We start from the raw sequence: 57,671 nt of genomic DNA, 5'->3' as shown, positions 1-57,671 counted from the left end.
AGATCCGGTACAAATTGGCTGGCTAAGCCGACACTAATACGCGATCCAATTTCAGTGCCTAGTAAGAGTGCCATAAGCACTAACAGGGTTAATGGCACATAAATCAGAATACGAGTAAAGAGCTTAAATGCACGCCAGAGGCGCTGTGGAAGGGATAATACTTTTGCCACAGCCGCAGTAACAGGCGTGTCTTGGGGCGTGCTATCCGGTGGAACATTGGCAGAGCCATGGGGATCTTGGGGCTGGCTCATAGTTCAGTTCCCATGGTTAAGTGAATACGCCAAGAGCGGTCTATGGTGTCTGTCTCTTTCAATCCTACCCCTAAATCTAACTTAATTGGGCCAATGGGGGAGATCCAATGAATACCGCCCCCGACGGATACAACGGGCTCAAATTGATCATTATCGAAGGCATTACCCGCATCGACAAAGGTCGCGACCCGCCAGGTTGGGGTGACATAGTATTGATATTCCAAACTTCCGACCATCAAATAGCGACCACCTATCACTTCACGATTGATGTTGCCATCGGCGTCGACATAGTCCAAATAGGGCCCGAGCTCTTGGTAGCCATAACCCCGAATAGTTTGGTCGCCGCCGGTAAAATAACGCAAAGAGGGGGGAACATAGGCCAGTTCGTTTTCATCGACTAAGTTAGCGCCTAAATCGATACGGGCGACTAATCTGTGATTCTCGAAGAAGGTATCAATCCATTTAAACTTTGCCTGTAGTCTGGCTAAACGTATGTCCGAACCTAAATAGGGATCGGCATAATCTACACTGTATATTTGCCTAAAACCCGACTTAGGATCGAGGGAATTATCGTTCCGTGTGGTTTTAGAAAAGTTAATACCAGTTAAATATAAACTGGGGGTGTAATCGACGTCTGACTGGGTATATTCCTCTCGAATGGCATCGAGTGAGTAGCTCATTAACCATTGATTATCCAATCTTTGTTGGCGAAGTAACCCGAGTTGATATTTAGTGGATTCGAGTTGGCCTGTATTGCGAAAATCCCTATTCTCTGGCTCATAAACTTGGGTAACCCCGTATTTATCCCGCAGTAATCCCATCCGGATTTTCAGTTGATCGTCCAGTGGATGGGTGAGCGGAATCGTATACGTCGTTAAAAACTTTGGCCTTTCAGGTGACCACTCTAGACTGGTTTCCTGGGAGTGACCGTATTTGTTGACCTGAGGTGTACGCCAAGTCACCCGGACTCGGGGATCGAAGGCTTTATCTGTGGTTTGTCCTATGTCCGCCCCCAGACCCAGTTCAATGGAATGGCTGGCTTTTGGCGTTAGCTCCACTTTTACGGGTAACTGGTTATCCTTAGCCTGATCTATCTGCGGCAGTACTTTGATATTGGAGAAATAGCCAGTATCTAATAGCTGCCGATTAAGGGCACTGACTCGGCGGGTCGAATAGGCGGCATTTTCCTTAAACGGCACCAGTTTAGCTAAAATATCTTCCTCTAAGGTGTGGCCATCAAAACTGACTTGACCAAAGTGATAACGTTCGCCCGAATCGAAATGCAGACTAATTTGGGCAGTATTTAAATCACGGTTAACCTTAATTTGCGACTGGGTGAACTCCCCATCAAAATAACCACGGGCTAGGGCGAGAGTGACCAGTTGGGATTTTAACTCCGAATAAGTCCCGTGGTTTAGGGTATCCCCGGGCTTTATATTGACTTGGGATAACCAGGTATCGAAGGCGTTATCTGTGAGCATGTCCCCGGAGAAGTTAATATCAACCCATTGAATTTTAATAGGCTCACCCGCAGTGACTATGAGCTTGAGTTCCCATGGCCCCTTATCGTGTTCAATCAATTTTTCTTCGACTTCGCCGTGGTAATAACCCATAGACTCTAAAGCGGTACTGACATTGTCTTCAACGTTGAACAAAAAGGCGCGGCGTTGCACCTCTGAATCGGGCAAATTACCTAAATGGGCGAGAATATTGCGCTTTAAAGACTCATCGACGCCTGTGACCGAAAGCGTTAAAAAATTGTCGGCGGCCACAGCCACTGATGTGACTAAACTCAGGCCAACAAGCAAATTGAAACGAAAAGAGAATGACGTGATTTGCAAGAATAGCTGCACTTTATGATCCCTGTGATGTGGCATCATTGTCGCCAGAATAAAAGCAACAGGCAAGGAGATGATTGAAATTAGTCATTGAAATGGTTACAAAGGACGCTACTGTTTAAGGGGATGTAAATAATGAAAATAAAATTAGCCACCTTTAGTTTAATAATCTCGAGTGCACTTTGTATGTCGCAGCCCACCTACGCCAATGAAAAACCTTTCGCCATTGCTATCCACGGCGGTGCTGGCACGATTTCTAAAGCCAACCTTACCCCCGAGCTGCGCCAAGCCTATAAAGACAAACTCAAGGAAGCCGTCGACAAAGGCTCTAAGGTATTAGAACAGGGTGGGGATAGCCTAGTGGCGGTACAAACGGCAATCAATGTCTTAGAAAACAGCCCATTATTTAATGCAGGTGTGGGCGCTGTGTATACCTATGATGGTGGTCACGAGTTAGATGCATCGATTATGGACGGTAAAACCATGAATGCCGGCGCCGTCGCCGGGGTTCGTCATATCGCTAACCCTATCGATTTAGCCTTAGCTGTGATGAATAAGTCTGAACATGTGATGTTGTCGGGCGTGGGGGCGGAGGAGTTTGCCTTAACCCAAGGCTTTACCTTAGTCCCTAACAGCCATTTCGATAGCGATGCCCGCTACCAGCAATTGCTCGATGCCAGGCAGAAACTGCAGGCGGCTGAAAAATCAGCCCAAATTGCCGGCATTGAGATGAAAGACCTCGATTATAAATTCGGCACTGTTGGCGCAGTCGCCTTAGATAAAAACGGTAATTTAGCCGCGGGAACCTCGACCGGCGGTATGACGGCAAAACGCTTTGGCCGTATCGGTGACTCGCCTGTGATCGGCGCGGGCACCTACGCCGAAAATGGCGTGTGTGCGGTGTCCGCAACCGGGCATGGCGAGTTTTTTATTCGCTACCAAGTGGCAGGGGATATCTGTGCCAAGGTGAAGTACCAGCAAAAATCGATTATTCAGGCGGCGGATGAAGTCATTAATCAACGTTTGATCACTGCGGGCGGCTCGGGTGGCGTGATTGCGGTGGATCATAGAGGCAACATTGCCACGCCCTTTAATACCGAAGGTATGTACCGCGCGACTCGCAGTAATGGCGAACCGGCTCAAGTGCTGATCTGGCAAGATCAATAACGGAAAAATATCGCGCTTATTGCGCATACCCCAAAGCTAAAAAGCGAGCACTATGTTAATCCTGCTCGCTTTTTATCCTTAGGGTGGAATACTCTTCTCCGATCCGCTTTAGTTAATCCGCTTTAGTTAATCCAACCGAGCCATAGCCACCAAAGATAATCCAGCGGCATGAGTGCAACTATGGTTATTGCTGCCAGCGGTAAGGTGAGGCGAAGTAGTTTAGTTAAGGGCTCTTGGGATAATTGCATCGCCAAAATCAAAGGAGCCACCTGATAAGGAAAAATCACGGTTGAGAAACCGATCACCTGCGTCATTAATACCGCTGGAGTAGAGAAGCCGGTTGCATTGGCAAAGTCTGCCGCCATGGGCGATAACACAGTCGGCACACCTGGAACCGTTGCCACTAATCCCGTTAGCGTCGCGATTAACGATAACGACATAAAATTCAGGAACGATGCCCCTTGCTGCAAGGGTAACCATTCACTGAACAGTTGACCTAGCGCAGTGCCGAGCCCGGAATGATTGACCAATGCCCCCAGACCTAAGGCCGCCGCGACAAAAATGACGGTCGACAAATCCACTGAACTATTAAAACTCTTAGGCTCAAGCACTCCCCATTTGGGGAGCAATAACAAGATAGCCGTTGTTAATCCTACCCAAGCGGGATTGATGCCGTGCAGCGAGTCAGTCACCCAAAAGAGCAAAGTAATCGCCAGTAACAGTGCAACTTTCTTTTGCATACCAAGATGATAGGTTTCTTTTTCAATAACTTGTTTAGGCTGGCTTTTATCAATATGGGCAGGAAATAGAAAGATAACTAGCGCCACAATCAATATCGATTTGAGTAAACCAAGGATTGGAAAATGCAATAAGAGATACTCGGTATAACCAAAATGGATATTGAATAGATTCTCACTGGAACCCGCCAATATCATATTGGGAATATTCGCGGGCAACACGGCAAAACTGGGCATGTTACACGCCAGTGCCAAGGCGGTCGCAATGCCTATCCGCCCATGACTACCACGAGCAAAGCCGACTTGCTCAGCTAACGCCATACCAATTGGTACCATGACCACAGCACGGCCAACGGATGAGGGCATCACAAAGCCAAGCAGCACAGCACTAAAGACCAAACCCGCAATTAAGCGTGGATAACTTGTGGTCAGTATGGGGGCAATCAAACTGGCCATTCTGCGACTTAAGCCAGACTGAGTGATGGCACTGCCGATCACAAACCCCGAAATGATTAACCACACCGCAGTCGAGCCGAATCCTGAAAAAAGCACACTCGGCTCAATGAGTTTAAAAATGGTGGCAAGGGCAAAAAAGATTAATCCCGCCATAAAGGGCGGGAAGAAACCTGTGCTCCAAAACATCAAGGTCACTAATACTACGCCAGCGCTGTAGGAAAACACCGCGGGATGCTGACTCAGCGGAAACAGCGCAAGTAAAGTAGCGATCAACAGTGCACTGAAAAACGCTAGCTGCTTAACGCCAATAAAACGTTTCATGCTTACCGACCTATTGGGTTGAATACGTAAAAGATGCCTACTAAGATAGCTGACTTAGTTTGACGTTTTAAGAGGGTAATATGTCAAAACATGTTCTTAAAGCGACATTGTTAACCCCCAGTGATGTGGCGTTTATCATAGATGCCAATCGGCCCGTGCTGACCCATACTCGCAATATGGCGGCGGAAGCGGGTATCGAGCCCCACTCGCACCCGCGGGGTCAGTTACTTTGGGCCGCCAAAGGCTTGTTACGTGTTCGCAGTGAAAATGCCGTCTGGGTGGTACCTTCAACCCATGCGGTGTGGATCCCCTGCAATTTGCCCCATCAAGTGAACAGCGAAACCCACGCCCATACTCGCAATATTTATATTGACCCTAGCTATGGCGTTAGGCCACAGGATACGCAAGTGGTGATGGTGACTATGACAGCGCTGATGCGCGAATTAGTGCTTAAACTTTGTGAAAGTTCACACCTCTTAGACAGTGGACAACTGCATCGGCTGGGTTTGGTTGCCATTGATGAACTCCAAACGTTGGACAGTGTGGATGCCCATTTACCCGCGGGTTCAGATCCAAGACTCAGTCGCTTAATCCAAATGCTAGTTCGGCAGCCGAAAGTGAATTACTCACTGACCGAGCTAGCCGAAATGGGCGGCGCGAGTGTGAGAACGATTGAGCGGCTATTCAAAGCTGAAACCGGGCTCACGTATCGACAATGGCGACAAAGATTTCGTTTGTTAAATTCGCTTGAGAGCTTAAGCCAAGGTGAGAGCACGACTAGGGTGGCCCATAGTCTAGGTTATCTGAGTGTCAGCAGTTTCAGTGCCGCCTTTAAAATGCAATTTGGTTGCACGCCGCAAGATTACCCGCAGCATAAGCCTATGAAAAGCGGGCGCTAAATCAGGCATCATAATACCGTCTATAAAAAAGCTAGAACAATATCTAGGATGTTGTTCTAGCCTGTAATTTATCAAAGTATCGCTAAGCTAATGCGCAATTTTAATTGGCTATTTCAACTCATTATTTCAATGCCGCTGGGACGATAGGGTAGTGATCCCAGACTTGGCCATCGGTCATAGATCGCACCAGTTTGATGTATTCGGCATGGGTCCAAGCGAGCGGCGTGGCCGAGTTGGTGCCTTGTCCGAGTTGATAATGGTAGCGGGTAGCATCGCCGACACCGTCCCACGCTTGCTCGGGTAACATCATGCCCGCATTCGCAAAGGTTTCCATGCCCTGCACATAGGTGTTGATCAACTGCTGCTTGGTTTGCTGGGCGTTATTGCCTGTTAGCTCACCTTTCGCTTGGGCGAGTGCTAATTCAAAATGACCACGCTCGCCGGTGAAGAAGGGCCAGACTCGGCCGCGTTGATCGGCGCTGTTGCTGCCCGATTCCGCATAGTTATGGCCAGAAACCGTATCCTCGCCGTAACCGTCGTTACCATAACGTCTAAAGCCGGGGATAGTGCTGCCATCTTTGGCGGAGAACTCGTATTTTATGCGTAGGTTGTGCTCAAGCTCTGTATTATCAATTAATTGAAGGCTTTGATTAATCAGCTTATCGGTTGCACCGCGCACGCCATAACGCACTAGTTCTAAAAATCCGCCATCGAGGATCTGACGCTGATCTAAACCTTGTTTTCCGTTATTCGCCGCCAGTGTATCGCTAGTATTTGGCTCGCCATTCGGGCTTAAACGTAAATAGTAGGGCGCGCTGACTCCGGTGCTGTTCTTCAATAGCCCTTGGGTGGTGACTAAGTGTTTTTCTAAACTGTCACTTAAGCTTTTGGCGGCGACAAGATAACGGCTGCTGGAGTCGATATCCTTGGCTTCTTTAGCAATTTCACTCGCGGCAACAAGGCCGGCAATCACGGCAGCCGTTGTTGAGGGTGAGTAACCCGCCTGTTCTTCCCAACGTTCTTGCTGGGTTTTAGGCGGGGTAATTTGAGTGTGATTCCAATCCAGATTGACCTCACCGCCGCTGATCAAAAAGTCCGCTGCACCTTTGAGCATCTCTTGATACCAGTGACTGATCTCATCATGGGTGAGCACGCCCGCTTGCCAGAGTTTCCAGCCGAGCATAATCGGCATCGCAGTTTGATCGAGCTGCACGCCAACCCATTCAATTTGGCCATCCACATGGGTCTTTTGTAGGAACCAACCCGGCGTACCCGTAAAGCCGGGCGTCTTTTCGGTCACTTGCACTTTTTTCAGATATTCGAAGGCCACCTTGGGCGTTTGCGTATCACCCATGGCGAGGAATGCCATGGCGCATTGGTAAAAGTCGCGCGGCCATACCGCTTTATAGCCAGTGCTCGGCACGGCTGCCGAAACCGTATCGCCCCAAGGATTAGAAAGCGAAGCGATAAGTGCACCCGCATAGGTTTTATCTTCCTGCGCTTTCAAGACCATTGCACTGGTATACAGCAGCTTGCCGCTATCTGTGGTGCTGTTGGCCATGTTAGCGATGGCGGGCAGTGAGCTTAAGTAATCATGCCAGCCCATGTTGTAATTGCTGAGCACAGCATCATAACCTGCGGCCAAAGTGGCATCGGCATTGGCTAAACTCTGGGCTTCATCTTTACCAAAACCGATGGCGAGATTAACAGTGACGGGTTTGGCTTTGATGAGCGTAGGGTAGCTAGCGGTAAAGGCGATATTGCCGACGGTCGATTTATCCTGCGCACTGGTCGTTTGATAGGGCGTATCGAGTGTGCCGTTATCGGCCAAATCGGCTAGGCCATCGGAGACGCCGACAAAGCCAGTCGTTGCCTGCACAAAATTCAGATCCGATTTTACCGTCATCACACTGCTGTCTTTGGCGGCGGTATAGGCCACCAGCGCCTGATTGCCAGTATGATTGTCTGTGTTAGTGTCGATGCGGCCGATATCATTGGCGCCCGCGTTGTCGATATGCGGATTGACATACAAGTGCGGCGTAATGCCATCTTCAAAGGCGGTAAAGGTCACGCGCATCATTAGGGTGTCACGGTCGGGGTCGGTAAAGATGTGTTTTTCAATCTGATACTTACCTTCAATATCTTTATTGATAATTTTATAGGCAAGGGATTGGGGGCGACCATTAGTATCTGTATCTAAATATTCTATGCTGCTGATGGTGTTATCTTTTTCGGTATCGATAAAGTCATTGCCCGTGATCACAAATTGCAGTTCTTTGAGCTGGGCATTGTGAATAAGGCCATACATGGTTTCGGTCAAAATACCTTGGGCGAGGGAGAACCAAACACGGCTAATGGGATTTTGCTTGGCATCTTGATATTGGCCTTGGGTGTAAGGCTCGTAAGAGGTCCCAATACCGGTTTTACCCGAAAATGCCCAAGTCGGTGCTTTACCCGGTGCGCCGGGGGCTATCGACTGGTCCTGAGCTTGGGGCTGAGAGTCTATTTCACTCGGCGTTGAAACCGTTGATGATGTGGATGGTGCGGGGGAACAAGCTGTTAATCCAAGGCTGCAAATAATACTGGTTGCCATCGCTAACACTAAGGGTTTGATACGAAAATGGGGCACAATGCTGCTCCTGTGTTGTTGTCCTTGCTGTGTTGAGTTGACGGCCATGTTAATTCTCCCCAAATCAGAGTGATATATTGTTATTTGTCGTTAAGTCTGATGATTTATGTCGGTTGATTTTGCTCGACAAAAAGCACTGCGATACCGGCACACATCATAAGCACGCCGCCAGTTACTAGGGCATAAATGGGCTGATTATCAAATAAGGTATTGAGGATTAAGCCTAAAACGCTTGCGGCCAATAACTGTGGAATAACGATGAAGAAGTTAAAAATCCCCATGTAAACGCCCATTTTTTGCGGGGGTAACATGCCCGACAGCATGGCGTAGGGCACAGATAAAATGGACGCCCACGCGATACCCACACCTATCATAGGCAGCCATAACAGGCTTGGGTCTTTAATAAAAAAGAAGCTAATCAAGCCTATACCGCCACAGAACATATTGACTGTATGGGTTAGTTTGATACCGATACGCTTAGCTAGCATAGGAATAAATATCGCGGCGATGGCGGCAAAACCATTGTAGGAGGCGAACAGCACACCCACCCAATCTGCGCCGTCGTTATAGGCCTTAGACAACACATCGCTGCTGCCAAAATGGTAGGACGTCACGGCAGACGTGGTGTAAATCCACATGGCAAACAGCGCGAACCAAGAGAAAAACTGCACAATAGCCAGTTGATGCATGGCTTTTGGCATATGGAACAAGTCATCGACCACGCTAAATACCATGCCGAGCTTATGGCGTTCAGCGGGTTGTGAATTGCCCAAACGCAGTGCGCAATACAGTTGTAATGGACCAAAGGCGAAAATCCCTAAGCTTAAGATATACAGTTGCTTATCTAAATCTTGCGCCCAAATAGCGAAGGTGAGCAGGGCGCCGAGACCCATCCATACGAAGGACGCAAATTGATAGTCCTTGCGGGTACGGTGGCGGGTTAAGGTTTCATCTTCGCCATTGAGGTGTTTGGCATTAAAGCTGGCTAGCTCTTCTGGGGAATATTCTTTGCTCGACACCACAGTCCAAGTGACGGCGAGCAGGAGTACCGCGCCGCCAAAATAGAAGGCATAACGCACTGAATCGGCAATTTCACCCGCTGGTGCCGTATTAGCGACATCAAAAAAGTGAGTCAAAATATAGGGTAAGGCCGAAGCCACCACAGCGCCAATGCCGATAAAAAAGCTTTGCATGGCATAGCCTTGGGTACGCTGGCTTTTAGGTAAATTATCACCGACGAAGGCGCGAAATGGCTCCATGGCGATATTGATCGAGGCATCCATGATCCACAACATGCCCGCAGCAATCCACAGGGTAGGCGAGTGCGGCATGATAAAAATGGCGAGAGTAGTAAAAATCGCACCAATCAAAAAATAGGGGCGACGACGGCCAAGGCGTCCCCAGGTTTTATCGCTTAAATAACCAATAATAGGTTGAACCAACAAACCCGTCAGCGGCGCGGCAATCCACAGAATGGGGATTTCATCAATAGAGGCGCCTAAGGTTTGAAAAATGCGACTGACGTTGGCATTTTGCAGAGCAAAACCAAATTGAATGCCTAAAAAGCCGAAACACATATTAAAAATTTGCCAGAAATTCAGCTCAGGTTGTTGCTTAAATACTCGGGTTGCCTTGGGCGCAGTAGCTTGATGCTCTTGTTGACGGCTAGCGGGTTGATGATTCGAAGACATTGAACTTCCTTTCTGTTGCTGGCAGTCGTTCTGCCCTGAGTGCTTATTGTTTTAATTTTTTGCCTAGCAATGGATAGTTTCGCACAGGTTGTAAATGTGTATGCTCGGTGAAAAAATGGCGAATATACTCCTCCCTCTGAAGCATATTCGCCGATAAATTCATTTCACATTTGGACTTAACACCTTAATTCAAAAGGGTTAGTTCAAGTGAGTGGCCAAAGCCAGTCAGCAGAAAGAACTTAAGCCTGATAGCAATCCTTGTAGCACTATCAGAAACGACCTCACAGATTTCAAACCCCACAAGCAGAGGGTGAAACGAGCGGATTTATAGTAGCCTCGGCGTGGATTTGTGCACAACCGCTTACATACGTATTCATCATGGTTTGGTAACTCGCGGTAAACAGAGGTGTAACCTACTATTGACCATTTTTAACTTGTGCGACGGGTAAGTTCATTTGACACTTTAGGGCCGCACTATATAGTCAGCGGGGAGAAACCTATTGTATATGCCCCGACTTGCTGAATAAGAGGATACCTATGTTTGTTGTTTCGCTCACCTATAAAAAGCCCATCGCGGAAGTAGAGCCACATTTAGCGGCTCATATTTGTTATCTCGACGAATGTTATGCTAAGGGTATTTTTATCGCCTCGGGTCGCAAGGTGCCTCGATCCGGCGGCGTTATCCTCGCTAAGGCTGAGAGTCGTGCGGCGCTAGAGGCTATTTTGCAGCAAGATCCCTTTTACTTTGAAGACGTTGCCGAGTTTGAGGTGATAGAGTTTGTGCCAACTAAAACCGCGCCCGGATTAGAGTCGTTAATTGAAGTGATTTAGTGACCTTTTAAGGCTGTCGTAAAGACTGATATCGACAGGTTTGATTTCGTCGCTAGATTTCGTAGCTTGAGCGTAAAGTGCCTAGCGGCTGAGATTGGTGCGATTGAATCCGTTGAACTAGAAAATTGGGACGCGATAAGTAGGATTTAATGGATCAAATTTGGACTGAATTACAACAGGCTAAGGTTTTTAAAACCTTTTCTGATACTGGTGAAAGCGTACATTTCTACCATGCCAATGGTTTTCCATTAGGTGTTTATGCGCCCTTATTGGCCAAGTTGCAGCAAGCCTTTAGCCTTAATGCACTCGAGTTAAGACCGACATGGCCCGATGTTGGTTTGCCGCCAAAGCGCCGAGATTGGCAGCTATATGCTGATGATTTGATCTTGCATATTGAGCGGCATTGCAGTGCGCCAATTGTGGGAATGGGTCATTCGATGGGAGCAACCAGTACCATTCTTGCCGCCAATAAAAGACCCGATTTGTTTAAAGCCCTGATACTTATTGAACCTGCAATGGTGTCGCGCCCTATCGCTTGGTTTGCCAAGTTAATGCCTAAATCATTAATGAATTTGACCACGCCCGCCAAAAACACCTTAAAGAAGCGCGATGTGTGGGAAAGTCGTGAGCATTTCCTTGAATATTGCAAAATGAGTAAGTTATACAAACGCTTTGATGATGAGGCGTTTGCCGCCTTAGCCCAATTCGGGGTTTATCAACACAATGATGGCCAATTCACGTTGAAGTTTCCTAAACGGTGGGAAGCGCATAATTACACCCAACCGCCGAATGTATTATCGATATTGCGGCAGATAAAGCTTCCCTGCGTCGCCATTCGAGGGAAACCGTCAGTGTTCTTTTCTGAAGCGACTTGGCAGCGTTGGCAACAGCTCACACCGAATACGGTATTTTTAGAAGATCAGCGATATGGGCATCTGTTGCCGTTAGAAGATCCCTCTGCCTGCTTAAGCCTTATCCATCAAGGACTCAGTGAATTGAATCGCAAACGGGAGGCATAAGTGAGTTTGAGCATGCATTGAGCCGTAACGACTAAAGCTAAAAAGTGAATGAACCCAATCAAGCTCGGCCGTTGTACTAGTATGCACTTTTTAAAGCCTGTTTTTCGCTCTGGCAGGGTGAATTTATCCGATATTCTGCGTGCTAGTTTGTTATTATGCCGTTTTCCCCTTGAAACCTTACACAGGTTTCCGCTGTACGAGTCCCGCTTTTTATGTCTATTCAAACGCTGTTATCGACGGCTCTGGCGAAACGCCATGATTTTTTACAACAAGCAGAACAGGATCAAACCGATTGTTTTCGGGTGTTCCATGGTACAGTCGAAGGCGTGAATGGCTTGAATGTCGACCGTTACGGCGATACTTGGCTAGTGCAGAGTTTTCATCAGACCCTAACCGATGAAGAGTTAGTCGATGTCAGCACCGTTTTGCTACAGCAAACCGATTTGCCGATTGTGTATAACGACCGCTCATTAGGCAACTCCCGAGTATTGAACGTGTTATCACCCGCACTGACAGAGATTGCAAATGCTGAGGGAGTGATGCAGGAAAATGGCATCAAGTTCAGCACTAAACTGCGCCACGAGGGGCAAGATCCGCTGTTATTCCTCGATATGCGCATCGGCCGCGAATATGTGCGGGCACACAGCCAAGATAAAACCGTGCTGAATTTGTTTTCCTACACTTGTGGTATTGGCACTGCGGCAGCCATCGGCGGCGCGACTCGGGTAATGAACGTCGATTTTTCTTCCTTTGCTTTAGCCACGGGCAAGGCGAATGCGGCGTTAAATCAGGTGTCGAATGTGTGTGAGTTTGTGCAGAGTGATGCGTTTCCGGCCCTGCGCCAATTGGCTGGTTTGAGTGTGGGAGGGCGCCGTAATCAAAAATTACCGAGCTACCCCAAATTGCCGCAAACCCAGTTTGATCTGGTGTTCCTCGATCCGCCGCGTTATGCCAAGAGTGCTTTTGGTATTGTCGATTTGATCAATGATTATCAAGGGTTATTTAAGCCCGCATTAATGGCGACCAAAGTCGGCGGCACTATCGTGTGCTGCAACAATGTGGCGAAAGTCGAACGCCAAGCTTGGTTCGACAGCCTAGTGCGCTGCGTTGAAAAACAAGGCCGTACCGTTAGCGCGCACACTTGGCTCGATCCCCATGAGGATTTCCCGTCATTCGATGATAATCATCCACTTAAAATTGTCGCGCTGACCTTAAGCTAACGGCATAGCAATACGAATGGCATAGAGATACGAACGACACAGTTATATCAACAAGCAGGGCACCCGATGCGGTGCCCTGTTTATTTGTCCATTTATGTGCCGCTAGATGGGTTGCAGGTGGAAGGCAATCGCGATGCGGTTCCAGCCATTAATGGCAATGATTAAGCTGGTAAGGTCGACAATTTCTTTCTCGGAATAATGCTCTGCAAGCGCCGCATATTGACTGTCATGCACGGGCACAGTAGCAACTTGGGTTAAGATTTCTGTCCAGAGCAGCGCTGCACGTTCCCGTTCATTAAAGAGTCCATCGACCTCGTGCCAAGCGGCAAGTAAATCTAAACGCAGCTGTTCTTCACCGTCGCTTCTGGCTTCTTCTGCGTGCATTCGCTGACAAAACGCGCAGCCATTGAGTTGCGATGCTCTAAGCTTGACTAAATGCACCAGTAATGGCGAAAAGTGGGAGTCGCCGGCTGCTTTGTCTAAGCTCAACAGTGCGTTGGCGAGTGCGGGTTGTAGCTGATAAATTTGCTGGCGTGGTATACGTTCTGACATAAAAGCCTCCTATAAACTGAGGCTTCAATCTAAGCGGTTAGCGCGACCTAGGATTGGAGATTTGCGACATTTTACGCTTTTTGTATTGTCCTGGTGTTTGCTGTGTCACCCTAACAAAGTGTTGATGTAGATGGGCTTGATCGTAAAATCCGCAATCGAATGCGACTTGCACTAGGCTAAGGTTAGGTGATTGGCTGAGTAAGTTTCGGGCGATTTTGACTCGGTTTAATTGCAGTAACTGCGCGGGTGACAATCCTGTTTCTTGTTTAAATCTTCGTTCAAACTGACGGCGACTTAGGGGCAGTTGTCTATAGAAATCCTCTAAACCGGCTTGGGTTTGAATAAGCTTTGGTAAATTCGCCTGCACTAAGCCAACCATAGCGCTTTTATGTCGAGTTAACACCGCACCAAATTGCTGCTGGGAGAGTTGCAACAACCAGTGCTCAAGTAGGGCGATGCGTTGGGCTGGCTGATTGGTTTCCGTCAGTTGCGATAACAGTTGATCCAATCCCGGTAGTTGTAATTGTGTTGCATCAATAGTCGTCACTGATGAAGTAGACAGAATATCTTGCAGTTCAATGCCGAGTAAATGAAATGCACCGCCGGGGTGAAAACGAACCGTCATCAGCTCGATTCCTGGCAAAAAGGCTTGAGAATGTATGCTTTGACCACAATGAAATAACACTTGAGGCTCTTCGCCACTTAGCGTTTGAGTTGGCGTTTGAGTAAGTGTTTGTGTTGGCGTTGGGAAATAGAAATGCAGGCTAGTGCCGCCGTCTGGATAAAATGTCTGCTCAATGCTCTGCGGTAAATCAGTCGCTACGCGCAAATGAAAGTAGCGCTGCACCCAAGGGCGAAGTGGTGCTAAGGGTTGAAAATGGTTAAAGCCTAAGTGCGCGAGTTCAGTCTCGAAACGCTTAAAGCTGCGCATTTCTAATAAATTGGCTTTATATCGCACGCTAAATACCATAAGGAAGAAAGGTCAGATTAATCTAACTGAGCTGAAGCATTTTTGCACCTGTGTTGCTTGTACGCCTTCGCCTTGGACTAGCATGATCTGTCTACGATGTGGGTGAGTTTGCGAGGGCATTTCCAACCCGTTTATTCGGTTTATACCGATTTGTCGGCCAATGAGCACGAACTGAATCTAGGCCAACATCGACTAAGGCGCTTCGAAGAGGGTTAACTTTTACGTTTGTATTGGAATAAATAGGTGTGAGAGGGCAATAAAACGTCACCAGGGACAAGGTGCATCCTTGGTGACTTTCTGTTTTTTTACTCTGTATTTTCACGATCGCTTAAGCAATTAAGTTAATGCGCTGAACTGAACACGATGAAATCTAAAGCGCTTTAAAGCGTATTGCCGTGCCGCCGCTGCTGGCGAGTGTGAGGTTTAGGCTATCTTTAGCGCTCACATCGAGGGTTTCAATCACATAATCATAGGGATTGGTTTTCCAATCGGCGTTTGCGCCATCGCGGTAAATCTGCGCTTGATAACGTTTTTTGGGATCGAGGAAATCCAGTTTGACCGTGACCTTGCGCGCGGTTTCATCCGTGAGTGCACCTAAGTACCAATCACCTTGATCCTTCTCTTGGCGGGCAAAGACCACATAGTCACCGACTTCACCGGCAAGTGCGACACTCTGATACCAATCCGTGGGCACATCGCGAATAAATTGGAAGGCATCTAAGTGCTTTTCATAATTGCGCGGTAAGTCTGCTGCCATTTGGATTGGACTATAGAGAACAACGTACAAGGCGAGCTGTTTGGTCAAAGTGGTTTGCACACGGTTTTCTGCATCCAACCCCTTAGGTGCTAAGTCAAAAATCCCCGGGGTAAAGTCCATTGGACCCGCGAGCATACGGGTAAAGGGTAACATGACCGTATGTTCAGGGCTGTTTGGTGGACTCCCCCAAGCATTGTACTCTTGGCCGCGGGCACCTTCGCGGGCGATCCAGTTCGGATAGGTTCGGCGTAGGCCCGTGTCTTTAATGGGCTCGTGGGTATTGATGCTGATATGGTGCTTCGCAGCCTCGGTGACATTGTGCAAATACTCGCCGACCATAAATTGGCCGTCGTGCCACTCGTGGCGGGTGATGCCTTGGTCATCTATGCGCTTGATTTGGCCACCATCGGCGACATAGCCCGTTTTGACTTGGGTCACGCCGTGTTTTTCATACAGGGCGAAGGCATCTGCCATATGATCGCGATAATGGGTGACTGAGCCTGCGGTTTCGTGGTGGCCGATTAAACGCACCCCTTTTTTCGCGCCGTAGGCTGTGATGGCGGGCAGATCGAAATCGGCATAGGCCTTGGTAAAGCTAAATTGATCGCCATTGTGGAACCAATCGCCGTCCCAACCTTCATTCCAACCTTCTACCAATACACCATCAAACTGATATTTGGCGGCGAAATCCATATAACGCTTTGTTTCACTGGTGGTGGCGCCGTGGGTTGGGCCCGAGCCCCAGGTATTTTCGTTTAAGTGCATTCCCCACCAAATACCGACATATTTCCCCGGTTTTACCCAAGTGACATCGCCGAGTTTATTGGGCTCATTGAGGTTGAGGATAAGGTGCGAGTTGAGCAGTCCAGTTGCGTTATCGGCAATTTGAATGGTGCGCCACGGCGTATAAAACCCCACTTGGGTTTTGACACGAATACCATCGGACCAAGGTGTGAGATCCGCCTTAAGTTTGCCATCGCGTTGTTGATCTAAGGTCATGGCGGCAAAGTCCACCAAGGCGGCCTCGTGAATACTTAAGTGCGTTCCATCTGCGAGTTTAAAGGTGAAAGGCGTGTGGACTCTATCGACGTCTTTAAGCGCTGTGGTGCGATATAAGTATTCGTAGCGATTCCAGCCGCGGGCAGGGATCCACCATGCTGTGGCTTTATCGGCTTGACCGACATTGAACTCGGTTAACTCGTCTGTAATGGAGAGCTGCGAATTGGCGGGCAGGGCGGCTTGTTGGGCTAAGTGATAGCGAAAGCCAATCCCATCGTCAAAGGCTTTAAACTCGACTTCGAGCTGCACCTTGCCGTTGCTTAATACTGCGGTCAGCTGATTGTGCTGATCGCGGATCCATTCCTGTTCACCCCAGGGTTGTTGCCACTTTTCATCGGCACTTTTTTTATCACTGCTTTTTATCTGTAATCCTTGACCGAGTTCGCCAAGGGATTGAAAAACTAAGCCTAAGCGGCTCGGTTCTATGACTGTTTTACCGTGAAAATCGATTTTATATTCGGGGCGGCCAGTATCGTCACTCAAGCTGATTTGAATGTGTTGATTGGGTGAGCTGACGGTAACGGTTTTGGCAAATACGTTGGCACTAAAGAGACTCGTGACCGCAAGGGCGATAAGTGTGGGGCTCAATAGCGCTTGCGATAGCTTTTGGCCAGCTGAACGCTGGCCAGCAATTAACTGAGTAGGGTTCGTCTCGATGAACATTCCTTGATCCTTGTTTTTATAATGAATGTGACTCACAGCATACTAGTGGCGATGGCTTTTTAACCGCAACGGCCTGCATACGTATTCACCACATTAAGGCGTGGGGTGACAAAAGTGATGTGCAGCGCTGCGAGGGGCGGGAACAAAAGATGTGGTTTGCGTTTGACTCGGGTAAAATGCGCGCTTTCTTTTGCTTAAAAATGCAATTTAGCGTGGGATTTACAGTGGGATTTACAGTATTTGGCGCCGCAGCAGTAAGGTCAAACCGTGAAAATTAGCCAACGTTTACAACAAATAAACAGCATGATCAGCGGTCATTACGATCATATTTGGGATTGCTGCTGCGATCATGGTTTGCTCGGTATGTTGTTGCTTAAACGAAATGCCGCTCGGCAAGTGCATTTTGTCGATTGTGTTGCGCCATTGATGCAGCAATTAACCCTAGATTTAGCGCGCTTTTTCCCTGGGCAAGCTGCCGAGTTACTGCATGGCTTAAATGGGATAACAAAGCATGACTTGGATGGGATAGCACAGTGGCAAGTGCATTGTCTCGATGTTGCGGCTTTACCGCTCGGGCAAACCCGTGACCAAGATAAACAGTTGATTATTATCGCAGGTGTGGGCGGTGAACTGCTGGTGGAGCTAGTGCGGGCAATTGTTGCAGAGCATTCAGAGAGGCGTCTTGAGTTTATTTTGTGCCCCGTGCATCATAATTATTATGTTCGCCAATCCCTTGCCCAGTTAGGGCTGATACTTGAAGCAGAAATCCTGCTAGAAGAGAATCAACGTTTTTACGAAATTCTCCATGTGATCAAGGATAGTAATGCCAGCGGCCAGTGTATCAGTCCATCGGGATCGCTAATGTGGGAGAATCTTCGGGGAGATGACCTCGCTTTAGCTAAGCGTTATCTGCATAAAGTGATCGGCCATTATCAACGTATGCCTGAAGATAAACACCGCTTAGGCATTATTAACGCCTATCAAGCGCAGCTTGGGCGTATCACAGGCTCTCTTTTTCCCTAGGCGTGTATTGTTTTGAGTTATTATGCTTTGTTATCGCTCGCTTTTTCATCACAAAATGCTAAGTTTAGCTGGGTTGATAAACTTGAAAATGTTGCCTTAGCTGAGTGGTAGTATCTGTTTAAACAGGTAAATTAGTACAAAATAGGAGGACAACTGGATTGCACGCTGCCTTAATAACATTTGGGTAGTTACTTATATGGTATAAACGATGAAAGAATCATCACTAATGGTTGAGTCGGGGGATAGCTAAACGATGCATAATTTTTCTCGATTCCAGTTCATCGTACTTGCGGTTGTCAGTTATGCTCTTCTCGCCTTAGGTTGGATTTATTTCTCAGATCTGCTTTTGTTGTTTATTACAAATCAGGAAACCGTGTTTCGTTTTTCCCTCGCTAAGGGGATCTTTTTTGTCTTTACATCGGCATTAGTATTTATCTATGTGTTAAATGCGGTGCCCGATCGCCATATTGCCCCCTCCCGCGGCGCCATCGAACTGACCTTTTCCCGTTCAATATTGTTAGGGCAAAACCCTTGGTTTCGCTATTGTACAGCGGTGTTACTCCCATTGTTCACCCTCTGGGTTGTCCAATATTTACCGTTGGAATTACAGACGCGCTTGCTCCTGTTGGCTTTTACCTTACCTATCTCCTTGAGCGCCATTATCGGCGGTTTTGGCCCAGGCCTATTGGCGACATTGATATCGGCATTGAGTGTGCACCTATTAATGATCAATGCAGATAAACCCCAGAGTGAGATGATCTTTACTTGGCTTCCCATGGTTAGTTTGAGTATTAATGGCATTATCATCAGTGGATTAAGTGGTTATTTAAGGGCGTCATTACGTAAGTCGGATTTGAACCATCAGTTGCTAGAGTCTATGGTCTCCCAGACGACGGATGCCATTTTTGTAAAGGATTTGCAGGGGCGTTATGTTCTGGCAAACCAAAGGGCGGCGGCGTTTGTCGGTAAGTCGATAAAGGACATGATTGGCCAGAATGATGAAGCATTATTTGAACCCGCATCGGCGGCGTTGATCCGCACTAAAGATCAAACAGTGCTTAACGATAAGGCGGTAACAACCCATAAAGAGCACTTACAGCTTAGCACTGGGTCAGCGGTATTTCAGGTGACAAAGGGCCCTGTGATGGACTCAAAAGGGCTCGTTCGGGGCCTCTTTGGTATTGCCCGTGATATTACCCTGCAGGAACAAAGTGCCGAGCGCCTACGCCAGAGTGAAGCAAGCCTGAAGCAGGCACAGCAATTGTCCGGGATCGGCAGTTGGGAGTGGGATACAGTGAAGAATACCCATACTTGGTCTGAACAGGTTTTTGCCATTTATGGATTACCCCCCAAAGAGGCCTTAGATCTTGATAAGGTCCAGTCGCTCTTCACGCCAGAAAGCTGGCAAAAATTGAACCAAGCAGTCACGCACTGTTTAGCAACGGGCGTTCCCTATGAATGTGAAGCTGAATTATTTGAGGCGGAAACCTCAGCTAAAAAATGGATCATGGCCCGTGGTCAAGCGACGCTGGATGAGCAGGGTAAGGTGATTAAACTCCATGGCACAGTGCAGGACATTACTCAATCACGCATATTACAACAGCAAATTGCCGCCCAAACGGCGTTATTACAGCGGGTTATCCAGGGCTCAGAGCAAGGGTACTGGGACTGGAATGTGGCAACGGGCGAGGTGCAGGTCAGTCAAAAGTTTGAGTCGATTTTAGGTTACTCTGCGGGTGAAATCCGACTCACATTAGATAACTGGACCCAGTTTGTGCATGAAGATCATTGGGCGGACGTGAAAAGGATCGTACGACAACACTTACAGCATCAGAGTGCAAGCATAGAGCTGGAAATACGCTGCAGGAAAAAGTCAGGGGATTTATGCTGGGTACTCTGCAAGGGCCGTGTCGTGGAGACAGACAGCTGTGGTCGCCCCTTGATGATTTCAGGGACTCAATCGGATATCACTCAGTTAAAAAATCATGAGGCAGAGCTCGATAGGGTGGCAAATTATGACGTGCTCACCGGATTACCGAATCGGCGGCTACTCGTCGATAGGTTTAAACAAACGATTTCCCGAGTCAACCGCCATAGTAGCTTGTGCGCCGTGTGCTATCTCGATCTCGATGGTTTTAAAGTGGTTAACGATCAATATGGCCATGATGTGGGCGATCAATTGCTGATCGCGATAGTCGAGCAGCTTTTACATATTATGCGCGAGCAAGATACCTTGGCACGGGTGGGGGGAGACGAATTTATTGCATTATTTGAAATTGGTTCTGAAATCGAGTGTATTCAAATCCTTGAGCGAATGCTGGGGGCGATAGACCAAACCATTTATATTGGAGATAAGCCACTGCGTTTAACGGCGAGTATTGGCGTTAGTTTATACCCTGAGGACAATGTCGATCCCGATATTCTGCTGCGCCACGCCGACCATGCTATGTATATGGCTAAAGCGGCGGGTAAGAATTGTTTTCAAATGTTTGACCATGATGTTGAACGAAAAATAATCGCGAAAAGGCAATGGTTAGAGGAGCTAAAAGCCGCCTTTGCGAGACGGGAGTTTGTGCTTTTCTATCAGCCTAAAGTCAACCTTGTCACTGGCGAAGTCATAGGGGCTGAAGCACTGATACGTTGGTTACATCCACAACGGGGTATTTTACCGCCTAGCGCATTTTTACCCGATATCGAGGGCAGCGAACTTGAAATCCCCTTGGGGGAATGGGTTATTAATACGGCGATGGCGCAGCTGCAAACTTGGCATCAAAAGGGGTTAAATATTCAGATCAGCGTCAATGTGAGCGCGCGGCAACTTCTTACCGATCACTTCTATGATTTTTTGAAACAAGCTTTGGCCTATTACCCCGAGGTACCAGCGTCAGCCCTCGAACTGGAGATCCTCGAAAGCGCAGCCATCAAAGACATGCCCCTTGCCATTGCGATTTTAAATGAATGTGCCAGCCTGGGGGTGCATTTCTCCCTTGATGATTTTGGTACCGGTTATTCTTCCTTGACTTACCTGCGTAAGTTGCCGATTTCAACCCTTAAGATAGATCAGAGCTTTATCCGTGACATGTTGGAGGATCAGGATGATCTGCGGATTGTAGAAGGCGTGGTTCGACTGGCGAGTGTGTTTAATTTAGGTGTCATTGCCGAAGGCGTAGAGAGTATTGCCCATGGCATAAAACTGGCCGAACTTGGCTGCGAGATGTGCCAAGGTTACGGTATTGCTCACCCTATGTATGTCGATGATTTTATCAACTGGTATGAAAATTGGCCTTTGCAATACGCGCAAATGCAATTGGGATTAACGCATATTGAGAGCCAATCCCCTTAAATGGTCGTTTCAAATGAGAGATTATTTGATCTGTTTTTAGGTGAATTTCATTTATGCTTCAACTCTTTTAGATAATGGATTAGCTATGCGTCTACTGAAATCGACCCAGAACCCCGCGATAAATTTACTCACGGCACGCGTTTTTTACCGCCGAGCTGCCCGCGCGATAGTGTTATCGGGTGAAGATATTTTGCTGCTCTACACTCAAAAATACCGTGACTATAGCTTACCCGGCGGTGGAATCGATGACGGTGAGAGTCTCGAGGCTGGGCTTGTCCGCGAGTTGCAGGAAGAAACTGGCGCCTTAGACATTCAAGTGTTGGCGCCCTTTGGCCGTTACGAAGAGTTTCGACCTTGGTACCGTGAAGGGGCGAATGTCGTGCATATGGAGTCATTCTGTTATCTGTGCCGTATCGACACCGCATTGGGGGAGCGTGGTTTAGGGGCGACTCGATTAGAAGCCCATGAGATTAAAAATGGCATGCGGCCCGAATGGCTCAATATCCATCAAGCTATTGCCCATAATGAAGATATTCAGCGTAATTATCCCCAGAAAGGCCAGTCGATAGAGCGTGAAATTTTTCTACTAAAACAAATCGTATTAGAGTTAATCTAGGTTTTATTGCTTTTAAATCATCAGTTAAATCACGGTCAGATAAATACACAGAAAGTGGCTCATGGCCCCGCCGAGCACAAATAAATGCCAGATCGCATGATTAAAGGGGATGCGTTTACCCACGTAAAAAATCACCCCTAAGGTGTAAAAGAGCCCGCCTAAAATCAATAAATTAAACCCCAGTTCCGTCATCGATGCCGTCAAATCGCCGATCACAGTGACGCACAACCAGCCCATGGCAAGATATAGCACTAGACTTAACCTTTTGAATTTATGAATAAATAGCGTTTTAAATAAGATACCGCCAATCGCCAGTGACCAAATTGCCGTGAGGATGACGGTGGACTGTGTACCCTGCAGGCTAATCAGCATCAGCGGTGTATAAGTGCCCGCGATTAAACAATAAATGGCACAATGATCGGCAATCTTAAGTTTATGCTTCCATCGTCTATTGGTCACACTGTGGTATAAGGTTGAGCATAAAAATAGCACTATGATACTGGCACCATAAATAATGACACCTGTAAGTTGAGTGTTGGAAAGGTGCCCTGTACCCTTTAATAGCATTAAGATTAAGCCCACGACGCCGGCAATAACGCCTAGAGAGTGGCTAATGCTATTAGCAATCTCTTCATTTAGACTGTATTCATTGATATGCAATGGTTTTTCTCTGCTAACTTTGGGGTCGATTATACTCTGGCTTGGCATAGGGCTTATTCACTCGATAGCGATAATGAGCGAGTCTAACAGTAGATGAAATTGAAAGCCATATTTAGCTTACACGTGTAAGCTAATTTGTTTTTGCATTTAGATGGGTAAAGTTAAAAACACCCGTTTAATGGCTGTTTATCAATATCAAAGTATTATCACCGTAACTTGTTACTCATTGCAATTAAAGCAAAAATCTACGTCATTTAAAGGAAAGCTTACGTCAATTAAAGTGAGACCCTTGGAACTTTGTTTGAGTCATTTTCTCTAATTTGCGTTAGAGATAAATGGATTAGTTCAGTTCTAGGGGATGGATGTTGCCTTTTCAACCTGATTTAGCACTTAGTCATACCAAGGGATCCAAAGCCGATAATATTCCCGCTGCGGAGGGATTCATGCCCATTAAATGCTTCTCCCAAAACGTATCAGGAGTGTCGTTCGATACGAACTTGCCACTCGATTTTATGGATAAGCAAGATAATGGAGGGATTGTATGTCAGGGAAAACAGAGTCTTGGCTGGGGATATCGATTAAACCTTTCGAATTTCAAACTATTAATGGGGGTGATATTCGCCCATGGTTTATTATTATACCTCATGGTTTTTTTATGGCGTAGCCAACAGGGTGAATTAGGTTTATCCCTAGCTGTGCGGGCTCCTAAGGTGAGCACACTCAAGGCTTACTTTATTCATGCGCCATCAACACAGCCAAAGCTTGACGATAGAGAGACGCCCTCAACAAAAGCGCCCACACAGGCTGCGACTATTCAGCCAGACAATGCGTCGCAGGGTAAAATAGTTGAGTCAGTGGTTATGCAATCTAAATCAACACCTAAGACAGTGTCTCAAGCAGAGCTTAAACCAGAGCCTAAACCGGTAACAAGCACTAAACCCGAGGCTTTACAGGCTCCTAATACAGATAAAACAGCAGTTAAATCTGTTAGTACGACAAAGGCGTCAACTCAGCCGACGCAGTCGCAAACACTAGCGTCCAGCGAAGGCGGAATAAGTGCCAAGGGATTTGAAGCGCCAAGCGCGAGTGTTGGACTATTCACCCAGCAATATTTTGAACGTCAACGTGAACAAGCGCTCGATGATCTTGTGATTGAACAGGCCGATAAATTTACCCGTAAATCGAATATGAGTGAAATAAGCCCTGAGATGGAAGTGTTGTTTGTACCAAACGCCGATGATTTTAGCGGGCCAACAAGCTTTGATTTGGCGCTCGATCCGAATCGTATTGTGCGTAAAGGGGACACTTGTTATCGCGTGGTACAAGTTGGCACTCAAGTGAATCCATACGCCGAAAATTTAGGCTTTCCATTTGACTGCAGTGGTAAAAAAATCAATCAAGCGATTGATGATGCCATTCAATCTCGATTAAATAAAATGATGCTCAACCCCCATAAATAGCGACTTTCTTTTATGATCTATTTTCATGCCAATTTCGGGTTATTTGAGTTTTTAATATTTTAATTCATTAAAAACATATAGTTAGGTGTCTTTTTATTTTGATTTTACTTAGCAATTTTTAATTGTTATTTCCCTTGTTTGTTGCTGCCGCTTCTGTCTATACTGCGCACTCATCTTGTCGGAGTGCCTCTTGGCTGAGACCGTTTATTCGGGATCCGTTGAACCTGATCAGGTTAAAACCTGCGAAGGAAACAAGCGTAATAACACCCATTAAATCGTGGGTCATAGTGAACAACTCACAAATGATTCAGGCTGATTTAATCGTTATTGAGCAATGAAACCTAAGTGTGCCTTTTCGGCATTTAGGTGCGATTGACTCAGCTATCAACAACTCAAGTCTCCAGACAAGCAACTCTATTTTTTTAAAGTGAGATTGCTTATGTCCAGTTCGAATCAACAATACACATCGGCCAACGCGGCCAGCAAAGCGCCGAGTCGCCGCGAAACCCGCGCCCAGGCCCAAGCCTTTATCGATACGTTAGCGCCACTGCAACATCCTAATTCGCAAAAGATTTACCTCGAAGGTTCTCGTGCCGATATTCGCGTTGGCATGCGGCAAATTCTGCAGACTGATACCCTTATCGGCGGTACAGCTGAGGCGCCTATCATGGAAAAAAATCCGCCAATTCGTGTGTATGATTGCGCTGGACCTTATTCCGATCCTGAGGCCGACATCAATGTGCGTCTAGGTCTTAGTAAATTAAGACAAAACTGGATCCTAGCCCGCAACGACACGGAGCAATTGCCCTGCGCTACCTCAGATTTTACCCAACAAAGACTCGCCGATGATGGTTTAGACCATCTGCGTTTTGAAGCGGGTTCAAATTCCATTGTCCGCCCACGCAGAGCGCTGCAGGGTAAACGCGTCAGCCAATTACACTATGCCCGTCAAGGGATTATCACTCCAGAAATGGAATATGTAGCGATCCGAGAGAATATGGCACTTGCGCAGGTACAGGATGAAATCCTCACTCGTAAAGCTAAGGGCGAAGCCTTTGGTGCCTTAGTTGGCGAACCGATTACCGCCGAATTTGTCCGCGCTGAAGTCGCCCGTGGCCGCGCGATTATTCCGCTGAATATAAACCATCCCGAAGCCGAACCTATGATCATCGGGCGTAATTTTCTGGTGAAAGTGAACGCCAATATCGGTAATTCTGCGGTCACGTCTTCCATCGAGGAAGAAGTGGAAAAGCTTGTCTGGTCAACCCGTTGGGGCGCAGATACGGTAATGGATTTATCCACGGGTCGTTATATCCACGAAACCCGCGAGTGGATCATCCGTAACTCACCAGTGCCCATAGGCACAGTGCCGATTTATCAAGCGCTGGAGAAAGTGAACGGCGTAGCTGAGGATTTAACCTGGGAAGTGTTCCGCGATACCTTGATTGAACAAGCTGAGCAAGGGGTTGATTACTTTACTATTCATGCTGGTGTGCTGCTGCGTTATGTGCCGATGACGGCTAAACGCGTTACTGGGATCGTTTCCCGCGGTGGTTCTATCATGGCCAAATGGTGCCTGAGTCATCACAAAGAAAATTTCCTCTACAGCCATTTCCGTGAGATCTGCGAGCTTTGCGTCGCCTACGATGTATCCCTGTCTTTAGGTGATGGTATGCGTCCAGGCTCGATTGCCGACGCCAATGATGAGGCGCAGTTTGCCGAGCTTGAAACCTTAGGCGAGCTAGTCAAAATTGCCTGGGAATACGACGTACAAACCATTATCGAAGGGCCGGGACATATCCCGATGCAGCTCATTAAAGAGAATATGGACAAGCAGTTAGCTCACTGCGATGAAGCGCCGTTTTACACCCTTGGCCCACAAATCACCGATATCGCACCTGGGTATGATCATTTCACCTCCGGCATAGGCGCGGCCATGATCGCTTGGTACGGCTGCGCCATGTTGTGTTATGTCACGCCAAAAGAACACTTAGGATTACCGAATAAACAAGATGTTAAGCAAGGTTTGATTGCTTATAAGATTGCCGCCCATGCTGCAGATGTGGCAAAAGGTCATCCGAGTGCGCAAATTCGTGATAATGCGTTGGCAAAGGCGCGTTTTGAATTCCGCTGGGAAGATCAATATAACTTAGGACTCGATCCTGACACCGCGCGGGCTTATCACGATGAGTCCTTACCGCAGGAATCGGCCAAAGTCGCGCATTTTTGTTCTATGTGCGGCCCTAAATTCTGCTCGATGAAAATCACTCAAGATGTGCGCGCCTATGCCGCAGGTTTAGAAGCAGCACAAACGAAGGCAGAGTCAAAGCCAGAACCAGTTGAAGAGGCTGCTCAAGCGATGCAAGTTGCGATTAAAACGCCGCAGGAGTTGGAAGCAGCAATGGCGCTAAAATCGGCAGAATTTACCGCCTCCGGCGCCGAGCTTTATCACGTGAAAGACAAGCAGGTAAAAGACAAGCTTGTTGCCGAAGCTGAGGAAGCCTAATTATGCTAGGTATTCATGGGGATAATACGCCCATGAATACCGAGCTCCCCGCGTTTGTTTGGACCATAGCCGGTTCAGACAGTGGCGGCGGTGCCGGTATTCAGGCGGACTTAGCAACAATTCAAGATTTAGGGTGTCACGGTTGCAGCGCGATCACCACAGTGACGGCGCAAAGCTCAGTGGCGGTCACTTTAGTCGAGCCCGTATCGGCGGCGATGTTAATGGCCCAGCTGACAACTTTACTGTCAGACTTGCCGCCCAAAGCGATTAAAATCGGCTTACTGGCGGATCAATCTCAAGTGACATTGCTGGCAGATTGGCTGGCTAGTTTTAAAAGCCACTATCCAACCGTGCCCGTGATTGTCGATCCTGTGATGGTCGCCAGTTGTGGCGATGCGTTAGTAGATAACTGTCAGGATATAAAAAGTGTGGCCAAATCAGCCTTAGATTTTAAGCCTTTCAAAGGCTTAATCGACCTTATCACACCCAATGTGCTCGAACTTGGGCGGTTAACTCACAGTGATGTTTCGACTAAAGCACAGTTCGCAGCCGCGGCACTGGTTTTATCCCAGAGTCTTGATTGCAGTGTGCTCGCTAAAGGGGGCGATGTGAGCTTTGGCAGCACTGACATTCTTGATGATACTCATGCTCAAACTAACGCTAACGCTCTTGATACCGCTTACAAGAGTAATGGCTGGGATCGTGAGCTTGCCGAGGATTATCTGGTTTGCCATCGAGTACGCGCGAGCTCTGATCTGCATCAAAATGGGCGCTTCTGGTTAGCAAGCCAGCGGGTAAATACCCGTCATAACCATGGTAGCGGCTGCACTTTATCATCGGCCATTACCGCTGTGTTAGCGCAAGGCTTTGTCTTGCAAGATGCTGTGGTTGTCGCTAAAGCCTATGTGAGTCAAGGCTTAAGCGCGGCGCTTGGCTTAGGACAAGGTCCTGGGCCGTTGGCCCGCACGGGTTGGCCTAATGACTTGTCCTGCTATGCCAAGATAAATCAGTGCGATGGCAATTTTATCGATCATAACTTTAATCAACACCTGAATGCTGGCAGTGATTTAGCTGCAACAGTTTTATCTGTAAAAGATCAGGCAAGGGTTCAGGTAAGAATAGCCTCGACGCCACCTCAAAATATTTTATCCCACGGTTTTAAAGTGCTCGATATCAATCTTGGTGTGTATCCCGTGGTGAGTGACTTAACCATGCTGGAGAGTTTGTTAGCTGCGGGCGTTAAAACCCTGCAGTTACGGATAAAAACCGACATCAGCCAATTAACTACTGCAGCGCCAGCCGAATCTGATTTAGGTAAATCTATGCAAAGTAGATGTGAGTCAGGCGAACCTGAGTTAATTGGCTCCGAATTAGAAGCACAAATTCAAACGGCCATAGCCTTAGGCAAGCATTTTAATGCGCAGCTTTTTATCAATGATCACTGGCAGTTAGCGATAAAATACCATGCTTTTGGGGTGCACTTAGGCCAAGAAGATCTCGCTGTAGCTGACTTAGCCGCCATTAAAGCGGCGGGACTCGCGCTTGGTATATCCAGCCACAGCTATTTCGAGCTGTTATTGGCCCATCAATGTTCGCCATCCTACATAGCGCTTGGGCATATATTCCCAACCACGACGAAGCAAATGCCTTCGGCCCCCCAAGGGCTTGCAAAACTTAAACGCTATGTCGCACTGCTCCAAGACCATTATCCCTTGGTCGCCATTGGCGGCATCGATTTAGATAATCTGGCAAAGGTGAAAGCCACTGGTGTGGCCAATATTGCTGTGGTGCGGGCAATAACCGAGGCTCAGGATCCAGTCGCGGCGTTTGCAGCGCTGAGTCAAGCTTGGGAGCCATATTGGGGGGCTAAGTGCATGCCAAATATGAGCACAAATAAGCCGCTTTATAATGGCGAGACGGTCAGTGGCAAAACACTTAGCGATGCCGATTTTATGCGTTATTCCCGGCAAGTCTTACTGCTAGAAGTGGGTGAGGCAGGGCAATTGCAACTGGCCGATGCCAGCGTTGTTATTGTAGGGCTTGGCGGCTTAGGCCAATTGGCGGCGCAGTATCTGGCTCGCGCAGGTATTGGTTGCTTGACCTTAATCGACATGGATAAGGTTGAAGTATCGAATCTGCCAAGACAATTGTTATTCAGCGATGGCGATATCGGGCTCAATAAGGCGCGAGTTGCCAAGCAAAAGCTTAATGACTTAGCGCCGCAGTGCACTGTGACTGCCCATGAAACAGCATTTAATACAGAAACTGCTGCTCATCACTTGGCTGATATTCTAGAGGCGAAACAACAGGGTAAAAAAGTGCTAGTGCTTGACTGCACCGATAACTTTGCGACTCGCCAAGCCATCAATCGCAGCTGTATCGAAGCGGCTTTACCTTTAGTCAGCGCATCAATCGCAGCATTTAGCGGCCAATTGTTCGCGGTCGATCAAATGCAGTTTCCCTCCGGTGGTTGTTATCACTGTATTTTCCCCGCGCAGACGAGAGTGTCGCAGAGCTGCAGTACCCAAGGCGTACTAGGGCCCAGCGTGGGCGTGATGGCGTCAATGCAATCCTTAGTCGCCATGCAACTCTTGCTGAGTGCGGATAGCGATTGTGATGAATCTAAAAGTGCCTTGTTGGGGCGTTTTTGGCGCTTCGATGCGCAATCCCTTGCATGGACAGCGGCGGTATTAACGCGGGATCCCCACTGTGATGTATGTGGTTCAAAAGAGATTACTCCATCAACTAAGATGCATTGTTTTGAGGTTTGATATGATTTTAATTCACATAAATAATATCCCGCAGTCGTTATCAGAACCGACGTCGCTCGCGGCTGTGGTTCTTGCGCAAGATATCGCCCTCGATTCAGTGGCTATCGTGCTCAATGCAGAGGTGGTTCCGCGTAATCGTTGGCAATCTATTCTCTGCCAACATGAAGATAAATTAGAACTTTTTTCTGCAGTGGCGGGAGGCTAGTATGTTAAAGATTGCCGATGTGGAATTTGAATCACGGTTATTTACCGGAACGGGAAAATTCAGCAATAGCCAAGTGATGCTTGAGGCGATAACGGCTTCAAAATCGCAGTTAGTGACAGTTGCGATGAAAAGAATTGATTTTAAAATGGGGCTTGATGATTTACTCACACCGTTACGCCAAGCGGGTGTACGGCTATTGCCTAACACTTCGGGGGCGAGAAACTCCAAGGAAGCGGTGTTTGCCGCTGAACTTGCCCGTGAAATGCTGGGAACTCATTGGATTAAGCTCGAAATCCACCCCGATCCTAAGTATCTGATGCCCGATGCGATTGAAACCTTAGCCGCGGCTAAAATCCTCTGTGATAAAGGCTTTATCGTGTTGCCCTATGTGCATGCCGATCCTGTGCTCTGTCGTCGTTTGGAAGAAGTAGGCTGCGCTGCGGTTATGCCACTGGCGAGCCCGATTGGCAGTAATCAAGGTTTAGTCACTGAGAGCTTTTTAAACATCATCATAGAGCAGGCGCGGGTGCCTGTGGTGATTGACGCTGGCATTGGCGCGCCTTCACAGGCTGCGCGGGCAATGGAGCTGGGCGCCGATGCTGTGCTCGTCAACACCGCCATCGCCAGCAGCGCGTCGCCGATCGTGATGGCCGAGTGCTTTAAGGAGGCGGTGCAATGCGGTAGACGGGCCTTTGAAGCAGGGCTTGGACGAGTACAAACGGGCGCCGTACACACCAGTCCTCTGACGGGATTTTTAAATCAATGAGTTTTGTAGCGGAATTTGCCAAGATCCCACGGGATAAACTGTTACTCGATTTGTATTCTTGCACGGCCCAAGATGTCGAGCGGGCGTTAGTGAGCCCCGCAGGGGATTTACGCAGCTTACTGGCCTTGTTATCACCGGCGGCAGAAGCTTATATCGAAACCATGGCGCAACGTTCAGCTGCGCTTACGCGGCAGCGATTTGGCGCGAATTTGGGCCTGTATTTACCGCTATACGTCTCAAATCTTTGCGCCAATGAATGTGATTACTGTGGTTTTAGCATGAGTAACAAACTCAAACGCAAGACCTTGAATGAGCAAGAGTTGATGGCCGAAATGGCCATTATCAAAGACAGGGGGTTTGATTCGATTTTACTGGTGTCGGGTGAGCATGAAACTAAGGTCGGTATCGATTATTTCAAGCAGATTTTGCCGCTGGTAAAGCAGCAATTTAGCCATGTGGCGATGGAGGTTCAGCCCATGAGTGAGGAGCATTATTGCCAGTTAGTCGCGCTAGGTTTAGATGCTGTGATGATCTATCAGGAGACCTATCAACCAGAAACCTATGCCAAACATCATACGCGGGGGAAAAAGCAGGATTTTGCCAATCGTTTGGAAACTCCAGATAGGATAGCAAGGGCGGGTGTCGATAAAATTGGTCTTGGGGTATTACTGGGGCTGGATGATTGGCGTTTAGATGCGTTAATGATGGGATATCATCTCGATTATTTAGAGAAGCACTATTGGCGCACCCGCTTTAGTATTTCGCTACCAAGGTTAAGGCCTTGTACTGGCGGGATCACCCCAAAGGTTATGTTATCCGATTTAGGTTTAGTGCAAATAATTTGTGCATTTAGACTTTTTAATCAACAGCTTGATATCAGCATGTCGACAAGGGAAAGCCCTGAGCTGAGGGATAATCTTTTGCCACTTGGGATCACGCAAATCAGTGCGGGCAGTTCGACGCAACCGGGCGGCTATCAAGCACCTGACAGTCAACTCGATCAATTTGAGATAAGCGATGATCGCAGCGTCGAGCAAGTCATCGAACAGATGCAACGGCAGGGTTTTAATCCCGTATTTAAGGATTGGGAATCGGCGTGGATTGTGGAATAAATCCCAGAGAAAATATGGCTCGAAACGGCGATAGGCCTGTACATTCAGGGAGGCTTGGTTAATAATTAACCCATTATCACAGGTGCAGGAATACCGTTATGCAAATTCAATCTGCTTATTCATCCGGTCTGCAGGGCTTGCAAAGTGCTCAATCAGGGTTGACTCAAGCGACGATCGATGTGGCTAAACCGACATCGACTCAAAGCTCCACCCCGGCAGAGCCCAGCAAAGAAGTGGCACAAACCGATAAAGTTTCGGCATTGCTCGCCGCCAATGAGTCATTAAGGCAAGGTGAAGCATCGGCCGAAGTGATTGAGGCCGATTCAGAAACCATAGGCTCGATCATTGATATCAAGGTTTAACTACTATGTCTGTCGTGGCGCTATCATCCCAGGTTGGAGCGCCATCCTCTTCGTTTTTAGGGCATGATAAGCCACAGCACCAAACTAAGATTTATCAAGGCGATAAGGTTTATCAAGGAGCGAGCGGTCAGGCGGCATTAACTCAAACCGCTGTAACCTCACTGTTCAGCTCCCCTAAAATTGAAGCGAGTGGGCCGATTGAACCCCTGTTGTCCAGTGCCACTGGCGAAGCTGGCCGCGCCTCTCTTCTTGCATCTAAATCTGTTACCTCGAGTCCCTCTAGCTCAAATTCCCCTAATGTAGATGCTTTTCTCCCCAGCGTTGCCTTACATTCAGATAGCGCGAGTTTCAGTTTACTGACAGGCCCACGCTCCATAACTGGCATGCGCGATGGACAGATTGCCGCGCCGATGTCGACAGCTGTGGCACCATCTGTAGCACTTGGTGCCCAACATGCCCCATCAATGGATGCCACAGATGTGGCGGTCTTCGAGCCTTTTATCTCGGCATTCTCTGACATTGGAGGGAGCATTGGGGGGAATTCCTCCGCGATAGGAGCTTCTCCTTTACCACTTCGCCCAATGGGCGGTGCTTTTTCCCAAGCGAGTGAGTCCATCGCCTCTGATATAGTGACTGACTCGGATATTTTCGTTGATATTTCTAGGGAGCAAACAAGGGGGAATAATACCGCGTTCTCTGGAATAAACGCTTCTGCACCCAATGAAACTCCTTTGACTTCCGTTGAACAACAGCCCAGTAGCATCGAACAAAACATCGAACAAAAGTCGATACAGGATCAATTTAACTCAGTGTTTGGCAAGTCTGTAAATGATGAAAAAGACGTTAAGACACAACAGGATAAAGCGGCACAAGCGGAAGCTGCCCGTCAGCAGGAGGAAAAACAGCAAGCATTAGCTGCGATTTTTGCGGCGCAAAACAGCCAAGCCCCGGCGAACGCACTGGGGGAAGAAGAACCCAAAAATGCAACGCAAGCGCAATCCACGGAAATAGCTAAAGAGAAACAACAGCAAGCCGAAGAGCAAGAGGCAATTGAACAGCAAAAAGCACAGGTAGAAGCGCTTAAATCTCGGGATATAGAGGTCAAAGCCCATGAGCATGCCCATGCGACCGTTGGCGGTCAGTATGCTCAGAGTCCCAGTTTTAAATATCAAAAGGGCGTGGATGGGCAACGTTATGCGATCGATGGCGAAGTGCAAATTGATGTGTCCGCAGTGCCTGGTGATCCCCAAGCAACGATCAATAAAATGAAGCAAGTCTATGCAGCGGCCATGGCGCCCGTTGATCCTTCTAGTGCTGATATTCGCGTTGCCACAGAAGCCCTAAAGAAAATGGAAGAAGCTAAAGCATTACTGGCCGAGGAGCGTCAGAAGCAAATTGTGGATCAAGAAACAGTTCAAACTTTGATTGGTGCGGATGCTCAAATTGATGAGTTGCCCCCCCTTAAGGAGCACACTATTAGCGTAGCAGGAGAGGTGGATGCGTCCGGTAATATTGTAAAGCCCCAGGAATCGGCTTCAACACCCGTCACAGAAGCGATTGATAAGATAAAACAAACAATAGCGGAGCAGATATCTTCACCTAAGGCAACTGAAGATGAGGTAATTCCTGAGAGTGTTGAGCCTCCAATGGCCACATTAGCCTTTAATGCTACGCAATCACAAAATAGCCATGGTAACTCTAGGGAGGCATTGCATAGGGAAGCCTCTTTGGCCCAAATGGACAACGGCGCAACGCGTTTTTACACTTCGGTTGGTCATCAACAAGCCCGTTTTCTTGATGTCAGTGTGTAGGCTCAGAGTATTTGCCCGAATACTGATATATTGAGCGGATTAATTCTCTTATTCCATCGTTGTTATGCTGTGGTGTTTTGATCATGCTGTTTTAAGATCATTGAGGCGAGTAACTTTGATGCCGGGCCCTGCTGATCGCGATTGGGGATCACTAGACTCAAGATAATCCGGCGTTTTTGACTGCCCTGCAAATGCAAGCGCACTAATCCCCCCGAGGCCAATTCCTCTTGAATAAGGAATGAAGGTATCCAGCAAAAACCAATACCCTGCTTTAATATCACTTTTGCCTCATGGAAATTGGAGACAGTCCAGCGCTGCTCAGCCTTAAGCCAACCTATATCGATATTGGATTGCACCCCAGTATCTTTAATGACGATCTGCAGGTGTTGCGCCAGAAGTTTATCATCATCGAGGGTGCCTATTTCGGCGAGTGGGTGGCTTGGATGGCAAACTAGATGAAGTTCGTGTTCACACAAAGGCTCGGATAAATAGCCTTTTGGCGGAATGCCGGCACAGATCGCAATATCCACTTTATTCTGTTGGATTAACTCCTGGGTCCCAGTGATCACAGAGTCCAACACTATGATGCGAGTGCCGCGACTATGGGGAAGAAAATCATTGAGGGCACAGACTAGGCTCTCCATTGGATAGATAATTTCGCGGGCGATAGTGAGTGTGGGTTCCCAGCCTTGCTCAAGATTGCTGGCAAGTTGCTCTAACTCGCTGACCGCTTGAGTGACATGGCGTGAACGGCGTAATAGCACTTCACCTTGCTGGGTGAGATAGGCTTTACGCCCCTTAACCTCAAGCAGTTCTATCCCAAGTTGGTGCTGCAATTTGGCTACGGCATGATTGAGGGACGACTGGCTCTTATTCAGTTTTTCAGCCGCTTGGGCATACCCGCCAAAATCGACGACGGCTTGCAGAATACGCCACTGCTCTAGGGTGGATTTAGCCCGAGTCATAATAGTCTCAAAAAAACGATAGATAAGAGCTTATAGTGGCGGCTAATTATCATTTTTTCAATTAATTCCGCATATACCCAAACAAGTTTAAACGCGTATCTTCAGGCAAGCGCGGGCTTATTGTTTTTGGTTTTGCCCTTCAGTTACGGCTTTAGCCATTCTTTGAATGAGGGATGCGGGATCGATGGGATCACCAAGGCAGGCACTCAACTGGCTGCTCAAGGTGAGTGCATCCTCATTGACAACCAGAAGCTGAAATAAATCGGCTTTATCTTGGGTATTCAGGGTGGTTTGATAGATGAACTGTGCTAATGCTGACTGCCAAAGGGACTGATAATAGAGAGGTCCTTCGTTGGCGATAGCACTGAAGCTATATTGATAATGGCTGGATTGCGGCCAACTCTGGCCAAAACTCTTTTCAAATTCAGCACTAAGATCGGGGTAACTTTGTGTGTTTAAGTCCTGGGAAAAATCTAACGCAACCTTAGCGCGAAAGACTTTCATTTGTTTTGCATAGGCCTTAGCAAGTGAGCCCCGCTCATTGAGATAATCTGCTGTAAACTCAGGAAAAAGCTCATGGCGTAGCACTTCGGCCAACCATAGGCTAGGCAGCTGATTGCTATCCATGGTTGGGGCTAAGGTATTATTGAGGTAAAAGTGACTACCCCGGGCAAGGGCCGTGATGGCCTCGGCAATGGCTTGGGTAAATTGCTCTATATCTTTGTAACTGCTGAGTTGTGGTTTGAGATCTAAGGCCTGTTGCCCAAATTGCTGGCCTATAACACTTTGGCGCAGCGTCTGTTGGTTATTGCGGCGATGCTGTACTTCATCGAAGGAAATATAAAGTTCACCCAGTAATCTTTGTTGATGGTAGACGCGAACCATTTGCTGTGTTGGCAATTTGCCCTGTTGCTGAGGGAGCAAGGACTCAAACTTAAGCCCCATAGTGGCTAGATAGGTAAAACCTTCACTGAGCATGACCTGAGTCGATAATATTGGACCATCGGCAGCGTCCAGCGTTGCTAAATGTCGACCAAGATCCCAAGGGGCAACATTGATAACCTCTGTTTGGCTGTCGAGAAATGCTTTAACTAACGTGGGTGATGAGAGCTGCTGCGAATTCAAACGCAAACTGGCGTAATCGTTAAAACCTGCGGCAGTTGCGGCCTCTTGCCATAGAACGGCGATGCGGTTCAGTGCCGTTTGGTTATATTCACTCGCCCGTCCTTGGTAAGCCTGCCACACGGTTTGGCGGCACTGTGGATCGGTTTGTTTTAACAGATAATTGGCAATGGTGCCTGAAAATGGCTCACTCTTAGGCTCATTAGTTTGCTCATCTAACGCTATTTCCCCTGAGTTGTATTGCGCCTCAGTGGGGAGCTGGCATTGACCATTTTGGATATCGAGACTCAGTTGTTGGTTTGCTAACCCCCGTCGAATACTCGCCTGGGCTGTGTGCAGTTTGGCTTTATAGCTCAGATCCCAATGCTGACTTAACAAGGAGTTAAGTTGCGAACCCAGTAATACTTGCTCGCGATTACCTTGGCTTAATGCACCGGAAAGCTGTTTAAATTCCGCTTGATTCACTAAGTTGCTGAATGTGTCGGCTAAGTGTAACTGGCATTGCAGTAGCCCTTGTCGTTCCTCGCTTGAGAGATTGAAACCACGGTAATACTTCAACCTGTCATTGATATTATTCAGCCCTATGGTCTGTTGTTCTAACACTAAGGCTTGCTCAGCCAGTGACAGATCCAGTGGCGTATCGGGCGTTAAAGCACCATTTTCTAAGGCCTCAACTTTGCGATCCTTGAGAATGGCAAAGGCGCTTGTTAGCTCGATACTGGGCAATCGTAAACATTGTTCGACTAACAGCGGCACAGGGCTTGGCGCTGCGTTTACCGCAGCGGAGGACAGTAAGCAAAGAGCTAGGCTAGCGGTTAAGGTGGTTTTTAGTATAGGCATTGGGCTTTGCAACTGTCATAGAAAAAACCATGGTTTATCCGCTAATTGAGATCAAAGTTAGGCTGATTTTTCACCGCAATAATCGTGGCACGCTTGGGCGCCGGATAACCTTCAATCGTTTTTGTGATATCCGTTGGATCTAGGTATTCAACCAGTGACTCATTGGGCATCCAGTCGGTACGGCGCTGCTCAGCAAGGGCGGTGACATCAATATCGACGCAACGTATATCGGTGAAATCACACTTCTTTAACCAGAGCATTAAAGCTGCGACCGATGGAATAAACCATACATTATTCATCTTGCCATATCTATCCTGGGGAACGAGTACGGCATTTTCATCGCCATCGATGACTAAGGTTTCTAACACTAGCTCACCTCCCATGCGTAATTGATCCCGCAATTGCAGCAAATGATCGATAGGTGAGCGCCTGTGATACAAAACGCCCATGGAGAAAACCGTGTCGAAGGCATCGAGTGGGGGTAATTCTTCAATCCCTAGGGGTAAAAGATGCACTGGGTGATGGTTGCCGGCTAATCGTTTTACCGCTTCAAACTGGCATAAAAACAATGGCGAAGGATCGATACCTACTACACGTTGTGCCCCTGCGCCCAACATACGCCACATGTGATAACCACTGCCACAGCCGACATCGAGCACGGTTCGATTATGGAGTGGTGAAATATGCTGTTTTACCCGATCCCATTTCCAATCGCTGCGCCATTCGGTATCGATATGAATACCGTGAATATGAAAAGGCCCCTTACGCCAAGGCATAAAGAGGCGTAAAAGATTTTCTAACTTTTCCTTTTCACCAGGACTGAGTTGCTCACCTGTACCGACGGTGACACTATCGATAAAATCCACTTGGTCCGGCAAAGGGTAGTGCAGCTTATTGAGCACTTTTTCCCATTTAGGTAAGTTGCCGTGTTTATGCTCCCGTTGCCATTTACCCAAAATACTGGGGAGGGTTTCGAGCCAATGCTGCAGATTTGAATCGGCAATTTGTTGGTAAAACGAACTAAAACTGATCACTTGATGGCTACCATAGATGCAAAATTAAAACATTGAAACCAAAGACTAAAGTGGCTAAATCCTTGGCTAGTAAGGCGCTGTTGGTGCGTGGTTAAGGTGTCGGGTTTCATCACATTTTCCAGCGCGCTGCGCTTTTGGCTAATTTCGAGTTCGCTATAGCCGTTGGCCCGCTTGAAATCTAAATGTTGCTCTTCAAGTAAGGTTTGGATCGGGGCATCCTCGAAGCGAATTTTTTCCGAGAGTACGAGTATGCCACCGGGATTGAGGCCTCGATAAATTTTAGCGATCAGCGCATCTCTATCTTCTGGCGGTAAAAACTGCAATGTAAAGTTGAGTACCACCAATGACGCATTTTGAATATCGATATCACGGATATCACCACAGACGAGGTCAACATCGGTGTCGCTCACATAGGCGCTTAAGTTTTCTTGGCAGCGCGTCACCATAGATTCACTATTATCTACGGCAATGATACGGCACTGACGGCCTTGGATTTGGCGACGGATACTTAAGGTCGCAGCGCCTAGGGAACAACCTAAATCATAGATTTGCGTATTTGGTATGACGAAACGATGCGCAAAATCGCCTATGGTATTGATAATTTGCGTGTATCCAGGTACTGAGCGGCGGATCATGTCACTGAAGACGCCAGCCACTCGATTATCAAACTGGAAATCGCTAATGTGTTCACTCGGTTGAGCGTAGATCGTATCTTGAGAAGCGTTCATCTGGGTTTATCTCGGAAATTCAACCCGGCATTTTAACGAATCCCATTGATTAGCAGCAAGTCTCAGGCTAGTAATTTGCGATAAATTTTTGTCTAATATGCCAAAGATAACAAAATCGTTACATGTACATCAGGTACTAGGGACCCAACTTGAAGTTAGTGATCCATTTAATTGTGATCTTATGTTGCTGTTTTTGGAGCATGGCTGGACAGGCCAGCAATGCGCCCTCTATGCCACTTGTTGTGGTCATGGGAGAAGACAGTTTTCCCTATCAGTATGTCGATAGTGACGGTGAGCCCAGTGGTCTACTCGTGGATCTCTGGAAAGAATGGGCTAAGCAAACCCATACCGATATCATATTTGTTGCGCGCCATTGGCATGAATCCCTAGAGCAACTGCAGCAAGGTAAAGCCCAAGTTCATTTAGGCATGGGGAAAACCCCTGAACGTGAAGTGATATTTGATTTTGCTACCCCGATTGCCGATGTGGGGACTTATTTGTATTTGCATAAATCCTTGCAGGGTAAAAAATCGATTACTGAGTTGGTTCCCTATCAGATTGGGGTTGTGGCTGGTTCTTCCCACGAAGCGGAATTGCACCGAATCGAACCTAAATTAGTCTTTAAACGCTATGAGAGCCGTGAAAAATTGCTTGCGGGTGTCGTGTCGGGTGAGACTGTGGTGTTTGCGGGACTTGAGGGATACTTAAAAGACCCTTCGTCATCCCAAGATATTTCGGCTAACTTTCCTATCACTGCACGGCTCCAAATTAAAGCGATGCAGTTTGTTCCCGCCGTACTCAAAGGTAATCAAGCTCTGCTCGATAAGATTAACCAAGGTTTTATGGCGTTAGATCCCCATTTTATTCAGCAAACTGAACGTCGCTGGCTTGGCTACCACAGTCAAAAAAATGGATTAGTGATCGCTATGCAGCTTGGCGTTGAGCCCTTTGTGGACCTTGGGGTTGATGGTTTACCCCACGGTTTATATGTCGACATGTGGCAATTGTGGTCTGAAAAAACGGGTATCGGTATCGATTTTATTCCCGGTGATATGAACACCAGTGTGAATGATGTGCGCCAAGGCTTGGCCGATGTGCACATTGGATATCCAGAGAGCGATGATCTTAAAACGGGACTCACTCGAGCATGGCAACTCTATACGGTAAAGAGCCGTTTATTTCTCTACCAACAGCAATTAACGGATTTACACCAGTTAAAAGGGAAACGCATAGGTGTACTACCGACAGCACCTTACCTTGTTAACCTAAGGAAATCCCTGCCAGAGGTACCGTTACGTTATTACGACTCTATGGATGCTATGGTGGCAGGGGCTAGGGCGGGTGAAATTGTCGGATTTGTCGCTTCGGGCGCTTGGACATCCCATTATTTGCTGCTCAATAAAGGCTGGTCCGAATTTCATCAGTATCCCGATCTTGAATTCTCGACCGATATCTATGTGTTAGCGCGCAGCGATGATCCTGGGCTGATACAGCGGATAGCGAACGGGTTTAGCAGCATCAGCACCCAAGAGTTTGCCAATATTGAGCAAAAATGGATGCTCAATCCCAAGGACCATATCTTCAATGGAGTTGCCCATAACCAGATCACATTAACCCCCGAGGAACGCGCCTATATTGACGGACTCGGGGAAGTGAAAATGGGTTATCTCAAGCAATGGTCTCCTATGGAATTTACCGATGAAAAGGGCGAATTTGCAGGGATCAATAGTGATGTGGCCAAGCTGCTGCAAGAACAATTGCAGCTTAAGCTAACCGCCGTTGCCTTCGATGATTGGCATGGTCTTATTCAAGCCCTGCAGCGGGGCGAGATAGCCTTGGCGGGCAGTGTGGCACAAACCGCAGAGCGCCAACAAAGGCTAGCGTTCAGTGATGCCTATTGGCCATCACCTTGGGGGCTGGTGTCGCAACTAGAACAAGTGTCCGTCTTTAATATCGGCCAATTAGCAGGGCAAAGAGTCGCGGTGGTGGAAGGTTATCACTTAGTTGCCCAACTTATGGCGCTGCAGCCGTCGCTCAAACTTGTGCTTGTGCCTGATACTCAAGCCGGGCTTGACGCCGTGGCAAATGGCCATGCCGATGTGTTTATCGATAAAGTCGTGACCTTGGCCTCTGAGCTTAAAGCGGGTCAATACCCTTCGCTGAAGATGTCGCTCCTGAGTGACTTAGCCGATCAGCACAGCCATATAGGTGTTTATCCTCAGTTCAAACCATTAGTGCCGCTTATCAATAAAGTGCTGGGGCAGATCGATGCTAGGCGTCAGCAGCAGATCTATTCCCACTGGGTGTCTTTCTCTGTGGAATCGGATAATAGTCAATATATTCAATGGCTGCGCTATTTACTCTTAGGGATGTTGGCACTATCTGTGGTGATGGTTGCGGTGTTGGCGGTTAATCGAAGACTTAACCTTGAGATTACCCGTCGCCTTGCGGCGGAAAAGCGCCTGCTCTATGTGGCGAACCACGATGCGTTAACTCAGTTACCTAATCGTGCCTTGCTCGACGATCGTTTATCCCAGGCCCTGTTATCGCACCAAAGGGAACAGGCTCATTTTGCCCTATTGTTTGTTGATTTAGATGGATTTAAGCAGATCAATGATCATTACGGACACCCTATAGGGGATGAGTTATTAGTGCGTGTTGCACAGTTGTTGACCAAGGCGGTACGCGGCTCAGATACGGTTGCGCGTTTTGGTGGCGATGAGTTTGTAATCCTACTAAATCGTGTGCAAGATCTCGATGCGGCTACCCAAGTTGCTGATAATATTCTGCAGTCACTCGCTAGCACCTTTACTATAGAAGGGGTCAATGTTGATATCGCCGTGAGCATAGGTGTGGTGATCTATCCCCGTGATGGTGATACCGCCATCGGATTGTTGAAAAAGGCCGATCAGCTCATGTATCAAGCCAAGAGTGCCGGTGGTCGTTGTTATCGCCTCGCTTGATGTTTTTTTGAACGCTTATTCGCCGACAGTGCGTTCGCTACTAGTCAAGGGCGTAAAACTGTTTGATACTTCACCGCCTAAGAGTGAAGTACTTTGGTAATCGGCATTATTTGACTATAATGCCGCTTTTATCTCGTTTTGATTATTTCCAAAGCACCGGTTTCCGGATAAAGGATAGAGTTAGATGCGCAGTCATTATTGTGGAGACGTCAATAAGTCTCACGTTGGACAAGAAGTTACCTTGGTAGGTTGGGTTAATCGTAGCCGTGATTTGGGTGGTGTTGTCTTTTTAGATTTAAGAGACAGAGAAGGTCTGGTCCAAGTGGTTTATGATCCAGACTTGCCTGAGGTGTTCGCTGTCGCCAGCACGCTGCGCGCCGAGTTTTGTGTTCAGGTCAAAGGTCTCGTTCGTGCCCGTCCTGACAGCCAAGTCAATGGTCAAATGAAGACGGGTGAGATTGAAGTCTTAGGTAAAGCATTGACCATTATCAATGCTGCCGATCCGCTGCCACTGAGCTTGGATAACTATCAAAACAACAGTGAAGAGCAACGTCTTAAGTACCGTTATTTAGATTTACGTCGCCCAGAAATGGCGCAGCGTTTGATGTTCCGCGCTAAGGTGACCAGCGCTGTGCGTCGTTTCCTCGATTCAAACGGTTTCTTAGATATTGAAACGCCAATTCTGACTAAGGCAACGCCAGAAGGTGCCCGCGATTATTTAGTCCCGAGCCGTACCTACAAGGGCCAATTCTTTGCCTTGCCACAGTCGCCACAGCTATTTAAACAGTTGCTGATGATGTCAGGCTTTGACCGTTACTATCAAATCGTAAAATGCTTCCGTGACGAAGACTTACGTGCCGACCGTCAGCCAGAATTCACCCAAATCGATATCGAAACCTCATTTATGACGTCTGAGCAAGTAATGGCGAAGACCGAAGAAATGATGCGCGGTCTATTCCTTGAAATGCTCAACGTCGATTTAGGCGAATTTCCACGTATGACCTACAACGAGGCCATGCGTCGTTTCGGTTCAGACAAGCCAGATTTACGTAACCCATTAGAGCTGGTGGACATTGCCGATTTACTCAAAGCAGTGGAGTTTGCGGTATTCTCAGGCCCTGCTAACGATGAAGAAGGCCGAGTTGCTGCGCTACGTATTCCGGGCGGCGCTGCTCTGTCTCGTAAGCAAATCGATGATTACACTAAGTTTGTCGGCATTTATGGTGCTAAAGGCTTAGCTTGGATGAAGATTAATGACCTAAGCCTTGGCTTAGAGGGCATTCAATCGCCTGTGCTTAAGTTCTTAAACGAAGGCATAGTGAATGAAATCGTGAGCCGCACGGCAGCGCAAACCGGCGATATCATCCTATTTGGTGCCGATCAGGCGACTGTAGTTGCCGAATCTATGGGCGCACTGCGTCTGAAAGCCGGCGAAGACTTTAACTTACTCCAAGGTGAATGGCGTCCACTGTGGGTCGTTGACTTCCCCATGTTTGAGAAGATCAACGGCAGCTTCCACGCGGTTCACCATCCTTTCACTGCGCCGCGCGGCGTAACGCCCGCAGAGCTTGAAGCTAACCCCGCAAATCGCGTCTCCGATGCCTATGACATGGTGTTAAACGGCTGCGAATTAGGCGGTGGTTCGGTGCGTATCCACAATCAAGAAATGCAGTCTGCGGTATTCCGTATTCTGGGTATTACCGACGATGAAGCCAAAGAGAAGTTCGGCTTCCTGTTAGAAGCGCTGCGTTATGGCACGCCGCCGCATGCTGGCTTAGCCTTTGGTTTAGATCGTATCATCATGCTGATGACCAAAGCGACGTCGATCCGTGATGTGATGGCGTTCCCGAAAACCACCACGGCCGCGTGTCCGTTGACCAATGCGCCAGGTTTTGCTAATCCACAGCAACTGGCTGAATTAGGGATTGCGGTAGTCGAAAAAGCCGTTAAAACGGAAGCATAATTTCTCGTTTGTTGTTTCATAAACCGAGGCGCTGGCCTCGGTTTGTTTTATCATCTCGTCATTTCATTTCTTATCAATATCTTGTGTTATCAAAGCCTAATGGGATCTTTGCCAGTCAGTGAGATATTCGGCTATTGATAAGATGTGCAATGGCTATGACTAAAGGAGATCTCCCATGGCAGGTCATAGTAAGTGGGCCAATATTAAACATCGCAAAGCGGCGCAAGATGCTAAACGCGGTAAGCTATTCACCAAATTTATCCGTGAACTAACGGTTGCCGCCCGTGAAGGCGGCTCTGATCCCGATTCTAATCCACGTTTGCGTGTTGCCATCGATAAGGCGCTGGGTGGCAATATGACCCGCGATACGGTCGAGCGCGCGATTAAGCGTGGCGCCGGTGAATTAGAAGGTCAGCAACTCGAAACCATTATCTACGAAGGTTATGGCCCCGGTGGCACCGCTGTGATGGTCGAAACCATGACGGATAACCGTAATCGCACTGTGAGTGGCGTGCGTAATGCCTTTAGTAAATCCGGTGGCAATTTAGGCACTGATGGCTCAGTGTCTTATCTGTTTACCAAACGCGGCGTGCTTTCCTATGCGGCGGGAACCGATGAAGATACATTAATGGATGCGGCCCTTGAGGCAGGCGCCGAGGATGTTGTGAGCTACGATGATGGTGCTATCGATGTGTTTACCGATCCTAATGAATTTTACGCGGTAAAAGATGCCCTCGACGGGGCGGGTTTTACCAGTGAGAATGCGGAAATTTCGATGATTGCCTCGACCAAGGCTGAACTTGATGCCGACACCGCGGAGAAATTTATGCGTCTTATCGATACACTCGAGGAGCATGATGATGTGCAAGAAGTGTATCACAATGCCGAGATTTCCGATGAGGTCATGGCAAGCTTAGGTTAATTCCGCCCATGTGACATGTTAGCATTGGGTCACTTTGGCATTTTTCTGTCCAATATAAGGCACATAATGGCAATTATTTTAGGTGTTGACCCAGGTTCACGGATAACCGGTTACGGTGTTATCCAGTGTCAGGGGCGACACCAAATTTATTTAGGCAGTGGTTGTATTCGTACATCGGGTGAAGAATTACCTCAAAAACTCAAGCAAATTTTTGATGGAATAAGCGAAATTATCCGCCAATATCAACCGGATGAATTTGCTATCGAGCGGGTGTTTTTGGCAAAGAATGCCGATTCGGCGTTAAAGCTAGGCCAGGCAAGGGGGGCGGCCATCGTTGCCGCTACCGTGGCGAATTTGCCCGTGGCAGAATACAGTGCCACTCAAATTAAAAGTGCCGTGGTGGGGACGGGACGAGCGAAGAAAGAGCAAGTGCAACATATGATCCAGCAGTTGCTGAAATTACCCGCCGCACCCCAGGCAGACGCTGCCGATGCACTTGGAGTTGCTGTGTGTCATTATCACACTAGTCAGAGTTTAATCGCATTAAGTGGCCGAGCAACGGCGAGAACATACGGACGGTACAGATGATAGGTCGTTTACGTGGCGTGTTAGTTGAAAAACAAGCACCTGAGATACTGATTGATGTTAATGGTGTGGGTTACGAGTTACAAATGCCACTCACCAGTTTTTATGAATTACCCGAAATTAACCATGAAACGGTGATCTACACTCACTTTGTGGTGCGTGAAGATGCCCAGCTACTTTATGGCTTTATCACTAAGCAGGAACGGGCATTGTTCCGCTTACTGATCAAGACCAATGGCGTTGGGCCAAAACTCGCATTGACCATTTTATCTGGTATGACAGCCGGAGAATTTGTCGGTTGTGTTGAGCGTGATGATATAGTGACGCTAGTTAAATTACCGGGCGTTGGTAAGAAAACGGCCGAGCGTTTATTAGTAGAAATGCGTGATAAGCTCAAGAGCTTAATGGAGGCCTCTGCAGGTTCTGAACGCGAATTTGTGCTGCAGTCCAATTATTCTCCTGCACCCACGGTCAATAGTGCCGAAGAAGACGCCATCTCAGCCTTAATTTCACTGGGTTATAAACCACCACAGGCGAGTAAATCGGTATCTGCAGCTTACAAAGAGGGCATGGATTCAGAGACCTTGATTAAAGCTGCTCTTAAGTCGATGCTCTGATTGAGGAAACATAATGATTGAGGCAGATAGACTGATCCAGCCACAGTTGCAGGCGCAAGATGATGTTATCGATAGGGCAATGCGACCTAAATTGCTCGATGAATACACGGGGCAAGATGACACACGGGCACAGCTGAAGGTCTTTATTCAAGCGGCGAAGAATCGTAACGAAGCCTTAGATCATATGTTGATCTACGGCCCGCCTGGACTCGGAAAAACCACCTTGGCCATGATTGTTGCCAATGAAATGGGGGTCAATATTAAGTCGACCTCGGGTCCAGTGCTTGAAAAGGCTGGGGATCTGGCGGCGCTGCTTACCAATCTTGAATCCGGTGATGTGCTGTTTATCGATGAGATCCATCGCTTAAGTCCCGTGGTGGAGGAAATTTTATATCCGGCAATGGAAGACTATCAGCTGGATATTATGATAGGTGAGGGGCCTGCGGCGCGTTCTATCAAATTGGATTTGCCCCCCTTTACCTTAGTGGGCGCCACTACCCGCGCCGGGGCTTTGACTTCGCCACTGCGGGCGCGCTTTGGCATTCCACTGCGATTAGAATTCTATAACATCAAAGATCTCAGCACGATTGTGGCCCGTTCTGCGCAGGTGATGGGACTGGAAATTGATAAAGAAGGAGCGCTGGAGATCGCTAAACGATCCCGCGGAACACCTCGAATTGCCAATCGTTTACTTCGCCGGGTGCGGGATTATGCCGAGGTACAACACGATGGCGCTGTGACTCAATATGTGGCAGAACAGGCATTGGATTTGCTGGACGTAGATAACGAAGGTTTCGATTATATGGACCGTAAGTTGTTACTGGCTATTATCGATAAATTTATGGGCGGCCCAGTGGGGTTAGATAACTTAGCCGCCGCCATTGGTGAAGAACGTGAAACCATTGAAGATGTGCTAGAGCCTTTCCTTATTCAGCAGGGATTTATTCAGCGTACACCCCGTGGTCGAATTGCCACAGCGCGTGCTTATCAGCACTTTGAAATGATAAAACCAGCATAACGATAATATAAATATCATATTTAGAAATGGCGGCCTCGGCCGCCATTTTTTTATCTTAAATTCCAGGATTATTTTACGAATATAATTGTTTTTTAAAAACAATCTTATCCACCAAGTAACATTCGTTAACAAATGGTTAAATAAACTAGTATTGCAGACAAATATTTTGAAAGATAACTGCACTTTACTTATTGGCGCTTATTTAGTGCTCAATACGCGGTTTAAATTTAATCATTTCAATTCGTTATTTTTAGTATTTGCATGCTGTTTAATTTGAGTGCTAATTGTTGGGTATGTGTTACGCGCACTCTTGCGGTGCATAAAAATTACAAACTATTCAGTTTGTATCATTTCTATGCTGACTTTTTCCTTTATAAATATGACTTTCTTGGTGTGCGGGTATTTTTGTATGCATAAACTTCTAATAAATAATCGACATTATGTGTTGTGGACTTTATATCTTTAAACTTGAAAAGTGTGATTTGTGTCACATTTCTGAAGTCTTTATATGTTTATCAAATGTTATGTTGTTAACAGTTTTAATCACTGGTTTTGTGGTTTTTTGATGGTGTAAGAATCTGAAAAGGATTATTTGTCGGTATTTTGATTTTATATGAAACCAGTCATTAACAAGTGGTGTGTTATTTAATAACAATAAAATTGTTTAGGTTAAAAAATTGAGCGTTGACGGAATTAAAGTGAATCATCAGTATCAAGCGCAACACTCGTACAGCAATAGTTGTACAAGCTGTAAGCATAAAAATAATAGTAAGATCTAGGGAGCATTCATTCATGATCAAAAGAACCAAAGTAGCATCAGCTATTAATTTAGCTATTGTTACATCTATCACTACGGGTGTATTTGTGACTTCAAGTGCATTTGCAGCCGAAGAGACTGCAAAAGTTGAACGTATTGAAGTGACGGGTTCACGTATTCAACGTCAAGATATGGAAACAGCTTCTCCTGTTACCGTTATTGATGCTGCAGCGATTAAGGCCGAGGGTTTTACTTCCGTTGACCAAATGCTACAGGTTCAAACCTCTATGGCGGGTGCGGCGGTGGGTTCAAGCACCAACAACGGCGCAGATGGTGTAGCGCAAGTTGATCTACGTGGTATGGGTTCACAGCGTACTTTAGTATTGCTGAACGGCCGTCGTATGGTGAACTCGGGTTCAGGTGCTGACAGTTCTGTGGATTTGAACTCTATCCCTGTGGCTATGATTGCCCGGGTTGAAATTCTGAAAGACGGTGCTTCTGCGGTTTACGGCTCTGATGCGATTGCGGGCGTAGTAAACATTATCACTAAGAAAGATTTTGAAGGTTTCCAATTCGACTTTAACGGTAGCGGTACCGACAAGGGCGATGGTGAAAGCGGTGATGTCAGTGCATTGTACGGCTTTAATACCGATGGCGGTAACTACACATTCGGTGCGGCGTACTCTGACCGTCGTGGTGTAATTCAATCTGACCGTGATTGGACTGAACCTGGTGCGAGTTCATTTATCCCTGAAGGTACTTTAGGTGGTAAGGTTCAAGATGCCAATGGTAACTGGGTAGATCGTCCATATGGATATGATTTTACTCAAGATAGCTATTATCAAACGCCGAGCGAACGCCGTAGCTTATTCGCGAATATGACACAAGAGCTTGGTAATGATGTGGTATTAACTGCGGACGCTATTTATACCAACCGTCGTTCAAATCAACAGATGGCTGCGCAACCTGCTGATATTATGCTAAATGTATGTGGTGCTGCCGGTGTTCCTGCTGGTGCTCCTTGTGTAACATTAGACAGTGATATGCTTGCGGCTGGCATTAAAGCGGACGAAAAAGGTCTAGTTAACTACCGTCGTCGTACTAACGATGTGGGTCCTCGTATTTATACTCAGGATACTGACACTTGGCGTTTATCTGGTGGCCTAGCGGGCACATTAGATGTCCATACTGGTATGAACTGGGATGTCACTTATACCTACGGTAAAAACCAAGCGAAGACTGCGGTAGAAAACTCTATCAACGCTTCAGATATGGCAACCTCTATCTATGCTAATCCAGATGCTTGGTTTAGTGGTGATCCATTAACTCAGCAAATGAAGAACGACATTGGTTACACCGAAGAAGCCAAAGGCGGTAACGAGCAACAAACCTTGTCTGCTGGTTTAAATGGTGAGCTATTCGATCTGAGCGCGGGTGCCGTAGGTTTTGCGATTGGTGCAGAATATCGCCGTGAAAGCGGTTTCTACACGCCGGATGACGTAGTTATTGCGGGTGAGAGCACATCAGCTCAGCAAGATCCTACAAATGGTAACTACAACGTTATCTCTATTTTCCAAGAAGTGAGCGTACCTTTCACTGAAAAATTAACCGGTGAATTCGCGCTGCGCTTAGACGATTACTCTACTTTTGGTAAAGCGACTACGTGGAAAATCGGTTTAACTTATGCGGCAACCGATGACTTAATGGTTCGTACCGTGGCGGCAACGGGTTTCCGTGCGCCGAGTGTAAGTGAGCTCTACGGTGGTAACTCAGGTTCATACGATTATTTAGACGATCCATGGGGTAATGCTCAAGATCCACAGATCCTCGTGAATCGTACTTCAGATCCAGATCTGCAGCCTGAAGAATCAGAGTCTTATACTGCTGGTTTAGTGTATTCACCAAGCTATGTTGACGGTATGTCTGTGACTTTAGACTACTGGCGCTTCAAAGTGGATAACGCGATTGCGCGTATGGACACTCAAGCTGGTTTAGATGCTTGTTATGCTGGCGATGCAACAGCCTGTGAAACCTTCAACATTGGTCCAAATGGTGATTTAGATAACCTCACCAACGCGCTAACCAACGTAGGTACGCAGGATACAAGTGGTATCGACTTTAACTTAGCCTATAGTTTTGAAGGTCTAGGATTAGATTGGAAAATCAATAACGACACCACTTACTTAATCAACTTTGAGCAAGACGGTGAAGATTATACTGGTACTATTGACGGTAACTTCGGAGCCTATGCCCGCGTTCGTAACAACTTCAGCATTTCTGCTGGCCAAGACGACTGGAGCGTAATGTACTTCAACCGTTATATTGGTGAGATGACAGATTTAGCGTTAGGTACTGATGTTGATTCAATTCTGTACCATAACATTTCTGGTACTTATCATATCAATGACATGACCAGCGTCAGCTTAGGGGTTAAGAACTTCACTGACGAGAAACCAGTTACGGTTTCTAACGGTAGTGATGGTGGTACTGTCCCTGAAGTTTATGACACCATTGGTCGCACTATCTATGGTGGTGTGACAGTTAAGTTCTAATCGACAGAACTTGATAAAAAGCGCCTTCGGGCGCTTTTTTTATGGGACAAAAAGGGGCTGAGGTTCTATTTTGTCGCTAAAGCTGTAACTAAGATCACAATTTAGCAGAAACTTATTTTTACCCTTGTATTAAGACTAGAGTGATCATTATAGTCATGTTAATATAAATGATATCGATTCTCGTTTGGATATTAAGGATGAGTAAAATACTGCTGGTTGATGATGATCCCTTATTCAGAACTTGGTTATCCGATGCTCTGACGGCACAAGGTCACCGAGTGGAATGTGCCGTTAATGGTCTTGAGGGGCTTTCAAGCATTCGTGCCTTTAACCCCGACATCATCATGCTCGACTTAGTCATGCCACAGATGAATGGCTTTGATCTATTAAAGGCAAGGGAATGTTCAACCCCTGTCATCATGATTTCGGCGCGGGATAATGAAGATGACCGCATTAGAGGCTATGAACTCGGTGCCGATGACTATCTGTGTAAACCCTTTAGTATTAAAGAACTGACTGTGCGTTTGCATGCGCTCGAACGTCGAATATTTGCCCATTCAAAGGTGTCGCACCTTGAGCCGACAGCGGCGAGTGTGGTGAGTTTTGATGAGTCTAGTTACCGGATCACTATCGGTCACCGTGTGGTGGATTTAACTCAAACAGAGTTTAGATTGTTTAAGTATTTATTCGAGCGAAAGGGGCAAGTGATCACTAAGCAGGAGCTACAACGCTCTGTACTGCAAAAGGATCTTGGCCGCTTTGATCGCAACCTAGATATGCATATCAGCAATACCAGGCGCAAACTCGCCAACACCAGTTTACCGCGTAATTTAATTAATACTGTGCGCGGGCAGGGTTACAGTTTTACAGTCTGAGGGATATCACTTCGCCGCTTAGCCCTAGCAGGTCAATAAAAGGCCGACTGATTTAGCCTTTGTTGAATTTTATGGCTTTCGTTTTCCCCTGATGCGCTTTTGGTTTATTCTATCGGCCATAAAATAAGATGTGCCAAGTGCCATCGAATGCCCTTACTTGAATAACCTATTAGGAATCATTATGCGGATCAGTGCCAATTTTGATGGCGGAAATATCCAAGTCGTCAACCTTGATAATAAAGACGATATCCAACTTGCCATTCGTCCCGATGCGGGCGGTGAGTTTTATCAATGGTTTAATTTTCGATTTGAAGGTGAAGTGGGTAATCAATACACCTTAAATATTATTAACGCGGGCACTGCATCTTACCCAAAAGGGTGGCAGGACTATCAAGCCGTAGCGAGTTACGACCGTCAGCATTGGTTTCGCGTACCGACACAATACCAAGATGGCATATTAAGTATTCAGCTTGAGTTAGAGTGTGATGCTATCCAAATCGCTTACTTTGCGCCCTATAGCTATGAGCGTCACTTGGATTTGCTCAGCAGTGCCCAATTACACCCAGATGTGACTTTAGAGCATTTAGGCCTGACATTAGATGGCCGCGATATTACCTTGATGAAAGTCGGTAATGGCGATGTTGCTAAACGTAATATTTGGATCACCGCTAGACAGCATCCCGGTGAGACCATGGCCGAGTGGTTAGTTGAAGGGTTAGTGAATCGCTTGCTCGATAATGATTGCCCAACCGCTAAGGCTCTGCTCGATAAAGCCAACTTTTATATCGTCGCTAACATGAACCCCGATGGCAGTGTCAGAGGTCATCTAAGGACCAATGCCATTGGCATTAACCTTAATCGCGAATGGCAAAACCCAAGCTTAGAAAAAAGCCCTGAGGTTTACCATGTCGTCAATAAGATGCAGCAAACGGGCGTGGATTTATTTTACGATGTGCATGGGGATGAAGGCTTACCCTATGTGTTTCTCGCTGGGTGTGAAGGTGTGCCTGCCTATAACGACAGATTGGTACAGCTACAAGCGGATTTTAGTCAAGCACTCGTCTTAGCCAGCGCCGATTTCCAAACGGAATTTGGTTATGCCAAAGATGAGCCTGGCCAAGCGAATTTGACCGTGGCATCAAACTGGGTCGCGCAAACCTTCGAGTGTTTATCGAACACGCTGGAAATGCCATTTAAAGACAATAACAACCTAGCGGATCCCTTTGTGGGCTGGTCACCTGAGCGTAGCAGCTATTTAGGTGAAGCCTCGTTAATCGCCATGCTGGCGGTTGTTGATAAGCTAAGATAGGTGAGGCGGATATGGCATTAATTGAATGTCCCGTGTGTCGCAAACGTATATCGAGCAAGGCATCATCCTGTCCCCATTGTCAGGTAAAAACCGACGGGGATAATGGGTCTCTCGCCCGCATTAGCCATATACAAAAATCCAGCAGCTTAATGAATCAAAGCTTTGTCGCTATGACGTTATTTATTGCTGGGGTGGTGATTTGGTTTTGGGGCGGTGAACCCGCCGAAGGCCTGCGGGCGAATATCGCCGGAGTGTGTTTTGTGTTCGGTTTTGTGGGTTATCTTATCACGCGCGTAAGAATCGTATTGCATAAGCGGAAAAGTGTATGACAGACATTAATCAAGTAATCGACCAAATGCCCCTCGAAGTCTATGAAAGGCTGCGCAGTGCCGCCGAGTTAGGTAAGTGGGAAGATGGTAGTGTATTGAGTGAGACTCAGCGTGAATCTACGCTGCAAGTGGTGATGATGTATCAAGCGCGAAAGCTTAATCAGACCGAGCATTTCACCATTGCCGCGGGTGGTAAAATCAATGAGCTATCAAAAGCGGAATTGAAAAAGCAGTTTCGTGGTGAATCGATAGCCGAGTTTAAAGCGGAAGAACTGTAACGCGAGCTTGAACAATGAAAAAGCCCATGTAAATGGGCTTTTTCACTTTTAAATACAAACGTTAAGCTTTTAATCCGGGCTTAGCTCACCGACTAAATTTTGCAGCATAGCGGCTTTGATTTCGCTCGGTTGTAGATTTTTAGACAGCAAATAATGCAACTTAGCCAGGGCCGCTTCTATGGTCATATCGGCGCCGCTAATCACCCCCGCCTTGGCTAGTGCATTACCCGTCGCATAGCCGCCCATATTGACTTTACCCTGAAAACATTGGGTGAGGTTGACTAACACTATGCCGCGCTCATCCGCCTGTTTAAGAGTGTTCAGTAATGCGGCATCCTGCGGCGCATTACCCACCCCAAAGGTCAGTAATATCAGCGCTTTAACCGGCTGCTGGAGAATGTTTTCGAAAATCTGAGTCGAGATCCCAGGATAGAGAGTCACAACCCCCACGGGCTGCGGGCTGATATTGGCGACCTCTAAGGGTTTATCACTGGGGACGGCAATTTTGCCCGCACGTAGATTAATTTTAATGCCCGCTTCGAGCAGTAGCGGAAAATTAGGTGAGGCGAAGGCATCGAACCCATCGGCGTGGGCTTTAGTCGAACGATTCCCACGGAACAATTTGTTATTGAAGAATAAACACACTTCTGCCACCGGATAATTGGCGGCGATATACAGGGAGTTTAACAGATTGGTTTGACCGTCTGATCGCAACTGGGCGAGGGGAATTTGCGAGCCCGTGACTATCACAGGTTTAGATAACCCCTGCAGCATAAACGACAGGGCCGAAGCCGTGTACGCCATAGTATCTGTGCCGTGGAGGATCACAAAGCCATCGTAGTCTTGATAATTGGCTTTAATATCATCGGCAATCATCTGCCAGTCCGTTGGCGCCATATTCGATGAATCGATGAGTGGGCAGTACTCGTGGATAACAAATGAGGGCATTTCATCATGGTAAAACTCAGGCATGGATTGCACGCACTGCGTCAGGAATCCTGCGACGGGAACAAAGCCGTTATCGGTTTTTTGCATCCCGATAGTGCCGCCAGTATAGGCGACGTAAATGGAGCGTTTAGTCATTCTTATGGTTATCTTAGCTTCAAGTGGCTTAATTATACGATTTAACAGGCATAAACCCAATAAAAAAGCCCGAAGGTTCGGGCTTTTATCACTGCAGTTTACGGTCTGTTGGGCTCAAGCCAAGGGATCAGTTGAGCGCGCAGTTGTCACAATAAACATAGACATGGTTTGGATCGTTAAATGCAGCTATGGTTTTTAAACTGCCTGTCCACTGTGTCAACATTTGCTCGAGTACCGAAGACTGGCTCAGTGACGCGGGTAGGTAGCTTGATACTGAAGCAAACATCTGCTGGATAAATAGCTGCTCAGGGGTTAATTCCTGTTCAATAACCCGGGTATCGAACAGGGTGAGATCCGCTAATTTTGCCGCCTTGGCAATCGCTTGATCTATGTCTCCAAGTTCATCGACTAATCCGAGTTCTAGCGCCTTTTTACCACTCCAAACACGGCCCTGGGCGATAGTATCAACTTGTTCTAACGTCATTTTACGTTCTTTGGCCACTAGTGAGATAAAGTCTAAATATCCCCGCTCTATATGGCGCTGGATAACGGCTTCAATTTGTGGTGACAGGGTACGAGTAATCGATAATCCGGCCCACTCCGACGTTGACACACCATCTGTGTGCACACCTAGGCTTGCCAGAGAATCCTCAAACGTGGTGATCATACCGAAGATCCCAATGGAGCCAGTCAGTGTGGTCGGCGTGGCGAAGATATAATCCGCGCTGGCCGAGATCCAATAACCCCCGGAGGCGGCAAGGCTGCCCATGCTAACGACCACGGGTTTACCGGCGGCTTTTAACGCCAGCAGTTCTTGGCGGATTTGCTCAGAGGCAAAGGCGCTGCCGCCAGGGCTATCGACTCTTAGGACTATTGCTTTGATATGCTTATCGAATCTAGCCTTACGCAGTAATTCCGTTGTGCTGTCCCCGCCTATCTGCCCAGCAGGTTGACTGCCGTTTAAGATAGTGCCGCTCGCGACGATAATGCCAACGCTGTCCTGTTCGACAAAGTTAGGTAGCGGGGTCACTAAGGTTAAATAGGCGTAAAAGCTGACTTGCTTAAAGCTATCACCCGACTTCTCTTTCCCCACAGTATCGAGCATGACTTTACGGAATTCTTCGTCGGTTGCTAGGGTATCGACCCATTTCATATTGACCGCCATAGCGGCGGAATTACCTTGGGCCTTATCGAGTTCACTAAGGTAGGTTTGTGCACTCAGTGTCAGGCTATTGGCGTCGATATTGCGATTCGAGGCTACCGTTTGCGTGTAGCTTTGCCAAATGTCCGAGAGCAGGTCATTGCTGGCTTCCTTTGCCGCATCGGACATATCGTCACGCATATAGGGCTCTACAGCGGATTTAAAGGTGCCAACCCGGAAAATGTGTGCCTTGACTTTGAGTTTTTCGAGTGCCGATTTGAAATACAGACTATAGAGACTTAGGCCATCGAGGGAGACAGCGCCTTGGGGATTGAGATAAACCGTATCGGCAAAACTGGCCAGAAAATACTGGTTTTGCTCATAGTAATGGCCTATTGCCACAACTTTTTTGCCGCTTTCTTTAAAGCGTTTAAGTGCATCCCCTATGGATTGCAGTTTGCTGATCCCGGCACGTTTTAGATCGGCTAAATCGAGCACAATGGTGCTGATCCTATTGTCCTGTGCTGCATTATCAATCACATACAACACATCGGCTAATAGGATTTCACCATCGGCATTGCCGCTATTACCTTGTTTTAGGGCCGCCTCAATGGGGTCAACCTGTTGTTTTTGATCGACAATGGTCCCAGCAAGGTTGAGCACCAATGCCGAATGGTCTTCGACTTGAATATCTTCGCTGCTGCTAATGGCGACCACAATCATGGCTAAAATGCCAAAAAAGATTAAGTTGAGGATAAGCTTGCGGGTCCCGTTAAGGATATTCCAGATAAATAAGCATATTCTCTTGAAAAACGATGGGTTAGCGGACATCAGCCACTCCTTTATAAGTCCAATAGGCTAATGCTAACTGAAAATGTCGCCGCAGGCTAAACACAATTGTAAAGGTTTTTAACTTTCAGGGGTTAACCAACGGTTGAGCTTAGATTTGACTCAAGGTATGCTCATTTAAATCACTTGTTTAAAAAGGACGTTTGAATGTCGTTTCCCCATTTATTAGAACCCTTAGATCTGGGATTTACCCAGCTCAAAAACCGTGTGTTGATGGGCTCAATGCACACGGGCTTGGAAGAAGAAAAGGGCGGGTTTGAGAAACTGGCAGCGTTTTACAGGGAACGCGCTTTAGGTGGCGTGGGCCTGATTGTCACTGGCGGGATATCGCCAAACCTACGTGGCCGATTAACCCCCCATGCCTGTCAGTTAAGTTTCCCTTGGCAAGTGGGTAAACATCGAATTGTTACCCAAGCGGTGCATGGGGCTGGCGGTAAGATTTGTATGCAAATTTTGCATGCGGGCCGCTACGGTTATCATCCTTTTTCCCTGGCGCCGAGCAAGATTAAATCGCCGATCACCCCTTTTACCCCCTCGGCTATGTCTAGCCGTCAAGTGCGTTCGACCATTAAGGATTACGCCAACTCTGCCGCGCTTGCGAAAAAAGCGGGTTATGATGGTGTCGAAGTCATGGGCTCTGAAGGGTATTTAATTAATCAATTTATCAGCGCGCGTACCAATACCCGCAGCGATGAATGGGGCGGTGCGTTTGAACAAAGGGCTAAATTCCCGATTGAGATAGTTAACGCCATTCGTGCCAAAGTGGGTAAGGATTTTATTATTATCTTCCGCCTCTCTATGCTCGATTTAGTTGATAATGGCTCAACCTGGGATGAAGTGGTGCTATTGGCGCAGTGGCTAGAGCAGGCGGGCGTGTCAATTATTAACACTGGCATTGGTTGGCATGAGGCCAGAGTGCCAACGATTGCAACCAGTGTGCCCCGCGGCGCATTTGCCTGGGTGACACAAAAGCTCAAACAATCGGTTTCTGTGCCCTTGATTGCCACTAACCGCATTAATACGCCGGAGATTGGCGAGCAAATCATTGCCTCAGGGCAAGCGGATATGGTGTCGATGGCACGGCCTTTCCTTGCCGATCCTGAGTTTGTGAATAAAGCTGCAGCCAATACCCCCGAACTGATTAACACCTGCATCGGCTGTAACCAAGCTTGTCTTGACCATACTTTTTCCCTCAAACGTGCGACCTGTTTAGTGAATCCTCGCGCCTGCTATGAAACCGAAATTAATTTTCTACCCACATCCAATAAAAAGCGCATTGCAGTGATGGGAGCAGGCCCTGCGGGCATGGCGTTCTCTGTCTATGCCGCCATGCGTGGCCATGAGGTAGTGCTCTTTGAGGCGAAAGCAGAAGTCGGTGGTCAGTTCAACTTGGCGCGTAAAATCCCTGGTAAAGAAGAGTTTAATGAGACTATCCGTTATTTTATCAACCAAATTAAGCTGCATAAGGTGGATCTGAGATTAAATACACGCCTCGATGCTAGTGTGTTGGCGACCGAAAAGTTTGATGAAGTGGTGATAGCCGCCGGGGTTGTCCCACGGGATTTAGTGCTGCCCGGTTTTGATGATCCCAGGGTGGTCGATTATCAAAAAGTGCTCTCGGGTGAAGTGAATATTGGCCAGACAGTCGCACTGATCGGCGCCGGTGGCATAGGGTTTGATATGGCCCACTATTTATGTGAAAGCCAGTCGAGCACCCTTAATCCCGATAAATGGCTAAAGCAATGGGGCATAGATAAAACCTATCAACATGCGGGCGGTCTAACGGAACCTCATTCTGACAATAGCCTCCATCGTAAGGTGTATTTACTGCAACGTAAAACCTCGAAAATGGGCAAAGGCTTAGGTAAAACCACGGGGTGGATCCATCGCCTTGTGCTCAAACAGCATAATGTGAAGATGAAAACCGGGGTGAGTTACGACAAGTTTGATGACGCGGGTTTGCATATTCGCGTGGGTGAAACTTCTGAAGTGTTGGCCGTCGATAACGTCGTTTTGTGTGCTGGCCAAGAATCCAATCGCACTTTG

At 47.4% G+C, this 57,671-nt stretch carries 43 protein-coding genes and 1 riboswitch (2 of these 44 cut by a window edge); of the genes, 28 read left to right on the top strand and 15 right to left on the bottom strand.

Annotated features, from left to right (window positions below; all coding sequences use genetic code 11):
* A protein-coding gene (locus tag MJO46_RS02600; protein ID WP_253987992.1) for a translocation/assembly module TamB domain-containing protein crosses the window boundary here: on the bottom strand, positions 1–251 show its start. Its footprint begins 3,724 nt before the window's first position; only the first 251 of its 3,975 coding nucleotides appear in the window; the start codon lies at positions 249–251; its stop codon lies off the left edge, out of view.
* Positions 248–2,104 (bottom strand): autotransporter assembly complex family protein, encoded by a 1,857-nt coding sequence (locus MJO46_RS02595; RefSeq protein WP_253987991.1) that lies wholly within the window; start codon positions 2,102–2,104, stop codon positions 248–250. The genes MJO46_RS02600 and MJO46_RS02595 overlap by 4 nt, the downstream gene beginning before the upstream one ends.
* Positions 2,105–2,224: 120 nt before the next feature.
* On the opposite strand from MJO46_RS02595, the gene MJO46_RS02590 reads away from it, so the two are divergent.
* A complete protein-coding gene (locus MJO46_RS02590) occupies positions 2,225–3,256 on the top strand; it encodes an isoaspartyl peptidase/L-asparaginase family protein (RefSeq protein WP_253987990.1) in 1,032 nt (343 codons plus the stop codon).
* A 122-nt stretch (positions 3,257–3,378) separates the two neighbouring features.
* On the opposite strand, the gene MJO46_RS02585 is transcribed toward MJO46_RS02590, so the two are convergent.
* On the bottom strand, positions 3,379–4,770 hold the full coding sequence (locus MJO46_RS02585) for an SLC13 family permease (protein ID WP_253987989.1): 1,392 nt from the start codon (positions 4,768–4,770) through the stop codon (positions 3,379–3,381).
* Between the two features lie 80 nt (positions 4,771–4,850).
* Between MJO46_RS02585 and MJO46_RS02580 the strand changes: the two genes are divergently transcribed.
* On the top strand, positions 4,851–5,669 hold the full coding sequence (locus MJO46_RS02580; RefSeq protein ID WP_253987988.1) for a helix-turn-helix transcriptional regulator: 819 nt from the start codon (positions 4,851–4,853) through the stop codon (positions 5,667–5,669).
* 121 nt (positions 5,670–5,790) lie between these two features.
* Here the strand turns inward: MJO46_RS02580 and MJO46_RS02575 are convergent, their stop codons facing one another.
* The gene (locus MJO46_RS02575; protein ID WP_253988035.1) at positions 5,791–8,262 is read right to left on the bottom strand and encodes a glycoside hydrolase family 15 protein; all 2,472 of its coding nucleotides are present in this window, start codon (positions 8,260–8,262) and stop codon (positions 5,791–5,793) included.
* A 140-nt stretch (positions 8,263–8,402) separates the two neighbouring features.
* Positions 8,403–9,989: an MFS transporter gene (locus MJO46_RS02570; protein ID WP_253987987.1), complete on the bottom strand. Its 1,587-nt coding sequence runs from the start codon at positions 9,987–9,989 to the stop codon at positions 8,403–8,405.
* Positions 9,990–10,526: 537 nt separating this feature from the next.
* Here MJO46_RS02570 and MJO46_RS02565 point away from each other — a divergent pair.
* From MJO46_RS02565 to MJO46_RS02555, 3 genes are all read left to right on the top strand, one after another.
* Positions 10,527–10,820 (top strand): YciI family protein, encoded by a 294-nt coding sequence (locus MJO46_RS02565; RefSeq protein ID WP_253987986.1) that lies wholly within the window; start codon positions 10,527–10,529, stop codon positions 10,818–10,820.
* A 149-nt stretch (positions 10,821–10,969) separates the two neighbouring features.
* Positions 10,970–11,839, top strand: coding sequence for an alpha/beta fold hydrolase (locus tag MJO46_RS02560; RefSeq protein ID WP_253987985.1), 870 nt, complete (start codon positions 10,970–10,972; stop codon positions 11,837–11,839).
* 212 nt (positions 11,840–12,051) lie between these two features.
* Positions 12,052–13,059 (top strand): class I SAM-dependent rRNA methyltransferase, encoded by a 1,008-nt coding sequence (locus MJO46_RS02555; protein WP_253987984.1) that lies wholly within the window; start codon positions 12,052–12,054, stop codon positions 13,057–13,059.
* A 102-nt stretch (positions 13,060–13,161) separates the two neighbouring features.
* Here the strand turns inward: MJO46_RS02555 and MJO46_RS02550 are convergent, their stop codons facing one another.
* The 3 genes from MJO46_RS02550 to MJO46_RS02540 form a co-directional block, all read right to left on the bottom strand.
* Positions 13,162–13,611 carry a carboxymuconolactone decarboxylase family protein gene (locus MJO46_RS02550; RefSeq protein ID WP_253987983.1) on the bottom strand — a complete coding sequence of 150 codons (450 nt, stop codon included), beginning with the start codon at positions 13,609–13,611 and terminating at the stop codon, positions 13,162–13,164.
* Positions 13,612–13,648: 37 nt separating this feature from the next.
* A complete protein-coding gene (locus MJO46_RS02545; RefSeq protein WP_253987982.1) occupies positions 13,649–14,581 on the bottom strand; it encodes a helix-turn-helix transcriptional regulator in 933 nt (310 codons plus the stop codon).
* A gap of 370 nt (positions 14,582–14,951) precedes the next feature.
* Positions 14,952–17,060, bottom strand: a complete 2,109-nt coding sequence (locus MJO46_RS02540) for a glycoside hydrolase family 97 protein (RefSeq protein WP_253987981.1) — start codon at positions 17,058–17,060, stop codon at positions 14,952–14,954.
* Between the two features lie 267 nt (positions 17,061–17,327).
* On the opposite strand from MJO46_RS02540, the gene MJO46_RS02535 reads away from it, so the two are divergent.
* The 3 genes from MJO46_RS02535 to MJO46_RS02525 all read left to right on the top strand — a co-directional run bounded on the left by MJO46_RS02535 (position 17,328) and on the right by MJO46_RS02525 (position 22,042).
* Entirely contained in the window at positions 17,328–18,083 is a 756-nt protein-coding gene (locus tag MJO46_RS02535; RefSeq protein WP_253987980.1) for a tRNA (adenine(22)-N(1))-methyltransferase TrmK, read from the top strand.
* A gap of 253 nt (positions 18,084–18,336) precedes the next feature.
* On the top strand, positions 18,337–21,426 hold the full coding sequence (locus MJO46_RS02530; RefSeq protein WP_253987979.1) for an EAL domain-containing protein: 3,090 nt from the start codon (positions 18,337–18,339) through the stop codon (positions 21,424–21,426).
* 85 nt (positions 21,427–21,511) lie between these two features.
* Positions 21,512–22,042: an NUDIX hydrolase gene (locus MJO46_RS02525; RefSeq protein WP_253987978.1), complete on the top strand. Its 531-nt coding sequence runs from the start codon at positions 21,512–21,514 to the stop codon at positions 22,040–22,042.
* Positions 22,043–22,066: 24 nt separating this feature from the next.
* Here MJO46_RS02525 and MJO46_RS02520 read toward each other — a convergent pair whose 3' ends face one another.
* On the bottom strand, positions 22,067–22,750 hold the full coding sequence (locus MJO46_RS02520; protein ID WP_253987977.1) for a hemolysin III family protein: 684 nt from the start codon (positions 22,748–22,750) through the stop codon (positions 22,067–22,069).
* A gap of 395 nt (positions 22,751–23,145) precedes the next feature.
* Between MJO46_RS02520 and MJO46_RS02515 the strand changes: the two genes are divergently transcribed.
* From MJO46_RS02515 to MJO46_RS02480, 8 genes are all read left to right on the top strand, one after another.
* Positions 23,146–24,162 (top strand): hypothetical protein, encoded by a 1,017-nt coding sequence (locus MJO46_RS02515; RefSeq protein WP_253987976.1) that lies wholly within the window; start codon positions 23,146–23,148, stop codon positions 24,160–24,162.
* A 169-nt stretch (positions 24,163–24,331) separates the two neighbouring features.
* Positions 24,332–24,430: riboswitch (TPP riboswitch) on the top strand.
* Positions 24,431–24,601: 171 nt separating this feature from the next.
* Positions 24,602–26,668 (top strand): phosphomethylpyrimidine synthase ThiC, encoded by a 2,067-nt coding sequence (thiC, locus tag MJO46_RS02510; RefSeq protein WP_253987975.1) that lies wholly within the window; start codon positions 24,602–24,604, stop codon positions 26,666–26,668.
* Between the two features lie 2 nt (positions 26,669–26,670).
* The gene (locus MJO46_RS02505; protein WP_253987974.1) at positions 26,671–29,439 is read left to right on the top strand and encodes a bifunctional hydroxymethylpyrimidine kinase/phosphomethylpyrimidine kinase; all 2,769 of its coding nucleotides are present in this window, start codon (positions 26,671–26,673) and stop codon (positions 29,437–29,439) included.
* Between the two features lies 1 nt (position 29,440).
* Entirely contained in the window at positions 29,441–29,644 is a 204-nt protein-coding gene (thiS, locus tag MJO46_RS02500) for a sulfur carrier protein ThiS (protein WP_253987973.1), read from the top strand.
* 1 nt (position 29,645) lies between these two features.
* Positions 29,646–30,410: a thiazole synthase gene (locus MJO46_RS02495; protein WP_253987972.1), complete on the top strand. Its 765-nt coding sequence runs from the start codon at positions 29,646–29,648 to the stop codon at positions 30,408–30,410.
* Positions 30,407–31,522: a 2-iminoacetate synthase ThiH gene (thiH, locus tag MJO46_RS02490; RefSeq protein ID WP_253987971.1), complete on the top strand. Its 1,116-nt coding sequence runs from the start codon at positions 30,407–30,409 to the stop codon at positions 31,520–31,522. Before MJO46_RS02495 ends, thiH begins: the two co-directional genes overlap by 4 nt.
* Before the next feature lie 98 nt (positions 31,523–31,620).
* A complete protein-coding gene (locus MJO46_RS02485) occupies positions 31,621–31,884 on the top strand; it encodes a chemotaxis protein (RefSeq protein ID WP_253987970.1) in 264 nt (87 codons plus the stop codon).
* Between the two features lie 5 nt (positions 31,885–31,889).
* Positions 31,890–33,695: a putative metalloprotease CJM1_0395 family protein gene (locus tag MJO46_RS02480; protein WP_253987969.1), complete on the top strand. Its 1,806-nt coding sequence runs from the start codon at positions 31,890–31,892 to the stop codon at positions 33,693–33,695.
* A 62-nt stretch (positions 33,696–33,757) separates the two neighbouring features.
* Here MJO46_RS02480 and MJO46_RS02475 read toward each other — a convergent pair whose 3' ends face one another.
* The 4 genes from MJO46_RS02475 to cmoA all read right to left on the bottom strand — a co-directional run bounded on the left by MJO46_RS02475 (position 33,758) and on the right by cmoA (position 38,384).
* Positions 33,758–34,660 (bottom strand): LysR family transcriptional regulator, encoded by a 903-nt coding sequence (locus tag MJO46_RS02475; protein WP_253987968.1) that lies wholly within the window; start codon positions 34,658–34,660, stop codon positions 33,758–33,760.
* A gap of 117 nt (positions 34,661–34,777) precedes the next feature.
* The gene (locus MJO46_RS02470; RefSeq protein WP_253988034.1) at positions 34,778–36,616 is read right to left on the bottom strand and encodes a M3 family metallopeptidase; all 1,839 of its coding nucleotides are present in this window, start codon (positions 36,614–36,616) and stop codon (positions 34,778–34,780) included.
* Between the two features lie 47 nt (positions 36,617–36,663).
* Positions 36,664–37,656, bottom strand: a complete 993-nt coding sequence (gene cmoB, locus MJO46_RS02465) for a tRNA 5-methoxyuridine(34)/uridine 5-oxyacetic acid(34) synthase CmoB (protein ID WP_253987967.1) — start codon at positions 37,654–37,656, stop codon at positions 36,664–36,666.
* The gene (gene cmoA, locus MJO46_RS02460) at positions 37,653–38,384 is read right to left on the bottom strand and encodes a carboxy-S-adenosyl-L-methionine synthase CmoA (RefSeq protein ID WP_253987966.1); all 732 of its coding nucleotides are present in this window, start codon (positions 38,382–38,384) and stop codon (positions 37,653–37,655) included. The genes cmoB and cmoA overlap by 4 nt, the downstream gene beginning before the upstream one ends.
* Positions 38,385–38,533: 149 nt before the next feature.
* Here cmoA and MJO46_RS02455 point away from each other — a divergent pair, with 149 nt between their 5' ends.
* The 11 genes from MJO46_RS02455 (at position 38,534) to MJO46_RS02405 (ending at position 52,552) form a co-directional block, all read left to right on the top strand.
* Complete coding sequence (locus MJO46_RS02455) at positions 38,534–41,347, top strand: transporter substrate-binding domain-containing protein (protein ID WP_253987965.1); 2,814 nt, start codon at positions 38,534–38,536, stop codon at positions 41,345–41,347.
* A 184-nt stretch (positions 41,348–41,531) separates the two neighbouring features.
* Positions 41,532–43,310, top strand: a complete 1,779-nt coding sequence (aspS, locus tag MJO46_RS02450; RefSeq protein ID WP_253987964.1) for an aspartate--tRNA ligase — start codon at positions 41,532–41,534, stop codon at positions 43,308–43,310.
* A gap of 175 nt (positions 43,311–43,485) precedes the next feature.
* Complete coding sequence (locus MJO46_RS02445) at positions 43,486–44,232, top strand: YebC/PmpR family DNA-binding transcriptional regulator (RefSeq protein ID WP_253987963.1); 747 nt, start codon at positions 43,486–43,488, stop codon at positions 44,230–44,232.
* A 66-nt stretch (positions 44,233–44,298) separates the two neighbouring features.
* The gene (gene ruvC, locus MJO46_RS02440) at positions 44,299–44,820 is read left to right on the top strand and encodes a crossover junction endodeoxyribonuclease RuvC (protein WP_198780071.1); all 522 of its coding nucleotides are present in this window, start codon (positions 44,299–44,301) and stop codon (positions 44,818–44,820) included.
* A complete protein-coding gene (gene ruvA / locus MJO46_RS02435) occupies positions 44,817–45,434 on the top strand; it encodes a Holliday junction branch migration protein RuvA (RefSeq protein ID WP_253987962.1) in 618 nt (205 codons plus the stop codon). Before ruvC ends, ruvA begins: the two co-directional genes overlap by 4 nt.
* A gap of 13 nt (positions 45,435–45,447) precedes the next feature.
* A complete protein-coding gene (gene ruvB, locus MJO46_RS02430; protein ID WP_198780069.1) occupies positions 45,448–46,452 on the top strand; it encodes a Holliday junction branch migration DNA helicase RuvB in 1,005 nt (334 codons plus the stop codon).
* Positions 46,453–47,244: 792 nt separating this feature from the next.
* On the top strand, positions 47,245–49,761 hold the full coding sequence (locus MJO46_RS02425; RefSeq protein WP_253987961.1) for a TonB-dependent siderophore receptor: 2,517 nt from the start codon (positions 47,245–47,247) through the stop codon (positions 49,759–49,761).
* 197 nt (positions 49,762–49,958) lie between these two features.
* A complete protein-coding gene (locus MJO46_RS02420; RefSeq protein ID WP_253987960.1) occupies positions 49,959–50,636 on the top strand; it encodes a response regulator transcription factor in 678 nt (225 codons plus the stop codon).
* Positions 50,637–50,817: 181 nt separating this feature from the next.
* Positions 50,818–51,945 (top strand): M14-type cytosolic carboxypeptidase, encoded by a 1,128-nt coding sequence (locus MJO46_RS02415; protein ID WP_253987959.1) that lies wholly within the window; start codon positions 50,818–50,820, stop codon positions 51,943–51,945.
* Between the two features lie 11 nt (positions 51,946–51,956).
* Positions 51,957–52,274, top strand: a complete 318-nt coding sequence (locus MJO46_RS02410; protein WP_253987958.1) for a zinc ribbon domain-containing protein — start codon at positions 51,957–51,959, stop codon at positions 52,272–52,274.
* The gene (locus MJO46_RS02405) at positions 52,271–52,552 is read left to right on the top strand and encodes a YeaC family protein (RefSeq protein WP_253987957.1); all 282 of its coding nucleotides are present in this window, start codon (positions 52,271–52,273) and stop codon (positions 52,550–52,552) included. Before MJO46_RS02410 ends, MJO46_RS02405 begins: the two co-directional genes overlap by 4 nt.
* A 69-nt stretch (positions 52,553–52,621) precedes the next feature.
* Here the strand turns inward: MJO46_RS02405 and ansA are convergent, their stop codons facing one another.
* A complete protein-coding gene (gene ansA / locus MJO46_RS02400) occupies positions 52,622–53,635 on the bottom strand; it encodes an asparaginase (RefSeq protein ID WP_253987956.1) in 1,014 nt (337 codons plus the stop codon).
* 127 nt (positions 53,636–53,762) lie between these two features.
* Entirely contained in the window at positions 53,763–55,607 is a 1,845-nt protein-coding gene (gene sppA / locus MJO46_RS02395) for a signal peptide peptidase SppA (RefSeq protein ID WP_253987955.1), read from the bottom strand.
* Positions 55,608–55,772: 165 nt separating this feature from the next.
* On the opposite strand from sppA, the gene MJO46_RS02390 reads away from it, so the two are divergent.
* Positions 55,773–57,671, top strand: the 5' portion of a protein-coding gene (locus tag MJO46_RS02390; RefSeq protein WP_253987954.1) for an NADPH-dependent 2,4-dienoyl-CoA reductase. It continues 120 nt past the right edge of the window; 1,899 of the gene's 2,019 nt are visible here — the first part of the coding sequence; it begins with the start codon at positions 55,773–55,775; the stop codon falls past the right edge of the window.

The sequence above is a fragment of the Shewanella sp. KJ2020 genome (assembly GCF_024197625.1).
Classification (GTDB): Bacteria; Pseudomonadota; Gammaproteobacteria; order Enterobacterales; family Shewanellaceae; genus Shewanella.
This window is presented reverse-complemented; position numbering and strand designations above follow the sequence as displayed.

Bases quoted from the DNA above. Each gene is read 5' to 3' on its own strand.
- MJO46_RS02590 (WP_253987990.1), top strand. From the start codon at position 2,225: ATGAAAATAAAATTAGCCACCTTTAGTTTAATAATCTCGAGTGCACTT.
- MJO46_RS02585 (WP_253987989.1), bottom strand. From the start codon at position 4,770: ATGAAACGTTTTATTGGCGTTAAGCAGCTAGCGTTTTTCAGTGCACTG.
- MJO46_RS02580 (WP_253987988.1), top strand. From the start codon at position 4,851: ATGTCAAAACATGTTCTTAAAGCGACATTGTTAACCCCCAGTGATGTG.
- MJO46_RS02575 (WP_253988035.1), bottom strand. From the start codon at position 8,262: ATGGCAACCAGTATTATTTGCAGCCTTGGATTAACAGCTTGTTCCCCC.
- MJO46_RS02570 (WP_253987987.1), bottom strand. From the start codon at position 9,989: ATGTCTTCGAATCATCAACCCGCTAGCCGTCAACAAGAGCATCAAGCT.
- MJO46_RS02565 (WP_253987986.1), top strand. From the start codon at position 10,527: ATGTTTGTTGTTTCGCTCACCTATAAAAAGCCCATCGCGGAAGTAGAG.
- MJO46_RS02560 (WP_253987985.1), top strand. From the start codon at position 10,970: ATGGATCAAATTTGGACTGAATTACAACAGGCTAAGGTTTTTAAAACC.
- MJO46_RS02555 (WP_253987984.1), top strand. From the start codon at position 12,052: ATGTCTATTCAAACGCTGTTATCGACGGCTCTGGCGAAACGCCATGAT.
- MJO46_RS02550 (WP_253987983.1), bottom strand. From the start codon at position 13,611: ATGTCAGAACGTATACCACGCCAGCAAATTTATCAGCTACAACCCGCA.
- MJO46_RS02545 (WP_253987982.1), bottom strand. From the start codon at position 14,581: ATGGTATTTAGCGTGCGATATAAAGCCAATTTATTAGAAATGCGCAGC.
- MJO46_RS02540 (WP_253987981.1), bottom strand. From the start codon at position 17,060: ATGTTCATCGAGACGAACCCTACTCAGTTAATTGCTGGCCAGCGTTCA.
- MJO46_RS02530 (WP_253987979.1), top strand. From the start codon at position 18,337: ATGCATAATTTTTCTCGATTCCAGTTCATCGTACTTGCGGTTGTCAGT.
- MJO46_RS02525 (WP_253987978.1), top strand. From the start codon at position 21,512: ATGCGTCTACTGAAATCGACCCAGAACCCCGCGATAAATTTACTCACG.
- MJO46_RS02520 (WP_253987977.1), bottom strand. From the start codon at position 22,750: ATGCCAAGCCAGAGTATAATCGACCCCAAAGTTAGCAGAGAAAAACCA.
- MJO46_RS02515 (WP_253987976.1), top strand. From the start codon at position 23,146: ATGCCCATTAAATGCTTCTCCCAAAACGTATCAGGAGTGTCGTTCGAT.
- thiC (WP_253987975.1), top strand. From the start codon at position 24,602: ATGTCCAGTTCGAATCAACAATACACATCGGCCAACGCGGCCAGCAAA.
- MJO46_RS02505 (WP_253987974.1), top strand. From the start codon at position 26,671: ATGCTAGGTATTCATGGGGATAATACGCCCATGAATACCGAGCTCCCC.
- thiS (WP_253987973.1), top strand. From the start codon at position 29,441: ATGATTTTAATTCACATAAATAATATCCCGCAGTCGTTATCAGAACCG.
- MJO46_RS02495 (WP_253987972.1), top strand. From the start codon at position 29,646: ATGTTAAAGATTGCCGATGTGGAATTTGAATCACGGTTATTTACCGGA.
- thiH (WP_253987971.1), top strand. From the start codon at position 30,407: ATGAGTTTTGTAGCGGAATTTGCCAAGATCCCACGGGATAAACTGTTA.
- MJO46_RS02485 (WP_253987970.1), top strand. From the start codon at position 31,621: ATGCAAATTCAATCTGCTTATTCATCCGGTCTGCAGGGCTTGCAAAGT.
- MJO46_RS02480 (WP_253987969.1), top strand. From the start codon at position 31,890: ATGTCTGTCGTGGCGCTATCATCCCAGGTTGGAGCGCCATCCTCTTCG.
- MJO46_RS02475 (WP_253987968.1), bottom strand. From the start codon at position 34,660: ATGACTCGGGCTAAATCCACCCTAGAGCAGTGGCGTATTCTGCAAGCC.
- cmoA (WP_253987966.1), bottom strand. From the start codon at position 38,384: ATGAACGCTTCTCAAGATACGATCTACGCTCAACCGAGTGAACACATT.
- aspS (WP_253987964.1), top strand. From the start codon at position 41,532: ATGCGCAGTCATTATTGTGGAGACGTCAATAAGTCTCACGTTGGACAA.
- MJO46_RS02445 (WP_253987963.1), top strand. From the start codon at position 43,486: ATGGCAGGTCATAGTAAGTGGGCCAATATTAAACATCGCAAAGCGGCG.
- ruvC (WP_198780071.1), top strand. From the start codon at position 44,299: ATGGCAATTATTTTAGGTGTTGACCCAGGTTCACGGATAACCGGTTAC.
- ruvA (WP_253987962.1), top strand. From the start codon at position 44,817: ATGATAGGTCGTTTACGTGGCGTGTTAGTTGAAAAACAAGCACCTGAG.
- ruvB (WP_198780069.1), top strand. From the start codon at position 45,448: ATGATTGAGGCAGATAGACTGATCCAGCCACAGTTGCAGGCGCAAGAT.
- MJO46_RS02425 (WP_253987961.1), top strand. From the start codon at position 47,245: ATGATCAAAAGAACCAAAGTAGCATCAGCTATTAATTTAGCTATTGTT.
- MJO46_RS02420 (WP_253987960.1), top strand. From the start codon at position 49,959: ATGAGTAAAATACTGCTGGTTGATGATGATCCCTTATTCAGAACTTGG.
- MJO46_RS02415 (WP_253987959.1), top strand. From the start codon at position 50,818: ATGCGGATCAGTGCCAATTTTGATGGCGGAAATATCCAAGTCGTCAAC.
- MJO46_RS02410 (WP_253987958.1), top strand. From the start codon at position 51,957: ATGGCATTAATTGAATGTCCCGTGTGTCGCAAACGTATATCGAGCAAG.
- MJO46_RS02405 (WP_253987957.1), top strand. From the start codon at position 52,271: ATGACAGACATTAATCAAGTAATCGACCAAATGCCCCTCGAAGTCTAT.
- ansA (WP_253987956.1), bottom strand. From the start codon at position 53,635: ATGACTAAACGCTCCATTTACGTCGCCTATACTGGCGGCACTATCGGG.
- sppA (WP_253987955.1), bottom strand. From the start codon at position 55,607: ATGTCCGCTAACCCATCGTTTTTCAAGAGAATATGCTTATTTATCTGG.